Source organism: Maribacter aquimarinus (genome assembly GCF_047345505.1).
In the GTDB taxonomy this organism is placed as follows: Bacteria; Bacteroidota; Bacteroidia; order Flavobacteriales; family Flavobacteriaceae; genus Maribacter.
This window is the reverse complement of record NZ_JBLFEO010000011.1, coordinates 1-57671: the sequence shown is the minus strand read 5'-3', so window position 1 is coordinate 57671 and position 57671 is coordinate 1. Positions and strand designations below refer to the sequence as shown.

The following is a 57671-nucleotide window of genomic DNA, read 5'->3' as shown; positions in this document are numbered from 1 at the left end:
AGAGGAACACCTTGGAGACGGCGCTCCTCACCGTGCGCAATGAGACCGATCAGCTAAAATTGGACAAGCTCCGGTTGCAGGCCAGCACGGCCACCAACAGGAAATGGGCCATTTTTCTGGGAGGGATGCTGTTGGCCGTGGCCATGATCGCGATATTGGCACAAAAGAACGCCAAGCGCAAACAGTTGGTGGCAGAGCAGGGCAAGGTCATTGAAGAACAGAAAGTGGCCACCCTGCTCAAGGAACAAGAGCTCAGCACCATAGACGCGATGATTCAGGGACAGGAAAAAGAACGGAGACGGGTGGCCAATGAACTCCATGACGATCTGGGAAGCCTTATGGCGGCCGTGAAGATGCAGTTCAACGCCCTTAAGGAAAAAAAAGGGGAACGTACGGGCGGCAGCCTGGAGAAAACCGAGGAGTTGATCAACGAGGCCTATGGAAAGATCCGGGCTATTGCCCATGCGAAAAATTCCGGACTTATGGCCAAGAAAGGCCTGTTGCAGGCGGTACGCCAAATGGCCGGCAAGGTGTCCGTTGCCAAAGACCTGCACATACACGTTATGGACCATGGCCTGGAGGCCCGTTTGGAGAACAGTATGGAACTCACCCTGTTTCGCATGGTGCAAGAGCTCATTACCAATGTCATTAAGCACGCGGCCGCCACGGAGGTGAACATCCACATCACCAACCACGGCGACATCCTCAACATTTTGGTGGAAGACAATGGCCGGGGCTTTGATGTGGGCAGCACCTCTATGGCAAAGGGAATGGGACTCCGGAGCATAGACAAGCGCGTGGCCCATTTGCACGGTAACATGAACATAGAATCGGGCCCCGAGAACGGGACGGTGGTAATAATAGACATTCCATTATGATACGATTGGCCATAGCCGAAGACCACCAGTCCTTGATAGACGGTTTGGAGCTTCTATTGAGGTATGAAGAGGACATAGAGATCGTGGGCACCGTAAATGACGGTGCCGCCCTGGTAAAGCTGGCGCGGCTAAAAGAGCCCCATATGGTGGTCACGGATATCCGCATGCCCAGAATGGACGGTATTGAGGCCACCAAGATCATCAAGGCAGAATTTCCGCACGTACAGGTATTGGCATTTTCCATGTTCGATCAGGAAGAGGCCGTGACCCAGATGCTGGCGGCCGGAGCCACCGGCTATGTGCTCAAGAACACCGCCTTGAAGACCGTATTGGAGGCCATAAATGCCGTGGCCGGGGGCACTACTTTCTATGATCCCAGCCTGCACCTTACGGATGGCGGCAGCCGGGGCAATACAAAAAAAGGGGTGCTCACCAAGCGGCAGAGAGAGATTTTGAAGCTCATTGCCCTGGGCAAGACCTCCCGTGAAATCGCGGATGAGCTCTTTATAGGCATCCATACCGTGGATACCCACCGAAAGAACATGGCCCGCATTTTGGGCCTGAAGGGAAAGGGCGAACTGCTTCGCTACGCCCTGGAACGCAAGTACGATTTTGGCTGAAAGGGCAGTGGTTGGTACGGAGCATCAAATATTGGGTATGGAGTTGTGAGAAGCTGTTTTTCCAATTGGTACGGATGTATTTTTACTGGGCCTTGGTTTTTTTTGCCATTGGTCCTAAAATCCTAAGTCTTTTCTCTTGGCTTTTGTCTCCTTTACCTGTTCTTGATGTTTGTCCCTTGTTTCAGCGCCGTCATGGCGTGGAGCCCAGATGTTGTTTAAACGCGGGAACCAAGTTCCCCGCAACGTGGCCTTCTGGAGATGGGCGCTGGCCGTGTCAAGGGCGGAGTGTTGGGTTGTTGGTCCCTGGTCCCAAAAAACACCGGCAATAGCCAAACCAAAAACCCTATTTTGAAGCTAAAAAACCATAAGACGATGAAACATCCAAAACAGAACACCGCAAATCTGCTCTTTGGCTTTTGCCTCTGCGCAGCGGCGCTCCAACCCTTGTTTGCGCAGGGCGAAACGTATTATAGAAGCAACGGAAACGGAATAGAAAAGACGAGCATGCAGCAAGTGCGTTCCCAATTGCGTTTTGAGGGGGCGCAGGAATCCGGCGATGAGGTTTTTAACCTGGGACTGCTCAAAATAGCGTCCAACCTCATTCCCCTTTTGGTGGATGAAGCCTCCAAGCTGTTTTACGATCCGGACAATTACAATAAGGAATATGCGGCCCATCTCGATTTTTTTGATGCCAACGGCACTTTCAGGGAGCTGGACCCCAACCGTACCCTGATTTTTGAAAAAAGGGGCACCGATGCCCAGGGCAAGGAAGTGCTATTGTCCCGGTTGGAGTTTGCGTTGGGAGCAGTGGGCAATGTGGAGGGATACCATTACCTGGGTCTCAAGGCCTACGAGCTCAATCATGCACAGGCCAAATTAAGCGCGGCCAAGCAACGCCTCAACTATGTGCTGGACATCCATTTTTACTATTTTGATGCGGCCGACAAGGCCCAGGAGTTTCAACTCAACCCCATTTTGCTCAGTGGGGTGCGGCTACCCTCCAAGGGCACCGTGGAAAACGTGGCCTACCAGGTGGTGCCCAAGATGAAAGTGTTGCAGCGCATGCAGTTGCGGGTGCGGGAGGTCAATGCCAGTAAACAGAACTGGGACACCTATTTGAAATTGTACCGGAGCAATCGCGATCAAATTTCCCGTTTTTTGATCCGGGCCCTGCCGGGTGGTTGAGCAGTAGTGGGGCAAGGACCGTTGCAACGGCAATGAGCCAGAACGCCGAGAAACCGTTGTTTTGGGTAATTGCGTTCTATTCAATGCCCTGGGGGGCAAGGGCAGAACGCCAAGGGCTTGGCAAAAAAAAATTTGGGTAGCTTTGCCTAGATGCGGCACATCTTTCCCGGGTGGCGGTGCACCTCCAAAAAGTAGGGGATGGGTTTCGGGTTCAATTAAAGAATTGATTTTCCAGATCATACCACATAGAGCCAAATATCAGATTTCCCCAACCTCCTGAATCCTTGTCCCAAACACCGGACATGTAGCCACCGCCAAAACTCTGCTTGGCCGGATAGCCCACATCTTGGTTGTAGGTGTAGAGATCTACCAAATCTTGGTCTTTATAGTATAGGTTGGCCATAGCGGGAATGGCCGAGGGTTGTGAAGTGCCCACTGAGTTCAATGCTGTGCCATTGAAAAACCTGACATCGTTCCAACCCCCATCTGCCGTGCTTCTCAAGTATTTGGAAAGTGCCTTTATCACCTTTAAAAGGCTTTTTTCCGTTGTTCCGTCCGTGGTGCTCGTGCCCTCATACGGAGTATCGGAAATGGTGGTGGAGCCGTTCAGGACACCATCGGCCGTTCTGTAATCGTAAAGCCTGTCATTGGGGAAATGGTTTGCCATGGCATCCGTGTGGGCCATCCTTACCGCAGCCTCGGTACTGATCCAAGAGTAAGCAATACCGGCAAAGGGCGTGCTCTCCGTGGCCCTGGACATTTCCCAAACGGTGCCATCGGGGAAAACCCCGTATTTGAGCCATACCTTAAAAAAATTTCTGGTATATGTTTCCCTCTCCACATCATTGTTTTCAACGGCCCAGGAATGTACATAGCCCACAATGTCCCAAAACCTGTTGTTGTAAACGTCTTGGGCAATGGTGACCTGGAAAAGGTCATTGCCCTGCGCGTCTTGCACCGGAGGGGCATATCCTGACAATCTTCCCCTATAGTATGGGTCGGGAAAATGATCGGCGTCCCAACCAGTGCCAAAGTAAGCATTGTCCAGCCTCTGCTTGAGCCCTTCGTGGCAGAGATGGGCAAATCTGGCGAACCAATCGGCAATATTGGTCTTGTCGGTTTCGGTGAGCACCGTTTCCAGTTTTTTTACAAAGTTGTAACTGTCCTTCATTTTTAGGGCCTTGCTCGCCATGATCCAATGGTTTTCCGGCTGGTTGTCCCAGCGCAGGGTATGGGAGTTGTTCCAATAACCCGTGTATAGGTCGTTGGTGTTCACAATGGCCAATATTTCCGAGGCAACGGCATTGGCCATTTTTACGTCATCTACGGCGTAGGCATAGACGGCGGTGGTGTGCAGGTTATGGCCTTCCCTGTTAATTTTACCATTAAAGCTCTGTGACATATCCTTTTCCCCAAAGATTGGCCTATGCTCCCCGGGGTCTTGCATAAAGGATGTGGCAAAAGAGCGGACCTGGGCAATGTCATCATTGAACCCGGGACCAAATACAAAACCATTTTCAAATCTTTGTTGAAGCACCGCCTTGGCCTCGTTGGTATATAAAAAATTCTCGCCATGATTCGTTACGGTGATGGTAACAGTAGCCGTCGCTGGGTTCGGTTGGGTATTGCTGCCTTGATTTTGGGCGATATAGATAAAGGTATCGGTCATAGGCTGCGGAATGTTTGGTGCAACATAGGTCAGGGTATTATCGTCGTTTAGGGTGACTGTTCCCTGGCTGGGGTTGGAAACATTTGTGATGGTGGTTCCCTGGGTATCGGAGAAGCCATCATTGGCCAATACGTCCAGAATTGTTTGGCTGTTCGGGAGTAAGGTAAAGGCATCATCCACGGCTACCTCCTTGTCATTGGGGGCCAGCGCCACGTACTCGGCTAGCAAATCACTGTCTTTACTGCAGGATGTTACCAAAAAAAACACAAATAACAGGGAATTGTGCAAGGGATGGGGTGGAAAACTGGGGACGAATTTCATAACGTAGGTAGGAGTTTGAAATTCAAAATTATTTATTATTCGAACATAAACGCTATAATGTTCAATTTATTCGATGAACTACCTAAATGTTTTAAAATAAGAACGTTAATTAGCCATTTTGAATACATTAATCGACTTTAATTGGTATACTGCCGGTGTTTTTAAACGGGTGCTAGTCTACGGTCTACGTTATCGTATCGAGAGATCGGCTGCCTTCCTTGTCATCCGCGCCAAAAGCCCGCTAAGGTTCAAGCGCCAGTACTCAAGGCCGAAAAGCGGCCAGCAAGACATCATCTGTAACCATATCGGTGAACCGGTCGTTCAAGGGTCAAGGCAAGCCTACCCGATAAAACTCAGGCGCATCAGGACCAAAGACCCTGAAACGGGCAAGGCCATCCTGCTGCTGACGAACCACATGGATATGGAGGAGCAGAAAATATCGCTGCTCTACCGCCCGAGATGGAAGATCGAGATTTTCTTTCGATGGATAAAACAGCACCTTGGAATCAAGGTGTTCTGGGACGAGAACGAGAATGCCGTCAAGTCGCAGACCTGGGTCGCCATGGCACTTAACTGATCGTGGCAATTGCCAGGCACCACTACCAAATCCAATAAAGTATGCACGAGATGCTACAAATCCTGAGCGTCTTTACTTTTTATAAAGTACCTGTAAATGAGCTGTTTAACAGAGAAGCATTACAAATTTCAAAGAGCGAAGATTTTAAAAAATTGAAAATGCGTTAGCTACAGCAGGACACTTTTGACTAAGTACTCCATACACTCTAAAACTTCCCTTTACCAACTACCCACTAACCATCATAGGTATAGCCATACTTACTGCCATAGCCCAAATTCATAAGCGGCACATCGTTTAGCACCAAGCTCATGTTCTTCAGTTTTCCGGTTTGCTTGGCCTCGATGGCAAAATCCATTAGGCGCTTTTTGGTAAAGCCCGCCCGGGTCACATAAAGGGTAAGGGACGCGTATTTGTTGATGAGGAAGGTATCTGCAATGAGGAGGGCCGGAGCCGTATCCACAATGACGTAATCGAATCGCCGCTCCAACTCGTCAAACAGCTCGCCCAGCCGTTTTTTCTGCAGCAATTCCGCTGGATTGGGGGGGATGCTCCCCGAGGGCAGAATCCGCAGGTGTTCGTTCAGGTCGGTTTCCTGTAACAGATGCATCAGTTCCTGTTGCTTGTTCACCAAATAGTCACTTACGCCCAACACCTTTCTCAGGTTTTTTTGGTAGCGCTGCAGTTGGGGGTTCCTTAGGTCGCCGCCCACCAGCACCACTTTTTTTCCGGTCAAGGAAAGGGTGATGGCCAAATTGGTAGCCACAAAGGTCTTACCCTCGCTTTTGATGGTGGAGGTCACAAAAATGGAAATCCCCCGCTGGCCTTCCTTGGGTCTGGTCTGCAGGTACTGCAGGTTGGCAGACAGGATACGGAAGGCCTCCGAGAGTACGGAGCGGTCGTTTTCCCTCACCAGCTCATCTTCCTTTTTGCCAATGCTGGGCAGTTCGCCCACAATGGGAATGTCCTTGTTCAGGTTTTCCAGATCTTCCCGGGTCTGTATTTTATCATTGAGCAGTTCCTTGCCGCGAATCACCAGAAAGGGAAGCAGCAAGCCCAGGATAATAGCAGCCCCCAAGACAATTTTGGGACTGGGGAAAATCTCCCCATTGGAACTGTAGGCGCTGTCCACAATCTTGGCCTTGGGCCCGGTGACCGAGAGTTCCAGGGTGTTTTCCTCGCGCTTCTGCAAAAGGTAGAGGTATAAGGATTCCTTGATGTTCTGCTGGCGTTCAATGCCCCGTACCTGACGTTCTTGTCCGGGTACTCTGGAAATTTGGGAACCTAAGGCCCCCGCCATACGGCGTAGATTGTCCTGGTTGATGATCAGGTTTTGCCTTTGGGCCAGCAAACTGGCCTTTACGTTGGAGCGCAACTGTCCCAATTGTTCATTCAAGCGAACCACCAAGGGGTTTTTTTCCGTAGATCCCGCCAACAGCCGATTCCGTTCCAAAATCAAATCGTTGTAGTCGTTCACAAATTCATTGCCACCGCCCTCAAGGCCCAAGTTGGTGGGCAATAGGTTGTCTTCCCCGGAATCAATATAGCTCAGCATAGAGCCGGTTACCTCCAACTGGGTCTCCACCTGTTGTCGCTGTTGGTTGTAATCGCTCACATTTTGGATCATCATGTTCGATTCTGCGCCAATGTTGGTGAGCCGGTTTACCTCCTTAAACGATTCCTTTCCCGATTCCACACTATCCAATTCGCTGTTGATGATCCTTAGGCGTTCATCGATAAAATCCGCCGTGTTCTTGGCAATGAGGTTTTTGTCCTCAATGGCCTCCTTGTTGTACTCAAAAATCAATTGGTTCAGGATATCCTCCGCCATGCGCCGTACTTTGTGCGTTAGGCTCAATTGAATCAAGGTGGATTGTTCGTCCAAAAGTTCTACTTTAAGGGCCTTGCTGAATCCGGAAGCCACAGCGCCCACCGGCAAAAATTTCAAGACGATATCGGACCATTCCTTAGCTTCTGTTTCGCCATCGTTGGCATTGAGGATGACAAAATCCACAAAACTTAAACTAATGGGGGCATTGAATTCCGTGTCAAGGACGGCTTCGGTGTTTTCTGTAATCAGCTGTAAGCGGTTTTCATTCAATTTTCTTACTCTGAACACGTGATTTTCTTCTTCCATCGCCAGCCTCAATTTGGCTTCGTCCAAGCGAAGGACCTGTACTTTGATCGGGCTGTTGCGGTAAAGCTGTTGGGGAATGAGCTGGCTATCATCCATATACTGAATGTTAAGATCCAGAGCTTTTACAGTGTTCAACATCAAGCGTTTGGAGGTTAACAAGCCCAGTTCATTGGCCATACTGTTGGTGCTCATCCCGCTGAAAAGGTTTACGTCAAAAGCATTGGAGGCTCCTGAACTGCTGCTGTTTTCCTCGTCCTTTACAATGATGCTGGCCAGGCTGGTATAGTGCTTGGGCGCTAGTTTTATGTAAGTAATGGCAAGGGCCAAAAACACAAGTGTCATTAGCAGGAACCATGGCCAGAACCTTTTGTATTTGTCCAAGGTGGCCCGCAGATCCAATTCATTGCGCTCCTCGACCACCGGGAGATATTTGTATTCTTCTTTAGCCATATAGGGGAGTTTTACTTTAAAGGATCTGTTGTTTTTCTAGACCAATCATATTAAGAATGCGTTTGGCCGGATGGGTTTGTTTCTGTGGGGCAAGTTACATAAAATGAAGCTGCTGGCAACTGGTCGTGGCCATTTTTGAGATAGGTTTGCAATGCGGAATTGATTCTGTTTGGGTTCACCGAGGTGGTGTACCGGTGGGTTCAGTGATGAAGAACAAGAACACCGCGTTCCTTTATGGTCTTTTTATTGGTACCTGTCAAAAGTTCGGGTTTTCAGTTGGCAGCAGTATAGTAAAAAAGTACTGGGTTTTTAGGGTCTTCGAATGCTTGCACGAAACATAGGGGGGCACTCAGCCTGCCATCTTTGTTTTTTGTCATTTACCCAGATTTGCTGGTCGTACAGCACAAGACCCTTAGCTTATGGCTTAAAGCTCTCTTTTTTCCGTCATGGCGAGGAGCCAACCCTTATATTTAAGCAGGAATACGGGCGAAGGCGACGCGGCTATCTGTTGCAATTCACAAAACTACATCCTTTTGTCAGCCTTGTGTCCCGCTAGTAAAATTATGGGCTACCTTCAAAATCCTGCATCCCGAAGGCTCCCCTCCGACCCCGACGAAAAGGTCGGGGCCACCTCCCCTCGAAAATGAGGGGAAGAGCCCTGTTTTTTGCAATCTTCCACCTCTAAAGACGTCAGTCACCACGTTATTTAAACCTTTAAATGGAGCCTCCCAGGTTTTGCCTTAGCCACTAAAAATGGTGGGACGCCGGTTTTCTTTGTGCTTCATGTCCTTGGCTTTGGGTTTATTTTGGCCTTGATCAGGTGGCCCCCATAAATCAGGCCGTAATAGATATAGCGCTTCCACATCCGTTTGGGTTCCTTGATCAGGCGGCCCAACCACTCCAAGCCCCACCGTTGCCAGATGCGGCCCGGTCTGGTGACCGTTCCGGCGTAGAAATCAAAGACTGCACCAATGGCACAGATGGGCCCCTGCACCCTCAGGGCCTCCATGTGTTGTGCGCTCCACTTTTCCTGTTTGGGAGCGGTCATGCCCACGAACAGCACATCTGGTTTAAAGGTGTTCACGGCCTTAATGATGGCGGCATTTTCCTGTGTGGTAAATTCCGCTTTAAAGGGCGGGGAATGGCTGCCCACCCGGATGTTTGGATATTCTTTTCCTAGGCGTTGGCGTATTTTTTGCAAGGTGTCCTCGGTGGCGCCCATATAAAAGCAAGCCCCGCCCTGTTCGTTCAACCGTTGCAGAAGAAACCGGTGCAGGTCGGCCCCGGCAATTTTTTGAATGCTGCTACCGTTGAGCCATTTGGCGGCCGCCACGATGGCCACCCCGTCGGGCAAGAGCACGTCGGAGGCCAACAGGGCCTGTTTGAACTTCGGGTCTTTTTCGGCGATGCAATAGGAGTACTGGTTTATGGTGTTAATGACCATTTTTATATCCCTGGGAAGTCGTTCCAGTTCGTCTGAAAAGATGGGGTACCCCAAACACGGGATGGTGGCTAATGGCGTCATTGTTTGTTGTTATCTTTCTTGAGCCCCCAAACCGGATTCATTTTTGGTTTGCGGCAATCACGGTCTGCAAAATTCCCTGCATACGCTTCTCAAAATTGGAAAGGGTGTATCGCTGATGGTATCGATTTTTTCCGGCTTCCCCCATTTTTTGGCCCTGTAGCGGGTTCCGCAAGAGTTTTTCCATGGCGTTCGCCAAGGCGGCCGTATCTTTCTGTGGGGTTAAAATACCCGTTTTGCCCTGCAGCACCATGTCCGAAATGGCCCCTTCGGGGGTTGTGATGATAGGCAGCCCATATTGCATGGCCTCCAATAAGACCAAGGGAAAACATTCGTTATGGTAATAGGTGGGAAATACGAACACATCGGCCTGGGCAAAAAATTTGAATTTCTCTTGATGATACTTTCTGCCGTGGGCAAACACCTGTTTGCCAAGCCCCAACCCCGACACCGTTTGTTCAAAAAAATCTTTCGAAATGTCGGACCATGCCCCTATAAAATGGCATTCAAAGGAGAAATTCCTCAATTTTAGGATACGGCAGGCCTTAAGCAGTTCCAAGACCCCTTTTTCCCGCATCATATTGGATAGAAATAGAAATTGACAGGGGGTATCAGCCCCTTTGTCTTCCCCTATTTCAATATCAAGGTTTGTTGAATTTTCAATGCCATTGGGGCAGTAATGGACGTTGCGTTCATCCACATACCTTTCAATATCGGCGTACAATCTGGGGGACAGCAAGATGCACTTGGTATTTTTAAAAACAAAACGATACAATAGGTGGTTGACCCTCTTTTTGCTAAACTTCTTCACCCCCTTATTGTGAAAATGATAGATGATGCGTTGGTTGAGTAGTTTTAACAGGGCCACGACCAGCACGTCTTTGTAAAAACCGGTACCCCGAGTGGTGAGCGAGACATAGCAGAGGTCGTAAGATTTTTTCCTTAGCGCGAAGAAGGTGTTCCGCAGAATTTGATAGACCACCTTAGTTTTATACAGACTGCCCTTACCAATTTTATCCAAGGTAAAGGAGGCGGTTAAATTGATGTAATCCGTTTCGAAATGTTGGTTGATCACTTTGCTGCCCTTCAGGTATTGCCCCATAATGGCGGCCCCGTTCACCGGAGGGGGTACGTGCAAAATGAACAATATCTTCTTTTTACCCATCATCGTGAGCTGGTTTATATGTTAAGGATGTTTTTTATTTTGTAGCTCAAGCGCACTTTAAAGCTGTACGGGCGCACGAACTGCTTTATCAAGTGTTTGTCCAGCCCTACCTTGGGGCAAAAGTTGAACTTGTGTGCATCTCCGGCATCCAAGGGGGTGGCAAAGCGTTTATGGGCATCCTGCCCCTTGGTATGGGTGGCCCCGGCCACAAAGCCAATGTTCTGGATTTTGGATACCACCGGAAATACCGAGTACAACTGATGCTGAAATTGGTGAAAGCACCAGCGAATGGCCCAGGAATCCAATTTCCCGGCTGCCTGTTGGCTCAGAAGCCTGGTCATGTCCGAGCCCATTTGGTTGAACCTGCGTTGTTCCCTTCGGTTGGTCTTAAAGGCATGGAATCCAGCCATACTCCAATCTACCGTTTCCCATTGTTTTTTCCAAGTGGCCCAGCCCCAAGAGCTGGCCCGGAGGGTAAAATAGGTGTCGTAGGCATATCCCTCTGGCAGCTGGGCAATGGGGGGGGTGTAGCCCGCAACGGAGAGTACATCCTCATAAGGGCCATAAAAGCGGAGCGCGGCGTTCATGTACCGTAAGAAGTTGGGGGAGGTCAGCAGGTCGTCCTCTAGCACAATGAGGGCTTCATAACGTTGCAACAGTTCGGAAACGCCAACGATAATGGAGTTGGCCAGTCCCTTATTGGCCGCGGCCTCGTTTATCGTCACTTTTTTAAAGCCGGTGATGGTAGCTATATATTCCCGTACCTCCTCTACTTCTTTTTTATCCTCGGGTTTGGCCGCGGCGTCGGAAAATATAAACAATTCCGACTCTGCGGCCAGGTCGTTCTTTTTTAAGGCGGCAATGGCCTTTTTAAGGGGGGTTAGTTTTTTAAAGGTAAATAGGGCAATGGGTACGGGATACGGCATGTGCTGGTAAGTTTGTTGTATGAATGTGCAGTGGGAGGGTACTTTTTAATGGTTGTATTTTTCCATACCCATCTTTACCAAAACGGACTTGATGGCCGTTTTGATCCAGTCAATGGTGGAGGGCGGGTTTACCGGTTGTGACAATGCCTCCGGCCATAATTTGCTGATGGTATCCCGATAAAGTTGGTAGTTCTTGGGCTTGGAGCGGTATTTTGGATCGATGCGCAGCATGGTGTCCAAAAGTTCCCGGTTGTTGAAGGGGGTAAAGGTCTCGTGCACCATATCCCATTCCAACTGATTTTGGGTTTGCCAGCTGCCCGTGCTCACTTCCCAATGGAAGAGGTCCAGAATGGGATAACCCAAATGCGCTTTGGGATGGTTAACTTCATTGAACCATTGCTCCAGGCGCTCCTCGATGAAGCCGATGCCCTTCCAATTGGGATTGTAGTTGAGCAAGTCTGCCCCCGAGGTAAGCACCGGGTGTTTCCCCGACTTATAAAAATAGCAACGGCCCGTTTCCGAACAGCTGCCCTTGATGGCAACGGTGCCCTCTTTAAGGTTTTGGGAGATGCCGTAGGCAATGAAGCCCCAGTCATCCAAAAACGCCATATCGCTGTTCTGTTGGTAGATTTGGGCGAACTCGGCATCCACCGGAATCTGACAGTCCATCACCTGATGGTTGAAGTGCATGATCTTGTTCAACTTGGTGGGAATCCGGATATCCCTTGAAGCGTGGTTCATGTCCCTGTATTTCAGGGTGTAGAATTGCATCCGGTCCTTTACCGGACGGCACGCACTGAGAATGATGCGGCTATCAAAGCCCGCGGTAACGCCTAGGCCCAGGGAGTATTTTTTTGCACCCACGGCCAAAGTACTTTGCAAGAGCTCCCTAAACTTTTCCGATGCGGGCCGGTAGTCCTCAATTTGGTGCTGTTGCACGGGCCAATATCTTTTTTGTTGCATGGTGCGGGAATCCAAGTAATGGTTGGGCACCAGGTGGTGCACCCCCTCGTAGAGGGAGGTGCCGCTGGGGAACCAGTTTTCGCGGTGGTTCCTGACATATTCCGATTCAAAAAAACTCGCGTACCGCGCTCCTTGGGCCACCTTGTCGGCCACCACCATTTTCAGCAATAACGGTTGGGAAGCCACTTGCAATGCCCCTTGGTGTTCCGTGTAAAAAAAAGACCGCAGCCCACAGGCATCGTTGAAGAACAATAGGCCCTCCGCCGTTTTGATGATGAGCACGAAGCGTCCGGACAGTCCATAGAGCTGCTCGGCGATGGCGGTGGGCTGGGGCTTGGCAATGATGCCCTTTAGGATGGCCACCTCGGTACGGGCCGCATTCCCGGGATCTAAAACGTGGCCTAAAAGGACGGCCTCGGCTTGTTCGGCCTCAGCGGCAAAGACGGTCAGGTCTGGATGCGCATAGAGAAGGTGTGTTCCCAAATCATAACGCTGCCAGTTGTCCAGACCCACCACCGCTTCGGTGGTGAGCAGAAACTGCCTTCTAAATTTTAGATTTTCAAAATCCATATTTTTATCTTCACGGGACGGCAACAAATCTTGTTTAACATATCCATTTTGGTCCAACCCGCTTTTTAAATTCCACCTATCAGGCAGGCGATGCTAACAATGCCCACTATTTTTTTACCCAATAGCTAATGAGCCTTTTTCCCGTTCCTATGGTGGCACTGATGGGCAAGAGGTACCAGGGGCAATGTCTGGACACATAGGTAAAATAATATTTAAGGTTGGCGGCACCACGCATCCCGAACAGATGTTCCATGTAATTTTTCCAGGTCTTCTTGGCCATCAGTTCGTTGGCCCCGCTGGCCTCCGGGTAGGTGCCCAATTGGGCATCCACACTACAAAATATGGTAAATCCGGCCTTAATGGCCCTAAAGGTAAAATCGTAATCGGCCATATAATGCGGAAAGGCCGCTTGATCGAACAAGCCAATGGCCTCGAACACCTTGCGGGGTATAAGCAGTCCACGTCCGGGAAAATAGGAGACGGGGAGCAATTGTCCTTTGCTCTTGGGGTCAATCTTGTTTTTTAGCGGTTTGGCCGCATCAGACCACCAGATGATTTGTTCCCCACAATAATTGATGTTGCCGGTGGTGGTGTCCACCCCCGTGGAGCCAATTAGAGCGCCAGGTTTTTTACGGGATGCGGCCATCAGTTGCTCCAAGTACTTTTTTTTGGGTAGGGTATCATTATTTAGGGAAAGCACATAATCTGCCTTCTTTTGCAGCGCGTATCTGATGCCCATATTGATGCCCCCGGTCCACCATAGGGATCCGTTGCCTTTCAGTACGGTCACTTCGGGATAATCGGTGGCCAGGAACTGGGCCGTACCATCGGTAGAACCATCATCCACTACCACAATTTTAAAGGCGGTATGGGATTGTAGGCGCAATTGATCAATGCAAGCTTTGGTAAAGTGCCAACGATTAAACACGGGGATTACGATATAGATCATTTGGTTTGCAAGTGTCAACATTGATTATGTGGGGTCCTTAAAGGTAGCGACCAGTTGTTTTTTTAAGATGGCCTTGCGATAGCGGTGATCAACAATTCCCCGGAACCAGTTTTTGAACTCGTTGTCCGTCATCTTTCTAAAGGATTTGGAAATGCACATCGCAATACAGATCCATAGAAATAAGGTTGATAAATCGAAACGGCTTGAATCCTCCACCCATGAGTAGAGCCATCTAAAGGATACATAAATGGCCATCAGTTTTAGATGCCAATTGTTAGACCTCTTCAATCCCAAATAGGAAGCTTTCACAAAAATCAGGAAGTTGAGAACCACGCCCAGAAGCCCTGTATAGGTAAAGATATTGGCTATGCCCACCTCATTTGTAAATCTTTCATTTTTGTTTCGGTTCAATTCCTTATCTATCTGCGGTCCAAAGGAAGGGGATTCATTGCCTCTGGCCGGTGTTCTCCCCATCCATACATACCCGTACTTCAAAGCAGAGGCAATGACTTCAACATATATAAAGGTTCTGGTGTCAGCCCTTAAATCTTCAGCACCTTGTACATATTTATTGCTCGTTGCAACTCGGTACTCCCCTTCGATGTAATCACTTATTTTAAAAACATTAAACGTATTGGTCACGCCCAATACCAAGAGCACAATGGGGGCCACCAAAAAAGTGGTTCTGATATAGCCAAGTAGGGGGAGCACGAGCCGTGATCTGAAAAAATATAAAAAGCTGAGGCCAAAAGGCACCAAGAACTTGATCACATTACTCCGTGCACTCAAATCAACGGTAATAACAAGGAGGGCAACAAAAAGACAGAGCAGCTTGTATTTTTTGTTCAACAAGGGAAAAAAGAGGAGCATAAAGCTCACGGGGAATAAAAAACGGCCGTAGGCGCCTAATCCAATAAATAAGAACACCAAAACGAAGGCAGGCAACACAAAGCGCATCCAACTGTGCAAGATTTTTTGTACGTAAAAGGTGTTGGAGGCAATATATACCACCAAAGGGAGCAAAAGCACCATGGAAGTGTAAATGAGGTGCTTCCATTCCCAATAGTCCTCTGCCACAAAAAAGCCCCTCACGATACATATTACATTCCATAACAGATACATTTTTACCACAAAGAAATTGGCATCATTTTCCGTGTTGTAGTAGGTGTGTTTTGAATTTAAGAGCATAAAAAGAATCAAGGCATAAATGAGCCACCAAACAAAAGTGTTGTTTATGGGCAAGGTCGTCCACTGCAAAATGGAGCTCACACTGATCAAAAAGACACCGATAAGAATACTCTTGCTGTTTATTTTGAACATTAGTGGTATAAGGTATCTTTTACAAAATTAAGGTTAATCTTAAATATGGCCCTACATTAAGACACCCCCGAAAGGATGTTTGAACTAAATTCCCCGATGGCTCTGTTCGCTTGTATTGGGACGGGACCTTAGGGCGCGACCGACCAAAAGGCACGGCTGGGCCTCGGGCATAGTGAGTTTTAAGAAATATTTGCTTTTTTGAAACAAGGTTTGCAAACTTTCGGTTCTAGGCCATTCAAAAATGGATCATGTGCTCAGAGGCTAACCGCGTTGCCTCGAGAAATATTCACTTTCACTTGCTTCCAAATGAAAACACCTGCTGGATTCATGTCAAAAACAATTCCCCTTGGGAATGGATATTTACAAGAGTTTTGAACTTGGGTTAAACCTACTAGCCTTGAGCCTAGTTCATCCGTTGCTTCGCGCCCTTGGCACCTTAACTGCCAACCATACACAACCAGAACCAAAAAATTGAATGCCAGCCCTAGCCCAGACAAACCGTTTTTGGAAATATTTTTAGTGATCAATTTTCCAGTTTTATCGGTTTATAAGGAGGCCAGTTGTACTCTTCTTTCGAGAATAGGGACAGGGAGAGGGCTTTGCTGGTATCCTCGATGAAATAAAAAGGAACATTACCATAAAAAGAAGCCCAGGCGGAGAAAGATGAAGGTGGCCCCAAAATGTAGTCGCAAACTCCCAATCCATAAAGATCGTGCGCTGCAGATCCATTTGTCAGGGAAAAGGCCCTATGTGCGCCAAACCGTTTTAAATCCAAAAACTCATTACTGCAAATGAGAAAGCCCACCTTCTTGTTTGTAAACAGCGCTTCCATTTTATCCATAATACGAAGATACTGTTCATCAGAATAATAGAACTTCCCGTACTGCCAAGTTTTATAATCCCCCCTTCTTATGTGTACACCAACGATGACATCGAACAAAAATCTCTTTTCTGCCATAAAAGAATCCACAGACCGAATTATGGCGTTTTTTGGTTTAAAAATGCTTTTTAGTGCAGGTTTGTGACTGGTCCTGTTCTTACTTGTAAAAGCTTGCATGGCACCAGCAGTAAAACTGATCTTTGGGATAGGCTTGAACAACCAAGTAAGACATAAAACAGATACTTTATTTGCAAAAAGTACGTTGAGGACATTTATGTACCTCTTATAGGATATTACTTTGAGGAATGATTCATTGTAAAATGGGAAACCAAGAAAACTTTGTTTTCTCAGGTTGGGATAATCTTTTAAAGAAATGTCGGGGGCCAAAATCAAAATCCGCTCTTTGGAGACCATCGCCTCAGCGAAATAGTGGGAATAAATCCAAAATTGATTGCATGTTTGCCCCGCCGCTTGTACAATTTTCAATGGGTAATGATTTTAAATTAAACTTTAGACATAACATTAGAATCACTTCGAATACTATGATAGACCCTCACCAGCTCTTCCAATATTTTTTCGCGATCATGCCTTTCTTTGGCCACAGCCATTGCTTTTTGGCCCATTTTCGCGTATGGTTCTGGACTGGAGATAAAGCGGGTTACAAAATGGACTATTTCGTACACCCCATTTGAGGGTACCAAAATGCCTGTTTCGCCGTGTTCGATCAAGCTGCTTAGACCCCCAACATGGCAAGCTATGACCGGTAGTCCTACCATCTGGGCCTCGCACACGCTATTGGGACTATTGTCTATGTAAGAGGGGTGTATATAAAGGTCACTTTGCCTAAGTTCATCTATAAAATCTTCGGGTTTTTTTATCCCCAGAAATTCTAAGTTCACTTCGCTGTGGTAAATGTCAAGACTTTTTTCAAAATGTCGGACAAACCTGTGTTGCGCGGCCACCCCTATTACTTTCCAAGAAAAGTCAATATTGGTTTGCTGCCTTAGCAATTTTGCCGTTTTCAAAACTACATCGATGCCCTTGTATATGGTGGGCGATATGGTGGACACCAGTTGCAGCCTCTGATCTTTTATCCTCTTTTTCTTAAAACGTGGTTTTTCGTAAAAGATGGGCCGCAATACTTCATTAACGTTAAAGTACGTAATGTTTGGATTGCTAATATTCGTGACCAACCTGTCCCAGCCGGTCCTGCCCGTCACGAATTTCAGATTTTTAAAGTGTTCATTTTCTCTTCTTGCCATCCCGTAATAACGTTTGGCGGCGAAGCTGGGTCCTTTTCCCAAAATATTTTGAACAAAATAGCTTGGATTAAAAAGGAAATTCCATTTGGATTGGTTCACGGGATAATAGGCATTGCAATATGGATTTAGGAGTCCTTGCAAGTGAACGAGGACGGGAACATCCGTATGCTTCTGGACGTAGGCAAAAACGCCCTCCACCCCAAAAACTTGTATCACATCTGGCTTAAAATCCTCTATCACTTTGGTCAGGTCCTGGATGGCGCTTTCGTCATCGAATGTTCCCAACCAATCCCCAATGACGGTCTTTATTGGGCTTTTTCTCCTGGGGGCTTTATATATGGGATAGTACGTTACATGATCCTTTACCACCTTTTCATTGTCCTTCTCGTGAAAAAAAGAAAGACCAAGGTTTATCCCGGCTTTTCCTTCAAGCAGTTGTATTAAGGAATCTACCCATCCCGATCCAAAATAATGACTTTTACTTTGAGCGTATTTATAAGATGAAGATGTGAAAAACAATATTCTCATAACATAATGACTATTTGTTTAGTAGCAACTGGTTCAAAAAACATTAGTATCCCGTATTGGTATGAACATTCTTATCCATAACCAAGCCTTTATGGTCCACATTTAATAAAGAAGTTCTTAATCATTATAATTTATTCACGGTATAAAGAACAGCAGAACACGGATAAGAATACATTGAAGATGAAAAACAACAATTATTCTGGAATTTAGTTGGCTATAATCATGGGCTTTCGATTTAAAAAACAAAGGAAAGAGCACTTTGTTGTTACCAAAAAAGGACTATTGGAAATCAAAGTCGTTTTATAGGGACCATAACTTTTTTTTGATATAAAATTTTAAGTCGGACCTATAAAATTGAAATCCAAAAGGTGAAATAAAAGGGTAGACAAGCCCTATTTTTTTACAAATATTGTTGATTTCTCTGGCATTTAAGATATAATGCGCTACACGCCGATCAGGTGAATTTTTAGTGTAGAACTGACTAAAAAAAGAGAAGAGCTCATAGTTTACATCGATGTGAACTTTGCCATTTGAAATATTGAAATTACAATGGTCCGATTTATTTATATACTTGTCCGGTAATTTAAAATTTCTCCTTTTTGTTTCAATCTTGTCTTTAAACTTTATTTTTTCACTTTGTAGATAGAGCTCTTTCAGTAATTCATTGAACTTTTTATTTAAATCAGCCAACAGCAATTCTTTTCGAATAAATTGTTGCCGGATTCTTTCACTTTGGATCAGTGCATCGGAATTAGGGTTTAAGTTCACAATGGATTGGCATATATAAAAGCTTATCGAATTACAACAATTCATTGTTTTTTGTATGGTCTAAAAATTGTTGTAAAAATTTTAACCTTTGACCTCTTTAGAGGAAGCCTTTAGAGGTGGTTGAGAATTCTTTCTTCACGTAAAAACTTTGGACAAATTTCTCTACTAGAAGTTAAAATTTTAAAAATCAGGCTATATATTAAGTGTTTGCCATAAAGATTAGTAATTGGCATAGTTATTTAAGGTTTTGAGAAATTTATTTATGTTTTGTGTAGGTAGCTTTATTTCAGTTCTATATTCATTGTTGATAAAGTCGATAGCACGATCAACGTTTTCCCGTTTAACTACATTCAAATTAACGTCTCTACCGATTTCAAAAGCTCGATTGTCAACGGCTAAAATTAATGTTCTTAATCCTTTCTGCAAAGCTCTAACACCAGCATGCAGTCTTGTGCCGATATAATCAATATCGGCATTATCAAGAATAGAATTGTAAGCTTCAACGGTAGGTGGCACGAATTCGATTTTTTTGAAACCTTTATTTAATTCATTGTAGTAATGATGATCATTCGTACTCTGCAGCCATAAATATACTTTTTCATAATTTTCTTCTAACAATTCAAGCATTCTATAATCTTCCACTTTGTTTTGATGATAAAAGGTTAGGGTGGTTATCACTGCATTCGCTCTTTTACGGGGTATGGTTGCACACTTTTCCGGGGTCAATTGCCATAAGGTAGGGCATGTCGTATTAGCGACATTCATTATACCAATATCGTGTAATTTTTGTTCGGTATAGCTATCCCTCACAGAATGCACAACATTCTTATTCAATACGCTATTATATATTTTTTCCGTGTATTTGTTAATTCCTCCTTGGTACTGCCACCATCCTGTACCAAACAAAACAACCTTATTTTTTAAAAAACGTTTGTGCGAATTATTTATCTTCCATTGATGTCTAGTCTCTAGGTTGGACGATAAAAGGTTTGTGCCAGAAATGAAAAGCAATTCCTTTTCACTCATCATAGTTTTGGCGTCGAAAGCAGTATGTAATTGGGTTGGGTAGTCTGTAAACATGTCATATGGAAACACTTGCCTCAATACGGTCCATACACTGTCATAAATGATTCGGTCTCCTAAGTTGGTGGATGCAATGCTGGGATTTAAAATTCCAAAATCCTTATATCTCTCCTCACTAACTGAATCATTGATTTTTTTTAAGCGACTCTTAAGGTACCCTTTAAAATATTTTTTTTTATAAAGAATTCTACTTATTTGTTCCATATTCCTGTTGCTGTGTTATTTATTATTTTATGATACTGTAACGGTCTTAAGACGACTGAATACCCCAAGCTAAAACACGTGGCCAAAATGACCCCGGTGGATCCCCAACCAAGATACTTGCCCAAATAAATACTCAAAGGAATGTTAATGGTCATGGAGACAAGGGAGGTTATCAATTGTAATTTTATTTTCCCTACACCATTGATAAAGTTAACGTAAATCATATTAAAGGTGGACAAGGCAACGAACAAAGCCATAGCCATGGACAAGTACAAAGGTACATCCACCTTTTCCCCTACCCAAAGATCATAGAACCAATTGGCAATTAAAATCATGCCAATGAGCCCAACGGGAACGAGCAGCCATATTTTTTGAATATTGGCCACAGCATTTTTTATCCAGGCAAAATCCTTTTTGGCATAAGCCTCGGTAAAAGATGACCAGAACGGAGCTATCAATATGGTGTACCCCATTGTCACAATGGAAAAAAATTTAAAGGCAATGTTATAGGGCACAACTTCTTCGGGGCCAAAAAGTTTGCTTATGATCAAATTATCTGTTGAAAACAAAACAATGGCAGCAATTTGTACCACAAAAAATTTAAATCCCAACCCTGTGATTTCCTTTAGATAGTGTTTGTTCCAGAGTGAAAATTTTGGTTTGAATCTCTTGTACTTTTGTTTGAAAGCAAAAACATTCAGGCCAAGTAAAATTAGTACCGGCAGTGCGGAAAAAACACTGCCAAAAATAAGCAATGAACTTTTGTCGGTCTTAGTAAGTAACCAAATCACTAAAAGAGATATGGCCTGTGTATAAAATTGGACCTTTCCCTGTATGGAATGGTTTTGATCGGCCTGATAAATGGTGGTAATCAATTTTGCCACGAGCTGTAATGCAAAAAATACAAATACTATGGGCAATAAGATGGACAGATCTTCTTGTAACCCTGCTTTTGTGTTAAATAATTGTGCCCAGTTTATAAATGGATTGAGAAATAAAAACACAAACAACAACAACATACTGATGCTGCCAATGGTATAGTAGGCGGTACTGACGAATGCCTGTGCATCATCAAACTTTCCCAATGCCTTTGCTTCCCCAAACTTATTGCGCAGTCCATTTCCAAGGCCAATATCGAAAAACGAGAACCAAGCAATAAAAGAACTTAACGTTAACCATACCCCGTAATTTTCTGTGTCAAGATAGTCTATGGTTATGGGCACCAGAAGAAAATTGGTCAAAATACTACCCATTTTAAAAACTGTAGACCAACCTATGTGGTTAGCAATATTCTGGGTTCTATCACTGGAAACCCCTAATTTTTTATAGATTTTGTTTTTCATTTATTTTAAGAAAAATGCTGGTATCGCCACCGCACCGCCCACCACATTGAAGATGCCAAAATCTTCCGTGGCAAAGGGCTGCCAAAATCAGTGGCGTGGCATACAGGGACACAAACACAGTAATGCCCATCTGCACATATGGAATACCCGTATTTTTGGCTACCCGTTTGCTTGTTCCAATTTTTTTCGTTTTTACACCAAAAGATGGCTTTACGCTAATAATAGTTTGGGCGGTTCCCGTACAGCAGGAAATTCATGGCACCACTGCGTTTCACAATGCCATAAACAAACATGCAGATCATTACCACAACAAGGGTAAGGCTGCCCGTTATGAGGAACAGGGGTACCTGTTGGAACGAAGCGGGGATAAAGGCATGGGAAAAAACGGCCGACACAGCACCGTGGGTCACATAAATGACCAGGGAGTGCACCCCCCAATGGCGGATGTGCTTGTCTAGGGCGGGTGGCCAGGTCAGGTGTTTTACCAAATAGTAGAACACCACAATGGCAGCGAAGGCGCTGCTCACTTTCACCAGCGTATTGGTGAGGGAGGAAAAGCCATATTCATAGTGCCCCACAAGTAGGACAAAAGCCAAAAGAGCCGCCGAGAACACCTTGGAATTCACCAGTATCTTGCTTAAAAATTCATATTTAGCCATCAGTACACCCGTAAAATAAAAGACAAAGAACAGCATAAAGTTGGTCATAAAACCAATGATGTCCATTTTCCAGATGGCCGAAAGGGCCAAGCCAATGCCGGCCAAGAACAAAAGGTCCAAAAAAAAGCGGCGCTGCTTGTTGAACCGATGTGAAAAAAACAACCATAGGGAGTACAATTGGGTAATAAAAAACAGGTAGTACAAAAACCAGAGCCCCCCGCCATTGAGCAACTCCTTAATTTTGCCCCAGTAATTGAAATGAATTGCATCCGAGAAAAAGAAAGGTTCTACCAGCAATGGCCAGGCGAAGAAGGGCACCAACAGCGTTCTGCATTTTTTGAGCACAAAAAGCCCGTAACGTTCAAATATCTGGGGTTTAATGACCTTGCTGGCTATGTAACCGCACAAGAACATAAACAAAGGCATCCTAAAGGTGGAGCCGTACACCAAGATCTTGGAAGTTTCCCCATTGATCACGTTTGCGGTAATGACATGTCCCATGACCACCAAAAATATGTTTACCCCCCGCAACCTATCTATATAGGCTATTCTTTCTTTCTTCATCTTTTGTTTTGCTTGAGACAAGCAAGCACCTTAGCATATTTGTATAACAATCTTTCAGATTTCCCTAAAAATCTAGCATCAATGCACTTTTTCTAAATTCAAGACCACTTTTTTTTGATTGTTTTCAGGTATTGCAGTAATGATTTCGGATTCTTGTCAAAACTTGAACGGTGACTATTTTTAGGTTTAAAACACCAAATTAGGCACTAGAAATTGGGACCTTACCGACAATAACAAAGCTGTTTACAAACCTTTGTGTTTATTTGCGGTCTTATTGCCCCTTTAATGGTGCATTCTTCTTATGTAGCCATTATTTTTTTAACATCTGCAGTGTTGTGGTCTCGCCAGTGTCACCAACGATTACAATGGAGTACAGGCCAACGGCCAAGTCTGTTGCCTGGACCTCGATATCCCTGGTGAGGTCCATAACCACCCGTTGCTGCTTTACCATGGTTCCAGTAACAGAATATATGTACAGCATGGCATTTTGTGGGCTGAGGTTTTCCGTACGGATGTAAAAACGGTCGCCCACCGGGTTGGGGTAAAGCGAATAGGAAGTGGACAATTCCAATGCCACGCCCATTCTTGTTTTTAAGGATACCGGTGTGGTCACTGTACCATTGGATGGGCACAGTCTAACAAAATCCAAAAGGTTGGAAGAATCCATATCCCCATTGCTTGCTCCAGAAGGGGTAATGGTGAACTGAATCTCAGTTATATTGGCCGGCACCTGATATTGCCCTGAATGCGTGATCCACTCCATATTTGAAGAGGTGGCCACGGCCAATACCGTTTGGTTTCCCACGGGACCTGCTGAGATCGTAATCTCATCTTCCCCTTCACGTCCGCGGTGCGACAACTCCCAATCCAAGACCTCACCAGGGGTTACAGAAATGATTTGATGGTGGTGATTCGCGTCCATTTCCACAAAGACATTACCGTCAGCTGCTTGACGTCCTAAGAAACCGCTTTGTCCCAATTCCAGGGTGCCACCTTGGGAAAAACCACCTTGTTGCAGGGCAATGCCACCCGTGGTGAACCAGCCAGGCACCTCCTCATCTGGATGCGCATCAATAAACTTTACATTACCAAAAGAACTCCCTATCCCTTCAATTAGGTCATAAGCATTGGCGTATGTAGGGTTGTTGATCTCCTCAAAACTTCCATTGACCAGGCGACTATACTCTCCCGAGGTACATTTGCATTGGTCACGCGCTACTTTTATGGAGGCTATGACATCGTTTATCCCCAAGGTCAGTAGCTCCGATGCATCCGATGTAAGCACAACGGGAGTACCACTAAAATTCAATTGCGGATATAAAGTTATGGCGTATCCTTCCACCACTTGCACAGAACTGATTTGGTTTAACGGAATACCTTCGGTGGTTATGTCCGTATATTCCCCAAGCGGAAGACCCCAAGAATCCCCACCGAATTGGTTATCCTGAAAAAAGGTGGCTAATACCGGTTCACTATATGCATATATTTTTGCAGATGATACCTTATCGTTGAAATTGGGATTGTTCAAGTACGGGGTGTTATTTTCCAATGTAATTGTGTCCCCGCCAAAGTCCTTTTCCGAATACAGTTCTATAACGTAACCTTCCTCTATCTGCAGTGAGGAGGCATCGTTATTGTTAATACCTTCCAAGGTAATGTCCGAATACTCTCCGACACTGAGTTCCCATGCCATACCGGCATAATTACCATGTTGGAACAGCGTAACTACTGGAACTAATGGAGCCTGCACAAATTGGTACACCTTAACCGAGGATACCTTGTCGTTAAAATCCGAGTACCCTAAAAAGACTGTACTCTCTTCCAATATAAGTACATTGCCTCCAAAGTCTTTTTCGGAGTACAGTTCTATGATGAACCCTTGGTCCACCTGAAGTGAAGAGGCATCGTTATCGTTGATTCCTTCTAAGGTGATGTCCGAATATTCCCCAACCCCAAGCTCCCAAGACGTGCCGCCGTACCACCCGTTCTGAAAAAGAGTTGCCACAGGTGTAACAACTTCTAAAGATACTTTCACAGACTCCGTATCATCGTCAATGCCCAAGGCTAAAAGGTCGTTCGTATCCGAAGTCAATATTACTGGCGTACCGCCAAAGTTCAGGTCCGGGTAAAGTTCCACAACATAACCGGCTTCCAGTTGTACAGAGCCCACCTCGTTCAATGGAATGTTTTCAAGTGAAATGTCCGCATATTCACCTACATCCAGCCCCCAGGCCGTGCCGCCGTATTCACTGTCCTGGAACAGGGTTGCCACGGCCGGCTCGGGCGGTGCCACGAACTCGTATATCTTGATGGAGGACACCCTGTCGTTGAAGCCATCGGGCCCGAGGAAGGGTGAGCTTTCATCCAGGAGGAGCATATCCCCGCCAAAGTTCTTTTCCGAGTATAGCTCCACGATGTAGCCCTGGTCCACCTGCAGGGAGGAGGCATCGTTCTCGTTGATCCCCGCCAGGGAGACATCGGGGTGGTCTCCCGCACCGAGACCCCAAGCGGTGCCTCCGTACCAGCCGTGCTGGAAGAGGGTGGCCACGACCTCGATGACCGGGACGTGGAGGGTCACCCTTGCGGACTCGGCGTCGTCATTGGCGCCCATTGCCGCGAGGTCCGCGGTGTCCGATGTGATTGCCACTGGCGTGCCGCCGAAGTCGATGTCGGGGTAGAGTTCCACCAGGTGGCCCTCTTCCACCTGCAGGGAGCCCACCTCGTTCATGGCAATTCCCTGGAGGGATAGGTCCGCATATTCGCCTATGGGCAGCCCCCAGGCCGTGCCGCCGTATTCACTGTCCTGGAACAGGGTTGCCACGGCCGGCTCGGGCGGTGCCACGAACTCGTATATCTTGATGGAGGACACCCTGTCGTTGAAGCTATCGGGCCCGAGGAAGGGTGAGCTTTCATCCAGGAGGAGCATGTCCCCGCCAAAGTCCTTTTCGGAGTAGAGCTCCACGATGTAGCCCTGGTCCACCTGCAGGGAGGAGGCATCGTTCTCGTTGATCCCCGCCAGGGAGACATCGGGGTGGTCTCCCGCACCGAGACCCCAAGCGGTGCCTCCGTACCAGCCGTGCTGGAAGAGGGTGGCCACGACCTCGATGACCGGGACGTGGAGGGTCACCCTTGCGGACTCGGCGTCGTCATTGGCGCCCATTGCCGCGAGGTCCGCGGTGTCCGATGTGATTGCCACTGGCGTGCCGCCGAAGTCGATGTCGGGGTAGAGTTCCACCAGGTGGCCCTCTTCCACCTGCAGGGAGCCCACCTCGTTCATGGCAATTCCCTGGAGGGATAGGTCCGCATATTCGCCTATGGGCAGCCCCCAGGCCGTGCCGCCGTATTCACTGTCCTGGAACAGGGTTGCCACGGCCGGCTCGGGCGGTGCCACGAACTCGTATATCTTGATGGAGGACACCCTGTCGTTGAAGCCATCGGGCCCGAGGAAGGGTGAGCTTTCATCCAGGAGGAGCATGTCCCCGCCAAAGTTCTTTTCCGAGTATAGCTCCGCGATGTAGCCCTGGTCCACCTTGATGGAGGATATCGCATTGTCCGTGATTCGGTTTAGGGCAAGGTCTGTATACTCTCCAACCACAAGCTCCCAAGAAAAGCCAGTATAGTAACCATGTTGGAACAAGGTCACCACAGGTTCGGGTATGATCTCACCTTCTATAGCCGAAATGTTTATGCTGATATTGAATTGGTAGCTCCTGGCCAAGTGCTGTGCTATGGTATTTCCCTGAGGAATGGAGCCCATCACCAAATGCGGGTCTGAATTCGCATTTCCCTGGTAGGATTGCCATACATCGTCGGTGATCCCAGCGGTTACCGCTGGGATTAAACTATTGCCGGGAACAGAACCAGAACCATCTGGGTAGGCGTCCATAAATCCAGGAGCAATACTCTCACCGGGTTGTAGAACAACGGCATCATTGGAATGATCACTAAAATTAAAGGTATTTGTACCGGTGGCGTAGTCTTGGGGTGTCCTTGTTTGTCCAATGGCGATTACTGTAAAATCGTTTTCTCCATTCACCTTGGCCACAAATGGTGTCACAGGATTGCCCACCCTACTCGCAAAAAAGGTGAATTCCTCGAGACAAACGCTCACGGCTTCAACACTATTGTTGGTGTACGATCCAGTCCTGTTTATGTTAATGTGTGGGCTATGAACATCGAGAAAGTCGCCATTCCCCAAGTTGTTAAACCCCAATAAACTGGCGTTCCCGTTCTCACAGCCATCATCCAAACTATTTATCCAGGCTTCCAATAAGTGCACAGCCTCTATATCTATTCTTCCTTTTGCCAAGGGTGGCATCATCGCTGACGGATCAAGGGAATTGAGCCGGTAATGTACATTCGATTTTGAAGCATCTCCGGGCACTATGGCCTTTCCACTACCTGTTAAATCTTCTATTATGGAACCATTTATCAAGGCCTGTTGCGGAAGTTCCTGACTAAAGCGCATATCGAAACCGGCCCTTGTGTTGCCGGGCAGGTGACAGGATGCACAATTGGAATCGAAGTAGGACCGTACCCTCGTCTCCAAGGGTTCATTGTTGTCATCAATACGGACCAGGGTAGGCACGGTGTTGGTATCTACTGGAGGAATGAAGCCCAAACTGGCCAAGGTTTCCAACTGGTTTGCGGTTCTACCGGTCGAAGGGTACAGCATATCTTTGTTCAGTTGCCGGGTATTGAAGCCCAACACCCATCCTGCAATGGGATTGTGGCATTGGATGCAGGTGTTCGCCGCTGGATACTCGTAACCAAAGGTATCTCCGTCTATAGTGATGACTTCGTTGGTGCCAAGCAGCAATAAATCTGCTTCCATTCCGTTGGGGCGCCATTTATAAGTGCTGCCAAACCATTCCCCATCGGTGCCATGAATCCACAGTCGTGTCTCTAGTTTGGTGCCGTCGGGATTGTTGAATTGTTTGATAAATGTGGTGCCTATAGGAAAGGTCCAATCATCTTCCTCATTATACCCAATTTGTTCCCCCACGGAATCAACAAGGCCGTCTTGGGGCAGGGACACCCAACGGTACTTTTCCGTTCCCGACGACCAGAGTGGGGTGTTAACGTCGTAAGGCATGACCCCAGCGGCGGGGGTCAGGTTTTGCAGATCTGAGAAGACCCCGGTCTCCGACAACAGTGCGGGCATTGGGAGATTATTGTTTAGGCCCTTCTTTACGAGTTTAAAAATTTTACCTCCTCCTGGTACGCCATTGGACAACTTGAGCACCATAAGTTCGTTGTCATGATCGTATCCGAAGGATGAAATACCATTAAAAACCGACCCGCCTATATTGCCGATGGTCTCCACGCCTCCATTGGTGTTGCCGCCGGTATGGGTTAAGGCGAATACCAGGCCATTGGCGTTATCTCCATAAATGTATTTTCCGTAGAGCTCGGGAATCTCAGAGCCACGGTACACATAGCCTCCAATAACGGCACTGCCCACCGATCCGTCATAGGCATACAGCGGCACCCGTTCTTCTCCTATAATTGGATTTGGATAATCGATAAAATTACGCCCACCCTCCGCAAAGCCTTCCTTGTAATTCCATTGAAAATTAAGGGCGGGCTTATCCATAATATTCACTTCCTCAAATTTGGCTTCACCAACATCACCGATCCAAAAATTACCGGTAGGTGGGTCATAGGTCATTCGAAAAGGTTGGCGGAGGCCTATGGCATAGAATTCTTCCAAATGCGCTCCGGTTCCCGTAACCCAGGGATTATCACTGGGAATATAGTAGCCTTGGGTGTAGGATTGTTCCGCGTTGGGGGGGGTATTTGCATTGCTGGGCTGCCTTTGAATGGGATGGCTTATGCCACCGCCCTGCATGTCCACATCTATACGCCAAACGCCACTTCGAAATCGGTCATTTAAAGTCTGGGTATGTAAAATGGCATCCCCAAAAGAGCCTTCGTCCCCAACGGACACATACAAAAAACCATCGGCACCAAAGGCAAGGCCACTGCCATCGTGTCCTTTGTGGGTATCGTATTGATTGATCATGATCAATTCGCTGCCGGGGTCAAAGTTTGTCCCGTTCCAACTGAATCGACTTAATCTATCGTAATAGGGTGGTTCAAAATCCGTTTCTTCATTTTCCTTCTTGTGCAAGTAATACACATAGATGTAGTCCTTGCCCAATCCTTGCCCAAAATTGGGGTGAAAAGCCACATTTTGAAACCCCCCGTGTTTTTGGCCAACATTCCCGGTCCAGCTATAATACCAGCAGCGGTCTTGAATATCCATCACCATAGTGCGTTCTGCTTCCGTGGCGTCATCGTTATCCGGGACGGTGAAAAAGCGTCCGTCCATTTCCACCACAAGCAGCTTGTCCGTGCCCGGAAAAGGTAACACGGCCTGGGGGGACTCCCACGGGATATCCGTGTGGATTTCGACCAAATCAATATCACTACTAGGTTCAATATTCGGAAGATTGCCGTCCATGAAGGGGTCTATGGCTTCAACCGCATCCAAACCGGGCTGAAAATATATCACTGCTTTGAAACTTAAAAATATAAGGGGAAGAAAGAACAATAACCAAGTTTTGTTCTTCCAATAAGATGGTGTTGCCAAACTTTTCAATCTAAGTATTCTTTTGGAAGTTATGTGAAACGTTAAAACAGGTGGTATCAAACTTAAAAGGGGGAAGTAACATTTTCTGTTCTCTTCTGGCTACACCATAAAGTTTGTAACTAAAACAAATTTATGGGACATCCAAGAACTGAGACACCACTGTTAAAATAATACAGGAATTCCGATTTGTCATTTTTTATCGATGAAGGACCAATAAACATAGACCAACGTCTTTTATCTTGTTAATTTTAATTAAAGGGAAACTGAAACGTTAATTCCAAATACGATATTGGGATGCAATTCCTTGTGACAACAATGGCACAACTGTGTACCTGTTTCTTCTTTATTAAGACCAAAAGGCCACGTAAATCTGCTAAACTACAAGCTTTGCTTTGTTGCCGGGCACCTAAATTTAGTGGGGATAACAGGGCAAACGACTTTAGCGTGCCAATTTTGGGCCAGTTTGACGTTACCGCTACCGCAGCTTGGTGATACGATCGAGCCTTTTTTGTTCGTTCTTTCCAATAATGCGCCCCCAAAAGAGGGGCCAAGGGTGTTTCAGTGGTAAGAAAAGGCAATACAAGTACCATAGTAGCAGGCTCAGCACCAACATTTCTCCGCCCTCCTCTGTCAAGGTCAGCCAAAACCCAATCCGTGGCCTCCCCACAAAAAATGTTTGGAACACATCTAGGCCCACCCCAAAAAAAAGGAAGCCCGCCAACAGGACCAAAATATCCCGGAAGGCCCTCCGCAGCTCCGAGGAGGCCTTTAGGTAATACCGGCCTGAAACGCCCATAAACAAACTCGCGATGGTAGCCGTGTAAAAGATTTTCCCCAAGGGCTGTGCATGGACACCGGCCAGCGGCTGCAGCTGCAAGCGGTGCACAAAAACCCAACTGGCCCGGTTGTGCAGTTGCGAAACATCATCCGCGAACAAAAACGCAAACAAAAAAAACAGCGGTAGGTAGGCATGTTGTTTTTTAAGACCGATAAGGTAGGCCAGCAAACACAGGATGCCCAGGTACTTGAGGTACTGAAAACCTTCCGCAAGGCCCAGGGTACTTCCATTCAATAAAAACATATCTGTTGGGGCATCCCAAAACATCCAGGCGATGGCATGACCGGCCATAAACAGTGCATCCGCCAGCATTAGGAGCCAAAGGAGTCCTTGTGCCCGTATTGCCTGCCTAAATTTTTTTTTATTTACGCTCATAAACATTTGTGCAAAAAATCAAATAATTGCCCTGCCAAGGGCAATCATAGGTGCTACAGCAAAAAAAGGGTCTTGTAATGGGTCTTAAACGCTTTTTCGGGGCGGCGGGCCGGGCTTGCAACTTGCGAGCCCAGACTAATAGGCTTTTTCCTCTCCCCTAATGGCTTTGACAATGGTGTAATAAATAATCGCGATATCCAAGCGAAGCGACCATTTCTTAATATAAAAAATATCGTATTTTACCCGGTTAACGATATCTACCTTTTTTACGATTTCCCCCCTATATCCCTTTATCTGTGCTAAGCCGGTAATACCTGGTTTGAAAAAGTGGCGCACCAAGTACTTTTCCACGGAGGCCTCGTACTGTTGGGTATGCAATTGCATATGCGGCCGAGGTCCCACCACGCTCATGTCCCCAATGAGCACATTATAGAATTGGGGGAGCTCATCAATGCTCGTTCTGCGCAAAATGCGGCCCAGTCTGGTGATTCGTACATCTTGTTTGGTGGCCATGGTCGTGTCCGCGTCTCCATTCTTGGCCATAGATCGAAATTTGTAGCATTTAAAGGGGGTTTTATTGACCCCATCCCGGCTCTGCTTAAAAAAAAGAGGGCCTTTGGAGTCGAACTTCATAAGGATCCAAACCAAGGGAGTTACCCATGAAAGGACCAGTAGCATCACCATACTTGAAAATACCACATCGAAACCCCGTTTCACCAGATTGGCATATTCCAGCTCCAAGGGAGAGGCCCTGAGGTTGATTACGGGCACGTTACCGTAAAGCTCTATGGACATGGCATTAGAGTACAGTTCCTTGTTGTCCGGGATGATTCTAACGCGTTTAAAGCTCCTGTCGGCGATGTCCATCAGCATTTTTATTTCATCTTTGGACAATCTTGAGGCAATAAGGAAAACATCGTTTATATCATTCTCAAAAATGTACGTATAGCAGTTTTTAATGGGACCGAGATAGGTGGGACTCTTCGAGGTCTTGTTGTCAAAAAAACCCACATAGTGATAGTGGTGTTGGGGACGATCAAAAATACTGCGTATTTTTTGTAGATTTTTGTCCCAGCCCACTACCACCACTTTTTTATTTTTAAACTGTTGGGAGCGGTAGGTCTTGCTTCCCCAATAGAAAACAATGCGAAACACAACCAACTGTAGGCAAAGGATGCCGTACACCCCGCTGAGGTATAGCGGTGCATAGACCTCGGAACCCAAAAACACGAAGGATGCAAAAAAGGCCAGGCCGTACAGTACAATGAGTCTGGCGTAGTTATGGGACCTCAGGGTAAGGCGCTCCCGCTTTGTTTTTGCGTAAAACTCAAGGGTGTGGGTTATGGCAAACCAGGCCAGGTTATAGAACGCCACGGCCTGGGCACTGTTTCGGTAAATATCCGGAATTAAATAATAAAAGGTAACATTAAGGGACGCAATATGAACGAGCATCGATAAATGAATACCAAAATAAGACTTTTGCATTTTATTGGAAATACGCTGTTTACATCCGTATGTCTCAGGGGTACTTATTAAAGACTACTATGGTATATGACAAAAATCAAAAGTGTAAGTCCGAGCGATCGGCTCATTTGTAGGAGAGGCAGGCCCGTGCCGATGGGTCATGCACGGTACCAATTGTATATTTTCTGAATTCCCTCTTCTAGATCCACCGTATGTTTCCAGCCCAAGCCGTGCAGTTTTGATGGGTCGGTCAACTTTTTCATTGTGCCATCGGGCTTGTCGGTATTGAAATAGAGATGGCCCGTAAAACCGGTTATTTCTTTGATTTGATCAGCCAGATTCGCTATGGAAATGTCCTTCCCCGTTCCTATATTGATGTGGGTATTTCTAATTTCCGAGTGCCCATCTTGGCAACAGTCCTTGAAATCACGTTTTTCCATGAGAAAGACACATGCATCTGCCATATCCTCGCTCCATAAAAATTCGCGCAAGGGTTTCCCGGAGCCCCAAATTTCCAAATATACCGTAGTTCCCTTTTTTTCGATACCAAAGGAACGCAATACGGCAAGAATATCGGCCTCCCCCGCGTTACCGTCAATCCCCTTGATCGGCAGCTGGTCCAAATCTTTCCGTATGCTAGACCAGTCTTCCTTTTCCAATGCCTTTCCCAAATGCATTTTGCGCACAAGGGCGGGTAGTACATGCGATTTTTCCAAATCGAAATTGTCATTGGGGCCGTATAAATTGGTGGGCATTACCGATAGGAAATTGGTCCCGTATTGCAAGTTGTAGCTCTCGCACATTTTTATTCCCGCAATCTTGGCGATGGCGTAAGGCTCATTGGTGTATTCCAGGACATCGGTTAGCAAGGCGCTTTCCGGCATGGGTTGCGGACATGCCTTGGGATAGATGCAGGTACTGCCCAAAAACAGCAATTTCTTAACCCCGTGAACAAAACTCTGATGGATCACGTTGTTTTGGATCATGAGGTTCTCGTAAATAAAATCGGCCCTATAGGTGTTGTTGGCAACAATGCCTCCCACCTTGGCCGCCGCGAGCACCACATAATCGGGTCTGGCGGTCTCGAAAAAGGAATGGACGGCAATGGCATCCGTTAAGTCCAATTCTTTGTGCGTGCGGGTCACTATGTTCACATAACCCTTTGCTTGCAAATTCGTTACGATGGCGCTGCCCACCAAGCCCCTGTGACCGGCAACAAACACCTTTCCATTTTTATCCATGCCTAGAAAAGTTCCGTTAGTATGTTCCGTTGGCAAAGGCAGTGCCCATACAAGCCCCTTGGTTGCATCTTGGAATGACCGTTATTCAAAGTAATTATAAATGCCGAAGCCACCTTCTTTTAAGTACTGGTCCTTTTGCATCAATTTAAGGTCGCTCTGCACCATATCACTGACCAAATCCTTTAAATCGTATTCGGGTTTCCATCCCAATTCGGTGTTGGCCTTGGTGGCATCGCCCACCAAAAGGTCTACCTCAGTTGGTCTGAAATACTTGGCATCCACGCTCAAAATCTCTTTTCCCGATTCCAATTGTATATCGGGATTGGAGCATGCCTTCACAAAGCCCTTCTCATCAATGCCGCTGCCCTTAAACTCCAGTTCAATGCCCAGTTCCGCAAAGGCCATCCGTACAAAATCGCGCACCGTGGTGGTGACTCCGGTGGCAATCACCCAATCTTCCGGTTGATCGGCCTGGAGGATCATCCACATCATGCGCACATAATCCTTGGCGTGGCCCCAGTCCCTTTTGGCATCCAAATTCCCCAGGTAAAACTTATCCTGTAGCCCCAGGCCGATCTTGGCCGCGGCACGGGTAATTTTTCGGGTAACAAAAGTCTCTCCCCGTATGGGCGATTCATGATTGAACAAAATACCGTTGCAGGCAAACATCTGGTAGGCTTCCCGGTAGTTCACCGTGATCCAAAAGGCATACATCTTTGCCACTGCATAGGGACTGCGCGGATAAAATGGGGTGGATTCCGACTGAGGCACTTCCTGTACCTTGCCGTACAACTCCGATGTGGAGGCTTGATAGATTCTTGTTTTCTTTTCCAGACCCAACAAACGAACCGCATCCAATATCCTGAGCGTGCCCAAACCATCGGCATTGCCCGTGTATTCCGGAACCTCAAAGGACACCTGTACGTGGCTCATTGCCGCCAGATTATATATTTCGTCCGGTTGTATCTCTTGAATGAGACGGATGAGGTTGGTGCTATCCGTCATGTCTCCATAGTGCAGGATAAAGTTCCTGTTCTCAATATGCGGATCTTGGTAGAGATGATCGATCCGGTCCGTATTAAAAAGTGATGATCTTCTTTTTATACCGTGCACTTGGTACCCTTTCTTTAACAAAAATTCGCTTAAATAGGCACCATCTTGCCCGGTTACTCCTGTGATCAGCGCTTTTTTCATAAAATATCGTTGAAATTGATTCGTATGGTTTGGTTAAATTCAATCAGATGGGCTCTTTTATTTCGCTTTCGGGTAACGCTCCGCGAGGTAAGTCCCATTTGGGCCTTTACCTAAAGTCACCGATTCCATACCAAGGGCAAGGAGCAAAGTTCTCGATGGATGGAACCGGGATTTGGATTTTTTTATGCCTAAACTAGGCTTATCACGGCATTTCCCATACACCACACTTGGTAGCTTAGGCAAAACAAAGATTTTTTTTGGGGGAGAATTTTGTTTCTAATTAAAGAATCTTAAAAACGAAAATATTGGCAAAGAAAAACCTGTGCAAGTTACTGAGCCATTAATTCTTTAAAATTATCAAATTCAATTGCATACCCTAACCTATAGGGAGCTATTTTTAGAAAATGGTCTTTTTCATTACGGAGTTAATAACGTGAAAATCTACCTGCGAAAGGAATTTGTTTTAATCCTTTCGATGAAAGCAACAAAATGTACGTCAAAAAGCACTGATTTTTAAACAGATGTAACCGATGTCAATCAAAAAGTAGCCCTCTCTTGGAATGGAGGTTTACCAACAAACATAAGGACAAGGTAAAACTTGGTGCCTTGGGGGTGTACTCAGTTGTTTTTGTCTAAATACTTTAGTTTCATATTGAGAACGACACCCAATCCTTTAAGAAATAATCTTGCCCTGGTCTTGCCCACTTCTTTGACAACCGCTTGCCGGTCTTTCATGATACCATATTGAATGGTTACCCTATCGCCGGGCGAAAATGGGGTAAGCTTATAGTCCTCCACGCTGTCATTGGACAACCATTGCTTAAGCTCCTGCATCTCACTATCGCGGACCACGGCGGGCTTCCCCAACCAAAAAAGGTACCTAATGACCCCGGGGAAATCAAAGACCTGTGATCGCTCACCTTTCGCAAGCCGTACAAACACATAGGACTTGAACAGGGGTGCGTTAACCGTCTTTTTGCGGTCGCTCCACTGCCTTACTTCCTTTATTAAAGGACAGTAAACTTCAAAACCACGCTCCTCAAGGCGAAGGGCAACTTTTTTTTCGTTTCTGGGCTTAACATAAACAACGTACCAAACCTTAGACATAAAACACCGGTGTATTAAATTATGTTCTTAACCTAAAAACGGGTAGGATGGCCACAAGATCCTAAATTTGAGTGAGGTGTTGGCAGTGGTACAGGCCTGCCAACACCTCACTCCTTTCACGCGTAAGTTCTCAAAGGGTCTGAGAAGGGGTACTCTTTGGGCATTGGCAGGGTTGGGAATCCTGCCACTTGTAAAAAAGCAGGCCGCCAGAACATATTGTGTGCCATTTTCCCTTTGGCTGTCACAATATATGTTTTTGGGGGAGGGCGTATTTTTAGAGTCTGAAAGGATCATTATGGTTGTGTTTTAATCGAAACAAGCAGTAACAAATATAATGGGGTGGGATGGTTAAAAAAATAAAATCAAGCCTAGAAGGTCATTAAAGTCTACTTAACGCTTGATAGTGTAGTGAAAGAATTGGAGGAAAACGCCAAAATGGGAAGTAGTGGTGTTTGATTTTTTAAGGGTGATAGGGTTAGGAAACATCTAAGTCAGCCTTGACTCTCGGACGGGCAAATGCAACTAGCCTTTTAAAAGGAGGTTGATCTTGAACGATTTCTAAAGAGTCTCCCAGCGGATTCCTGTCCCCAAGCGAAATAAGGTCAACACCCACAAATGTCCTACCTTAGCCAAAAAGTTTCCCTCTTATGGCCAGGCACCTTTTGTTCTTACTGCTCATTGCCGGGATGGGCGCGCTGGCCGCCCAACAGCAAATGCAGCGTTACCAGGGCTTTGCCAGACCGCCGGAACAGGCACCGGATTCCCTTTACCAGGCGCTCCATTTGGCCCAAGGGGAGGGACGTTTGCGGCAAATGGAGGCCCTGGCCCAGGAATACGACCGTTTGGGCACCACGGATTCGGTCATCCATTACGGAGACCTGCTGCGGCGCAGCCTGGTGCCCATGGAGCTTTCCCGGGACACGCAGCGGCACTACCGTTCCCGGGCACTGGCCATTTTGGGCCGCGGTAAACTCAAAAAAGGGGTGCATGACGCGGCCCTGAAGGATTTTTTGGAGGGCCTGCAGCTCATTTCCCCGACCGAGTGGCCCCAGCTCTACCTTACCCACAAACTGGGCCTGGGCGGGGCCTACGCACAACGCAATGAAGTGGGGAAGGCGGAGGCCCAGTTCCGTGACGTGGTCCAGGGCTCCCAAGATCCGTATTTTCTGGCCAGGGCCCATACCGCCCTGGGCGATGTGGCCCGTCATGACAACAGATGGGAAGACGCCCAACGGCACTATGGGGACGCCCAACCCCACCTGGATCCTGAACGAGACCCCAAGACCGTGCTCCGCCACCAATTGGGCCTGGGCCACTTGGCCGAGCATAGGGGCCAAACCGAAGCCGCCCTCAAGGCATACACCACGGCCATGGAACAGGCCCTGAAAGCGGGCTTCTATGACCTGCACATCAACGCCATCTTGAACATAGGCCGGCTGTACGTGGACACGGAGGAATTCCAGGCCGCCGAGGCCGTGCTCTCCACCGCCTACCTCAATGCCCTCTCCTGGAACCGCTTGCAGCTGCAACAGCGGGTGTTGGAGGAGTTGCGCCGCCTCTATTACACCATGGGCGACTATCAAAATGCCCATAACCTCATGACCCAGTACGTGGGGGTCACCAACCAGATACAGGAAAGCCAGAACCGGGCGGCAGTGGCGGAACTGGAGGTACAGTACCAGACCCTGCAAAAGGAAAAGGAGATTTTCCAGCTCAAGGAAGAACAACTGTTGAAGGAAGGGGAAATTGTACGTCAAAAGACCATTAAAAATGCCATTTTGATCGGGTTCCTGATCTTGCTCGTCCCCATTTTTGCCCTGCTGTACCTGTATTACCAAAAACTCCAGGCCCAGAGCCTCCTGAACAAAAAACAGGAAGAGGTTAACGATCAAAAGGTCCGGGCCCTGCTCCGGGAACAGGAACTGGAACTGGTGCGCGCCTCGGCCGTGGCCCAAAATGAGGAGCGCACCCGCATTGCCATGGAGCTGCATGACAGCATAGGGGGCAACCTGGCGGGCATAAAGCTGCAAATGGCCAATTGGGACGGGAGCGGGGAACGGCACACCAGGCTTTTGGGGCAGGTGAACGATACTTATGAACAGGTACGCAACATATCGCACAACCTCATGCCCAAAAAGTTCAAGGAAAACAGCTTTACCCATCTGTTGCAGCACTATTTGGACAACCTGGACACGGCCGTGGAACAGAACATTCACTTTGTGCCCTATCCAAAAAAAGCGATCAATGCATTGGAAGAGGCCCTAAAGGTGGATATCTTTAGGGTGATACAGGAGCTGCTCACCAATGCGCTCAAATACGCTGAGGCCCAACAGATAGACATCTACCTGAACAGGCACGAGGACCAGCTGCAGCTGATCTGTGAGGACAACGGCAAGGGTTTTGATCCCGCGGTTACGGGGGGCATTGGCCTGGAGAACATAAAAAGAAGACTGGCCGAGATCAAGGGCCAAATGCACGTGGACACAGCGCCGGGCAGGGGCACGGCCATCACCATAGAAATACCATTGTAACATGACAGCAAAAAAAGCAAAGCTCATCATTGTGGACGACCATAAAATGTTCCTGGACGGCCTTAGCAGTATCCTTACCGATGCCGGGGGGTACGAGATCATTTTGAAATCCAACAGTGGGGCGCAGGTAAAAAAGTATTTGGACATCAATACCGAAGAACCCATAGATCTGGTGGTGACCGATGTGAACATGCCCGAAACGGACGGGATCGCCCTCAATGCCCACATCAAGGAACACCATCCCAGGCTGCGGACCCTGGTGGTGAGCATGCGCCATGACGCCAAGACCATACACCGCCTTACCCAAGACGGGGTGGACGGCTATGTGCCCAAGAATGCGGAGAAGGCCGAGCTGCTGGAGGCCATTGCCACCATAGTGGGCGGTAAAAAATACTTTTCCGAAAGCATCAAACAGACCTACATGCAGCACATGTTCGACGCAAAGAAAGAGGAGGAAAATGAGCTCACCACACGCGAGAAGGAAGTGCTGGTGCTCATTGCCCAGGAATTTACCACCCAAGAGATCGCGGACAAGCTCTTTTTGAGCAAGCACACCATTGAGAGTTATCGAAAAAACCTTATTTCCAAACTACAGGTACGCAACCTGGCGGGCCTTACGGCCTACGCCATTAAATCGGGCTTGGTGGAGTAGGGTGATGTAAAGCTCCCTTACTGGGACTGGGAAAGCATTTCGCTTGCGGCATAAAGCGGTGTTGGCTAAGGGTGATTTTATGCTAAAATGTTTGTTGTTGTCCCAAGATCCCCTTTTAACCCAGATTATGCAGTAGACTTTCGTTGATGAGGGTGTAAAGTTCAATAAAATCAAGACTTTTGCGATTGAGGCGCCCGCCTGAATGACTCAGTCGGGCAGGCCCGCCCGAACGTACCGTTCGGTACGGGCGGGTAGCCATCGCTACGGTGAGTGAGCAAAAGTCAGTGCAACGATTGATTTTGCAGGGATTTACAGCCGTAATGGAATTTCTATTGCTTAATCTGGGTTTAACCCCGCTCTGGGCGCTTGGGGACAACACAAACCAGAGGAACCACGAGGGAGACCCCTCCGCTTTTCCACAGGGAAGTGGAAAACCACCTCCCCGATCAAGGGGAAAGGCCCCCTAGCCCCCAAAGGGCGGACTTTATTCTGTCGTGTGGGGCTGATTGCCCTGAAATATCGTTTTTAAAAGGAAGAAGCTTAAAAGCTCCCCTCCTTGATCAAGGAGGGGAGCCGGCTCTGGATTTTCAAATTCGGCCCAAAGTCGAACCACACCGTCATTGCTAGGTGCGAAGCCATCTTTTTGTTTCGGGCCAAGGTTGCCAACAGAGGGCCGCCTCGCCATCGGCCTTTGCCAGAAATTCGCCATCACGGTGGCTCCTTGCCATAGCCATTGTGTTTGGAGGCAAGGTTTTTATTCCGGCTCTACACGTTCTTGAGAATGGTCAGATTTCTGATTTTCAGAAGGTTGTCCTTTGTTTTATGGGGTATTTCCTAATTTCAAAAGGCGGGACATCCCCGTTTTCAGGGAGTGACATTTGGCGGTAAACCGGTTAAAACCACAAAGGCTTTCGCCCTTACTTTGCCGTATTGTTAAACTTTAAACCTGTACATTATGTTTTACGGAATTACCTTGATCTTGTTGAGTATTATTGCAGTACCCTCCCTATTGTTGGCCAAAAAGCCCAATGCCAAGGAACTGTTGGAAAAAGTGGAACCCTACCAAGGCTGGATCGGTCTGGTATTTTGCATCTTGGGGCTGTGGGGCATTATTTCTGCCATCTTGAATTTGGGATGGCTCACCTCTGCGCCCATCTGGTGGGCCACCTTGTTGTTGGGCAGCATTGTTCAGGCAGCCTTGGGCTTTATGCTGGGCTTTGGTCTGGCCAACCGCCTCTTCCTGGCCAAGGACCCAACAGCACAGGAAAAAGCAGCGGCCCTAAGGGAAAAAATTGCCCCAAAACAGGGCAAGTTGGGTCTTTTGGGCATTGGCGTGGGCGTTTGGATGATCGTGGCCTCCTTTATGTATTCCATCTAAAAAAACATTACGAAACAATATGGTCATGAAATGAGCATAACCATGCTGGATACCCACCGACATGTTGATTGGCGAACTGCACCCGCCTGAAACGGATCGGGCGGGTCTGACCTTAAAAACCAAATCCATAGCAACAGATGAAAAAATTTATTTTACCGCTACTATGCTTTATGGCCCTTGTGGTCACTGCCCAAGAATTGCCTACCGTATCCGTTACCGGTTATGCCACGCTAAACCGTGAGATCACTGCCTACCGGGCGCAGGTGACCATTAACCTGGAGCAGCGCTTTTACCAGGACCGCACCTATGGCACGGTGGCCGAACTGCAAGCGGCCTATCTGGAAAAGGTACGGCAAGTGGGATTGGATACCGCCCAATTCAGGGAAGACCGTTTTGCCAACGGTGGCTACCCATCTGCGGACACCACCATCCTGATTTTTGAGACCGAGGACCAACAGGCCTTGCTTACCTTGGTGGACCTGAAGTTTGCCGGTGCCAACATCTATAACATTGAGGCGAAAACACGCCTTGGCGATACCGGCTACGCCCAATTGGTGAAAACCGCCCATGGCGATGCCCAAAAGAAAGGGACAGACCTGGCCAAGGCCATGGGCAAGCAGTTGGGCGCCATAAAGTCCATGGGCAACCGAACGGACATTGGGGAGCGGTGGTACTCCTATAACAGCAGAACCGAAATCTTTAGTTTGGAGGTCACCTATTGGGTGGAGTAAACACATCGGGCTCCCCAAGCGCTTGGGGGTGCCGAAGTCCGGCGATATCCAAAAAAGGGTGCGACAGCCTAGACCGGGAGGGATGCCCCACAAATGGGTGGTTCCTTTCTTCAAGGGAAGTCGTTCCCTTTTTTTTTCGGAGATGGTCTGTGGTGCAATGGAGAAAAAAGTCTGAGTCCCACCTAAGGCATCATCGTTTGGGGCGGTTTTTACAAAGGGTGCGCATGTTCCTTCCCCTGGGCGTCAATGAAGATGATTTCGCGCTCTTTCCCGCTCAACGGAATGGCATTGCTGGACTGGGAGAGGTAAGATGAGCCATGATAAAATTCACGAATCCTCTCCCGGCCATCCACGTACCGGATCTTGGCCTTGATCATGGTGTCTGGCACCTTGATGTGGCCCCTGCCGACCGTGGGTGCGTATGTGGCCAGGGAATCGCCAAAACGGGCAAACAATAGGGCTTGTCTGTCCTGGATGATGATCTTGGCCGCAGCCCTGGTGTTGCCATTGATCATTAAACCGCTATGGGTGTTCTTTATGGCCTTGAAATGCCCTTTGCCGTTCCCCATGAGCAAAGCGCCTTTAAGGGCACTGTACCTGCCGGTTCCCACCTCGGTGCCATAGTCGTTGCCGGACAGTAGGAGGTCTGTATGGCCATCCAGGTTAAAGTCCTCTGCCAATATGCCCTTTACGGGTGCCATCTGGGCTTCCATCGGGAGGGGCTTAAAGGAAAAACCATTGCCATTGTTCTCCAAAATTCCGGATCGTTGCTCAAATGCCTTGGCCACAAAACTGCTGCCGCGTTTTTCCTTGGGCACCACGACTTGCATGGACGCGCGTGCAAAACTGGCATAATCCGGGAACTGTTTCTTAAGGGTGGGAATTTGTTTTAAGATGTCGTCCCTTGAGGCTGCCGGGTATTCAGTGCCTTGTATAAAGTAGGACAGTAAGGGGTCAATGCTTCCGTTTGCGTCGTAGTCAAGGGCGTACAGGGTCAAGGGCTGTTCCCTGGAAATTTTGTACTTGGTGTTAAGCCCCAGGTTGCCCAACACGTAGTCCATATCGCCGTCATCATCAATATCTGCGGCGGCTATGCTGTTCCACCATCCGGCGGTGAACCTGGGACCCAGTTGGCTGCTCACATTTTTAAGTTTTCCGTTCTCGTTCTCAAAAAATTCAATGGCCATGAATTCCCCCACGACCATTAGGTCGGGATCTAGGTCGTTGTCCCAATCCGTCCACAGGGCATCCGTTACCATTCCCACCTTTTCCAATCCCGGGGCAATATCCGAACCGGCCAGGCTAAATTTTCCAAGATCATTGACAAGGATTTGGCTCTTGCCGGGCAAGGGATATTTTAAAGGGGTGAGGCGCCCACCAATGAAGAGGTCCAGATCTCCGTCTCCGTCAAAATCAGCTGCCCTGACACATGAACTGCTTGAGGTGGTCTTGGGCAGGGCCGCCAGGTCCAGGCTAAAGTTCCCCTTACCGTCATTCCTGTACAGACGGTCTTGGTAATAGGGACTGTTCCCATAAAATTCATTGCTGCCGCTGGCTATATAAAGGTCTTTGTCACCATCGTTGTCATAATCAAAAAAAAGGATGCCGGTATCTTCCGCATAGCGATGTTCTTCCTTTTGTTCCAGGGGTTGGCCGCCAAAGCCACCGGACGCTTTTTGGATGTAAAGGGTACCGTTGGCACTGTAACCGGCCCCAACGAAGAAATCATCGAGACCATCGCCGTTTACATCGGCCACGGCCAGTCCCGGGCCTTGTTCCGAATGTTTGTGCGGCAGCAGAAATTGGTGGTCAAAGTCCCTGAACGGCACTTCTTGGTGCAGATGGGAGGGTGCGTTGGGTGCTGTTAGCCTCGTGAACCACGGGGGGGCAATGGTTTTGGTGCTTCTTTTCACTGTTTTGGGCGCTTCCTTTTTGTCTAGGACCAGGGTGGTATTGGCACTGATGTCCCTATAGCTGCTTACTTGCCCATCTGGCCATGTCACCACCAGACTGTCTGCCCGGTCTTGGTTCCCCAGGCCAAAATGGATGGGTGTGTCCATGGAAGATTGGTACCCCCTTGTGGGCGCGTGCCTGCGGGTTTGGGTCATTCCACGTACGTATAGGTCCAGCCTGGTGCCCAGGGCCCTTCTATTGTCCGGGTCTCCCAGTAGGCCCACGTTCAAGAAGTTGTTTTTGTTGCGTTTTTGGCTCAGGTTCTCATAAACCAAGCTGTGGCTGTTCAAGGTGCTCACCACAATATCCAGGTCGCCGTCATTGTCAAGATCCGCATAGGCGGCCCCGTTGGAGAGGGATGGCAATTCCAGACCCCAAGCTTGCGACATGTCCTTGAACACCAGTGTTCCCGTATTTTTGTACATGATGTTATTGGGGGCAATGGAGGGCATTTTTTTTGCTCTAACCTTAATGACCTGGTCCAGACTATCTGGTCCCAAGGATTGGGAGAGGGTTCCGGTATAGTTTATGAAATCCAGATCGGTAACGTCCCTGAGATATCCATTGGTAATATAAAGGTCTTTGAACCCGTCGTTGTCAAAATCGGCAAACAAGGGGGCCCAGCTCCAGTCGGTGGCGCTTATGCCGGCCAACTGTCCTATTTCTGAGAAAGTGGTTTTTCCGTTCACCTTTCCATTGTTTAGCTGTAGGGTATTGCGCATGTATTGGGGCATATAACCTTGCTGCAAAGTGCGCTCAAAAAGATCAAAGTTCAGGGGGCCCGCCATTTTCTTTTTATGGAAGTTGTCTGGCGGCAGCATGTCCAAGACCACAAAGTCCAGTAGGCCATCATTGTTAAAATCTGCAACATCATTGCCCATGCTAAAGTGGCTGTTATGGTCCAGGAGCTCTTTGGAGCTTTCGCGGAAGGTACCGTTCCCTAGATTGAGATAGATGTGGTCGTTGGCCAGAAAGTCGTTCGTAACCAAGACGTCCTCCCATCCGTCATCATCAATATCCGCAATGGCGAGGCCCAGGCCCAGGCCATCGAACAGAATCCCCGCATCGAGGGTCACGTCGGTAAACTTGGGCCCCGAGGCCGGGGTGCCATCGTTTCGGTAGAGCCGATCGTTGGCCGCACCGCTTCCGTTGGCGATTGGGGGGCTGGCCTTGTTCGGGTCCCGTACGCTATTGGTGTGGTTTAGGAGGTACAGGTCCAGATCTCCGTCTTTGTCATAATCAAAAAAAGCGGATTGGGTGGTATGGGAAGTGTCCGCTACGCCAAATTGCGCCGCTTGTTCCGTGAAGGTGTTGTTGCCCTTGTTCATGAACAATAGGTTACGGCGTTTTTCTGCCGGATGGTTTCCGGAACGGCTCACATAGATGTCCAGAAAGCCATCATTGTCCATATCCACCATCGTGGCCCCGGTGGACCATCCGTCCATTTGGATGCCCGCGGCCGCACTGATATCCTCAAAAACAAAATTGCCCTTGTTCAGGTAAAGCCGGTCTTGCACCATGTTCCCGGTAAAATAAAGATCGGGAAGGGAGTCATTGTTAATGTCCCCAATGGCCACGCCGCCCCCATTGTACACATAAAAAAAATCGACCATATTATGGGTATCGTCCTCAAGGATGTTGTTTTTAAAAGAGATTCCCGTATCCTTGGCATCCAAGAGACGGAAAAGGGGTCCTTCTTGATCTGGGGGTACGCCCGTTGTGTCGCGATCCAGACAGGAGGTTGTGGTCATGAAGAGGATAATCAACAGAAAGAAAAAACGACCTTGCTGCATATGGTTTGTTTTGGGTGGCCAAATGGTGGGGTCATTGCTCACCGTTGGCCACATCAATTCAGTGCAATTAAAGAAAAGCCCGTCATATAAGGACAGGCTTTTTTTAAAAGGATCACTAATGATGGCGGTACGTATCTGCCGTTCAATAGAGCGGGTTCTGGGTTACGTTGGGATTTCCCAACACTTCGTTCAAGGGTATGGGCAACACGTAGTCCCGGGCAGATAAGGTCCTGTCCACGTTATAGGTGTCAATGAACTCTTGGATATAATCTCCTAAATAATCCGGTGATCCCCCAAAGGTGCTTTTGCGTTTCAGTTCTGGATAGATCTCGCATTCAAAGCCAAACTCCAAAATCCTCTCATTGACAATGGCATCCCTGAGCTCTTCTTGGGAGAGACCGGCCAAGGGTTCCAGTCCGGCTCTTTCCCTGACCAGGTTAATGCCGAAGAAAGCATCTCCGGTACCACTTTCGTTGGCGGCCTCTGAGTGCCCCAACAGCACATCTGCCAGTCTAAGATAAACGGTGTTCTTTTCGGAAAGGGTGGCATTTTCAATCCCCACCTCCGTGTATTTTGCAGACCATGCATTGGAGAAGACCAAGTCTTCGGGGTTGTTGGGATCGGCATCTGCGGACACCATGCCTCCAAACCTGCTAAGGTTATAGGGGGCATCCCCGCTCCATTTCACCATGGGCAGTTCACCGTCTGCATTGGTTCCCAATCGTGTGGTGGGGTATTCGTCTATAAAGGTGCCCTGGATGCGCTTGTCCTCGGGGTCAAACCTGTTTCTGTAGGCCTGGGTGCCGTTGAGCCAGTGCCAGCCCACGCCGCCCAGATTGTTGGGAAGATCTCCGGGGACATAGTGCTGGTGGGCATTTTGTGCTTCACTGGCATTGGTGCCTCCAGATACCTGTGCCTCGAAGAGCCGCTCTCCGGTGTTTTCCGTGGCCACGGCAAAATTATCGGCAAAATTTTCAAAAAGGGTAATGCCGCTCTCGTTCACAATGGTCTCGGCGGTGGTTCTGGCGTTGTCCCATTGCTCTGCCTGCAGATATCCTTTGACCAAGAGTGCCAATGCGGCCCATTTGGTGGCTCTCCCGGTGTTGGCCCCATCATAGGACTCTGGGAGAACGGATGCCGCCATGGTCAAATCCGAAATAATGAGGTCCAAGGCAATTTGCTTGCCGTTCTCGTTGGAGGGGAGGTCTTGATCGCTCTCGGTACGGGTGGTGGTCACCGGGATGTCATCAAAATACCGAACCAGATTGAAGTAATAAAAGGCCCTTAGAAACATGGCCTCTGCCTTTACGCGATCTACGAGCGCTGCGTTGGGCACCCCTTCCTCCTTGAGCTCGTCCGCTTTTTGGATAATGGAATTGGCCCTGTTGATGTGGTCGTAGGAAATGGTCCAGTAGGCATTGATATAGTCATCATTGGGGTTAACGTTCCCGTTTTGGAAATCCAGCGGCCCCTTTTCCCATCCTACCTGATAGCCCACCCGGCTCTCAAATACATAGCGATTGTAAAAATGGTTGAACCATTGGGTGCCGTACCCAATCCCGTCATAAACGGCATTCACACCTAGTTCCAGTTGTTCTGCCGTGTTGAAGAAATTGCCCTGGGTGGTGAAATCGGGGTTTTCTTCCAGGTCCGTGCAGCCCATTGCCAGCAAGAAGGCAAGGCCCCACACCAAATTAAAACGTGTTGATTTTAAAGTTTTCATATGTCAATTTTTATTAAAGATATTAAAATTCGAGATTAACTCCCAAAGTCAAGGTCATGGCCCTTGGGTAGGCGTCGTAGTCGTCTCCCCTGTTCAGGTTGTTCTGCCCGCTGTTGTTCACTTCTGGGTCAAAGCCATTGTAGCCGGTAATGGTCAAGAGGTTTTGGCCGCTGACAAAGATCCGGGTCCTGGTCATGAAGGCCACATTGGGAATGGTGTATCCCAGCGCAATGTTCTGCAATCTTATGAAGGAACCGTCTTCGATGAAATAGTCAGAGTCCCTGTAAGAGTTGGCAAAATCCCGGTTGCCATTGATCACCGGTCTGCTGGCGCCGGTGTTGGTGGGCGTCCAGGAATCGCTCAAAATGGTGCTGATCTGGTTTATTTTCTGGACTCCGTCACCGATTTCGGAGGCCTGTAGGTTCCTGATCTCAAATCCTTGTACGCCCCTGAAAAAGATGCTCATGTCAAAATTCTTGTAGTTCAGGGTAGAGTTGAGCCCCCAGGTGAAATCTGGGTTGGGATCCCCAATGATCACATAATCGTCCGGTGTGATCTCGCCATCACCGTTCACATCGCGATATCTCGGATAGCCGGGCAGGTCTCCCGATCGTGAGGGATTGTTGTCTATCTCATCTTGGGACTGGAAGATGCCAATGTAGTCAAATCCGCGCCAAACGCCTATGGGGTTGCCCGCCTCTACCCAACTGCCGTCCACACCGAGGTGCCCGCTGGGCGTGCCGGCAAAAAACGGGGTGCTGCTGCCCAGGTCGGTCAACTCATTTCTAAGGATGGAGAAGTTGCCCGCAATGTTCCATTTAAAGTCGGCATTGTCAATGACAAAACCATCCAGACCCACTTCAAAGCCCTTATTGGTGAGCGATCCCGAATTTTTTAGGATGGAATTGAAACCAAGGCTACTGGGCAAGGAAACTTGTAGCAGCAGATCTTCCGTTTGGTTGGAGAAATAGTCCATGGTGAGGTTAAGTCTGCTGTTGAAGAACGATACGTCCAAGCCTACGTTGGTCATCGTGGTGGATTCCCATTTTAGATCGGAATTCTCCAGGCGTGCGTCCGCAAGGCCCAGGACCAGATTGTCTCCCAGTACATAGTTGAACTCGTTTAGGTTGGCCAAGGAGTTGTACACCGGTATCTCTGAGTTTCCGGTGAGTCCCCAGCTGCCCCTTAACTTTACATTGTTCATGATCTCCGTTAATCCGGAGTCCTGGAAAAATCGTTCGTTGGACAATCGCCAACCGAGGGCCACGGAAGGAAAATTTGCCCATTTGTTCTGTTGTCCAAAACGGGACGATCCATCACGTCTAAAGGTTACTGTGGCCAAATACCGATCATCAAAAATATAGTTTACCCTTCCCAGCACCGAGGCCAGTTCCCACTCCCTACGGTTGGAGAAGGGGGTTAACAACACCGGTCCCCCCTGTAGGGTGGCCTGGTCCACGGTGGCGGCCGTGATGCCCCTGGTCGTGGTGCTGGTAAAACGGTTCACCTCTTTTTGGTAGGTGTAGCCCACCACGGCATCAAAAAAGTGCTTGTCTCCAAACTGTTTGGTGTAGGAGAGAATGTTCTCGTTTAGGATGTTGGTCATGTTCCTGTTGGCCAGGGTGAGTTCTCCCGCATTGTCCCTTCCCAGCCGGGTATTGTCCACCGGGAAGAAACTGGTACGGTTAACGCTCAGGATGTCCGCACCAATGCTGGTCTTGAATTTAAGACCTTCCATTAGGTTAAAGGTAAAGCCCGTGTTGCCCAGCACCCGATTGGTAAGGTCTTGGTCGGTGACAAACTCCAATTCCTGTAAGGGGTTCACAAAGAAACGTCCGTCATAGGAGGCCAGTGCATATTGCCCTTCTTCATCACGAACGGGTACGGTGGGGTCCAGTCCCAGCGCCGTGATGATGATGCCCCCTGGGCCGCCCCTATCGGTTGGGGCATTGTTGGATATGGTGCGGTTGAATGCCCAGCTGGAATTGATGTTGATAAAATCGTTCAGGGCGCTGTTGTCCAGGTTCAGCCTTATTCCAAATCGTTCAAAATCCGTATTCTTGATGATGCCCTCGTTCTTAAAGTAGTTCCCCGATACGGCGTACCTGGTGGACTCGTTGCCGCCCGAAAAGGTAAGTTGGTGGTTGTGGATGGCGCCCGTACGGGTCACTTCATCGAACCAATTGGTGCCCCGGCCAAAACCATCTATTTCTGTCTGGGAATAGATCGGGGCCCCGCCCTGGCTCACCTCCAGAGTGTTCAGATAGGTCGCAAAACCGCTACCGTCCAACACATCTACCGTATTGGCGATGCTCTGGGTGGAAAAAGAACCTTCATAGTTTATTTTGGACACCCCTGCCTTGCCTCTCTTTGTGGTGACCAACACCACCCCATTGGAGCCCCTGGAGCCATAAATGGAGGTGGCCGAGGCGTCCTTGAGCACTTCAATGGACTCAATGTCGTTGGGGTTTATGGAGGCCAGCACGTTGGTGGCCTGCCGGTTTCCGCCGGCTCCGTAGGCACTGTTGTCCGGGTATATGGGAAAACCGTCGATCACGTAGAGGGGCTCACTGCCACTGTTCACGGAGTTGGAACCTCTAATGCGCACGGAAACACCACCGCCCGGGGCAGCGGAGGCCTGCACCACTTGGACCCCGGGCGCGCGTGCCTGTATGGCCTGGTCCAGGGAAGTGACCGGAAGCTCCTTGACGGCCGCCCCATCTATGGTGGAGACCGATCCCGTTAAATCGCTTTTCTTTACCGTGCCATACCCAACGATCACCACTTCGTCCAAGGCCTCGGAGGCCGTGGCCATGGCAAGGTCTATGGTGCTACGCCCGTCTATTTCAATGGTCTGGGTGGCATACCCTATGGAGGAAAAGGTGATGCTTGTGATGCCGGCGGGCACTTGCAGTTCATACTTGCCATCAAAATCTGAAATGGCCCCTTTGGTTCCCGCCACTACGTTAACACCCGGGAGGGGCGTGTTGCTATCCGCATCCGTAATGGTTCCGGACACCACCGTTTGGGCATGGGCCACCGCGGCGAAAAGGAAGAAGAACAATAAAGACCATAAAAATGAAATGCTTGATTTTTGGGGTATTGTGTTTAACATTGGATAGAATTTAGGGTTTTGTTAGTTCAACACAATTTTAGTTAATATTTTAACACTGTTAAATGGACTATCCTCTTGTTTTTATGGATTATACTATTTTGGGCCCTTAATCTTGCCGTAATGGTGTTTTTGCAATGAATTTATGGTTTATCCACAAATGAATGGGGCGCGGATGTCTTCCCATACCGCAGGGGTCTTAAAAGTGCTCCATGGGGCATAGGAAGGTTGGTGGCCGTTTGGCCGCTCAGTTGCGTTGTTGCCGTTTGTAATCCCTGGGGGACATGCCCATGAATTTTTTAAAGAGCCTGGAGAAATACAGGGGATCCTGGAAACCCAAATGATAGCCAATTTCCTTTATGCTCAGTTCGCTGTACTTGAGGTATTCGCAGGCCCGTTGTACTTTTTTTAGGTTGATGAAGTGTACTAGGGAGTATCCCGTTCTCTTCTTAAAGATGGTGTAGAGGTAGGAAGGGGAATAATGGAATTTTTCCGAAATCTGTTCTGCCTTGAAAGATTTGTCCAGATTCTGGCCAATAAAGGCAATGATCTGGTCCACCACGTTATTGGCAGAACGGGAGGTTTCACTCTCTTCCAGTTGGGCATAGACAAAGGAGCCCAAAAAGCCTTGGGCCAGCATATTGGCATATTCCATCGCCGCGGCGGCATAATCGCTTTCAAAAAGTTTGTAGATCTGGTTAAAGAGATGGATGCGGCCACTCTCAAAGGGGGTGAGGCCATTTTTGTTTTTTCCGTGCTCATAGCGTTCATAGATGCTCTGTGCCGTGGTGCCGTTAAAATGCATCCAGTAAATGCTCCAGGGATCGTTGTTTTCCGTCCAATATTCGTGTCTTGTCTTGGCCGGGATGATGAAGAACTGGTTGGGCCCCACCTTGTGGGGCGTGTTCTTTATGCTCAGGAACCCCAGGCCCTTGGTGCAATAGATGAAAATGTACTCTTGGGCCCCTTCTTTCCGTAAACGGCGGTGGTTCATGGCATTGGGGTAATAGCCAATGTCCGTAACATAGAACGGGCTGGTAATGGGGTTGCTTTTCAACCTTTTTTTTACTGCCTTTGGAAGCACGATCATTTTTTGACCCAAAAAACCTTCCTGTAGAGCAGAATTGTCCATATTTTTCCCTGGTTTTGTTCTGTTAGGATTCCTAAAATTACGTAATATTTACCCTATGCCAATCATCAAGGACAGCTATTTGAATTTTATTTTGCAGGGCCGGCCTTTGCCAAGGCCCCGGCGGGGAAGAAAAACCTGCCCTGGGGCCGCCTGGGGTATTGGGCGCATTTTTAAGGGCCCAGAAGGTGCTGCCCGTTTTTGGTGTTCAAGGCCCGTTGGGGCCCTGGCACTCTTTTGTTTTTTGGCTGGCGGCCATTTTCTGGCTTATGCCCAGACGGCAAACGGGAAAGGGCGGCAAAAACCGAACGTCATCCTAATTTTGGCAGACGATCTGGGTTATGCAGATTTGGGCCTTACCGGCAGTAAGCAACTGAAGACACCGCATTTGGATGCCCTGGCCAAGAACGGTGTCTTCTTCTCCCAAGCCTATGTTTCGGCACCGGTGTGCAGTCCTTCCAGGGCCGGGCTGTTAACGGGCATCAACCAAGTGTCTTTTGGGCATGACAACAACCTCGGTGGAAACCAGCCGGGATTTGACCCCGATTTTTTGGGCCTTCCGTTGAGCCAAAAGACCATTGCCGATCATCTTTCCGAACTGGGCTATGTCTGCGGGTTGATAGGGAAATGGCACTTGGGCGATACCGAGCACTTTCATCCCTTGAAAAGGGGCTTTCAGGAATTTTGGGGCTACACCGGCGGCGGCCATGACTATTTTAGGTCGGAGCCCGGGGGCAAGGGGTATCTGTCCCCTTTGCAAAGCAACTTCAAGACCCCCCAGGCGATCAGCTACCTCACGGACGACAAGGGCGATGAGTGCGCGGCATTCATTGAACGGAACAAAGAGCGTCCCTTCTTTTTGTTCGCCTCCTTCAACGCGCCCCACGCCCCGATGCAGGCCACTGAGCAAGATAAGGCGCTTTTTGACCATATTCCGGATGAAAAGCGCAGGACCTACGCCGCCATGGTGCACAGGTTGGATGTGAACGTGGGCAAAATTATGGATGCCTTGCAGGAACAGGGATTGGCACAGCATACCCTGGTTGTCTTTTTGAGCGATAATGGAGGCCCCGTTGCCGCAAATGCTTCCCTTAACGCCCCATATCGGGGCAGTAAGGGCACTTTGTTGGAAGGTGGGTTGCACGTGCCCCTGATCATGCACTGGCCCGGTACCCTGCCCAAGGGAAAGGTGTACGGCCATAGCGTCTCTGCATTGGATCTTGCACCCACCTTCTTGGCTATGGCCGGTGCAGACAACCATGCCCTCCCTTCCTTTAGCGGGACCAATCTGCTTCCCTATGTGCTGGGAGAGGCAACGGGTGCCCCGCACCCCAATCTAAAATGGCGGTTTACCATAAGTGCCGCCATACGTGAGGGCAATTGGAAACTGATACGCCTGCCAGACAGGCTGCCCCTGCTCTACCATCTGCCCACTGATAGCTCCGAGTTAAAAGACCTTAGCTTGGAAAACGTGCAGAAAACAAAAGCGCTGTTAAAACAATTGGGCGACTGGGATGTGGCCTTGCCCCATCCTGTTTTTCTGGAAGGGGCGGTGTGGAAGAAAAGACAGTTGGAACTTTACGATGCCCCATATAACTTAAGGCAGCCCCAATAAAACCCATCTTGTCTTGGTATAGGGGTTGCTTCGAAGGGAACCTTAAGGAATCCCGAGCCCAATAACGGGTCTGTGTCCCAAAAAAACAATCGGCAGGCACCAACCCATAAGATAAAGGTGTGCCATACCAAGGCCAGCAGGCCGGGTTGTGGCCTTGGCGCCCCTTTGCCTGGGGCATCACGACTTGGCGTGGAATGGGCCGGTTCCGGCCCCTGCAGTGCAAATCCAGCTACCTTTATGGCCCGCTTTCTGGTTTTTGTTGTTTCCGGCCCATATAAAAAGATGTTTTGTCCATATTAAGATCTTTTTTGTCTATGTTCTTTCTTCTAATGTTTCTTTAAATTTGACAATGTTATGTTAAAAAACTGATTGAAATTCCAATAGCGGGGCTTTTGTAGATGTGTTTTTTGTAAAAATGGGGCTTGTTTAAGTTTGGATTCATTTTTTTCTTTAAAACAAATCTTATCGCACTTTATCCATGTTTTTGGATGACCTTTTTTTACCGACCGGAAAAACCAACAACCTAAAGAAGTTATGAGAAACAGGCATCCATTGCGCACGCATTTGTTTAAACTCCATTCCGCTCCCGTCCTGTTCGCCCTGGTGGCCTGCTTGGTCACGGGCAACACCTTACTGGCCAATGGCAAAGGAGCGCTACCTCCCTTGGCTTTGTCTTTTTCGGGCGTTTCCCTTGCCGGCGAGGGGGCCCTAAAGGTGCAGCAATCCGTGTCCGGTACGGTGTTGGACAGCAACGGACAACCCTTGCCCGGTGCCAGTATTTTGGAAAAGGGCACAATGAACGGTACCCAAACGGATTTTGATGGTAACTTTGCCATCACCCTGTCCAATGATGATGCCGTTTTGGTCATCTCCTATATCGGTTTTCTTTCGCAAGAGATTCCGGTAGCGGGCCAGACATCCATCAACGTGCAATTGGAAGAGGACACCGCCAGGCTCGATGAGGTGGTGGTGGTTGGCTACGGCACCCAGAAGAAAGAAAGCGTCACAGGATCGGTTTCCAGTATAAAGATTGATGAGCTTACCCAAGTGCCGGCCACAAATGTCAAGAATTTATTGATCGGGCAAGCCCCGGGTCTCATAAGCAACCAGAACCCCGGTTTGCCGGGTCAGGACAATGTTGATCTAAGCATTCGTGGTTTTGGAGCGCCATTGGTCATTGTCGATGGGGTGGAGTCCTTTCTTGATCGGCTTGATCCAAATGATATAGAGACCATCTCCGTGCTAAAGGATGCCTCGGCCGCCATTTATGGGGCAAGGGCCGGTAATGGGGTTATTTTGGTCACCACCAAAAGAGGGGGTTCAGGAAAGACCAAGGTGAACTACCATGGCTGGTATGGCACTCAAAACAGGCTTACCTTTCCCGACATTTCCGGTGCAGAGGGGTTTCTTAGATTGGGCAGGGCAGGGTTCTTTAACCAAGAGTACGATCCCAACGATCCGGACAAGGTCATAGATTACGGTACACTTTTTACCGAAGAGAAGCTCCAGCAAGTGCTGTCTGGGGAACAGCCCAGCTATGACTGGGTGGATGCCCTGTTGAGGAGCAGTGGCGCCGCCATAGCGCAACACAACGTTAGTGTGGCCGGGGGCTCCGAAAAAGTCAGGTATTATACCTCCATCGGGGTGCTTAACCAAACCGGTATTTTCAATGGGGATTATGATTACCGAAAATTCAATATTACCAATAATATTGATGCAGACCTGACCAAAAATCTTAGCATGAGCTTCAATAGCTCCTATATTGATGAATTTAGGGATTATTCCTCCATAGGTCTAAATGATATTTGGAATGATCTAAGGACGGCCCAGCCCATCTTCAATCCCAATCTTCCGGATCCGGACCGCGCGGCATATTCGGGCTTCTCCCAACGCTCGCCACAAGCACGGGCACAGCAAAAGTTTGCGGGTTACGAACGAACCAGTTTGGAGACCTTGGCGGCCGCACTGGACCTTAAGTACAGGATGCCCTTTGTTCCGGGATTGACCTTGGGGCTTCAGAACAACATCCGGTTTAGGTTGATCAGTCAAGACCGCTTAAGAAGACCTTACGATGTTTGGGAGTTTGATCCCACCAGTCCTTTGGCAGACGAGGAAGGCTACATCAGCCGGGCAACCATCTCCACCAATGACTTTACCAAGTCCATCGGTGGGGGCAATTTTAACAATGACCCCAAAAGGAGAATATTGTCGCGGCTCTATCTGGACTATCAGACCGAGTTTGGCGAACATAAATTGGGAGGATTGGCCTTTTTTGAGAATGAGGACAATTTTTATGAAAGACTGGTGGTTGTGAGACGGGAACTCCTTTCATCCGATGTGCCCCAAGTGAGTTCTGGTGATGACAATCTCACCACCACCGGTGGGCTTGGCGTTCCCTTGAGCTATACAAGACAGAGTGTTGCCGGGCGTTTCAATTACTCCTTTGCAGACAAGTACCTTTTGGAAGGCACCATCAGGGCAGATGGCAGTTCCAAGTTTGGCCCTGAGGTTCGGTGGGGGTATTTTCCATCCGTATCCGCGGGGTGGAACATTGCCAAGGAGAATTTTTTGAAGGACAGCGAAAAGCTCACTGAGCTAAAACTCCGGCTTTCTTACTCGGAAACGGGCATTGACAGCAATATTGGCAATACTGCCTTTGAGTTCCTGTCCGGTTTTTCAGAGACGGGTCAGGTTTATTTTCTGGAAGGAAATTCCCCCACGCCCGTCATAAGGACAGAGGGCATTGCCAATCCATTCGTTACCTGGGAAGAAACCACCATGTACAATGTAGGTTTGGATGTGAGCATGTTCAAAGGAAAACTGTACGCCAATATAGATGCCTTTTATCGTCTCAGGGAAGGACTGCTAAGGGTGCCGATAGAGGGGCTGCCCTCCACTTTCGGCGCAGATTTGCCGGCCACCAACCTGGATACCAGGAACAATAGGGGGTTTGAAGTCCTTGTGGGGTACAGAAACAACTGGGGCGATTTTGGGATGAACCTGGCCGGTACGTTTACCCTGGCAAGGGAACGTTTTGGGGAGTTCCAGGAGGACATTGACGAGACCGATCCAACCCAGGTGCTGTTGGACAAACGTTCCGGACGCTACGTGAACGTTACCTTTGGGTACGAAACGGATGGCCTGTTCAATACACAAGAAGAGGTGGACCAATATTTGAGCCAATTTACCATTCAGGACATCAATGGGGTTCCCAAGCCGGGAGACATTAGGTATGTGGACCGAAACGGGGACAATGTGCTGGACAGGCAGGACCAATACCAAATTGGGTTTGGGAGCATCCCTGAAATGTTGTTTTCCCTGAACAGCAATTTTAGCTACAAGAACTTTTCTTTGGGCATGCTCTGGCAAGGGGCCTCCAAGTTCAATGTCCTGATTGCCTCCGGGGCCAGAAACCCCTTCAACAATGAAACAGTGCCCTATACCTTGCACGAACAATACAGTTGGACACAAGACCCTGACAATCCCGGAATTGGATCCAACCCCAATGCCCAATTGCCGGCTTTTGACCGTAATGGGGCCCGTATCTGGAACGAAGCGTCCTCAGACTTCTGGTTTAAGGACGGAACCTACCTGAGACTTAAAACGGCCAATTTGAGCTACAGGTTGCCCAAAGATGTCCTGGACAAGATAAAGTTCGATAACCTTGAGTTCTATGTTGCTGGGGATAACCTCCTTACATTCTCAAGATTGGGTATATTTGAGGATATCATAGACCCGGAGGAAGCCTCACAGACAAACGGCCTTACCCTTCCTCTATTAAGGACTTTTACCCTGGGCTGCCGTATTGGATTGTAAAAATTGTAAAAAAAGAAAAAGATGTTAAGAAAATTATTTTTAATCACTGTGGCCCTATTTTTTGTGGGGTGCGAAGATCAATTGGAGAAAGAACCGGATTTTATTTCCGAGAACGTTGTCTTTGAGGACGAAGGATTGACGGAGTCTTACATTGCAGACCTGTACCTGAGCATGAATTTTCAAGAAGTCCAAGGTTTTGGCACCATAGGTATTGGATTGTTTGCCGCCGCCGGGGCGGAACATATTAATTTTGCCAATTGGCAATACCCCAACAGTAGTTACAGAAGACAGTACACCGAAGCTACGGGGCCCGGCCCACTGGACCGCTGGCCCTATGAGAACATCAGGAACATGAATGTGTTGCTCAGGGACCTGCCCAATAGCACAACATTGTCCGAAACCTACAAGCGGGCGAAATTGGCAGAAGTGAGGTTCCTAAGGGCCTATGAATATTTTGAGCTCGTGAGGAGGTTCGGGGGCGTGCCGCTCATTACAAAGGTCCAGGAAGTGGATGATCCCGAAGAGGAGCTGTTTCCCGCCCGTAAGACCGAGAAGGAAATCTATGACTTCATCTACGAGGAGTTGAACGATATCTTGCCCGATCTTTCCGAGCAACGTACGGGAGCCGAGGGAAGAGTGGACAGGTACACAGCCCTTATGCTACAAAGCAGGGCCATGCTCTATGCCGCCAGTATCGCCAATTTTGGCGAGGTTCAGCTCAACGGTATTGTTGGCATTCCCGGTGGAGAGGCCAATGGCTATTATCAAAAAAGTTATGACGCTTCCAAGGAAGTGATGGAGTCCAATCTCTTTGCCTTAGTGGATACCGACCCCGACAAGGCCCAGAACTTTGCCTCCCTTTTCTTGAATGAAGGGCTTGGAAATCCAGAAATTATCTTTGCCGAGCGCTTTGAGCCCTTTATCAAGGGCCACTCCTTGGATTGGTTGGCAAATCCTGACGGACTTGGGCTGGAATGGAACTCCAATTTCCCGGTGCTCTATGATTTTGTGGAATTTTTTGACTTTACCGACGGTAGGACGGGCAAGGGCATTTCCCGTGACGACCTTACCTTGGATAATGAATGGGACGCGTCTGACTTTTTCGGCAACCGGGACCCAAGGTTCGTGGCCAGTGTCTTTTATCCGGAAACCATATGGAAAGATCAGAAAATCTATTTCCACAGCTCCACATTGTTGGGAGACGGTACCTTGGTCACAGATCGCAACACCATACTCACCAAGCCCAGTGGAGAACAAATACCTGCCGCTGCTGCGGCCAGGAATGTCCGTAACACGGCCTTATTGGCCAGAAAGCGGTTGGATCCAACCAATATTGCCACCCAATCAGAAAATTCAGGACAGGATTTCTTTGTCTTTAGATATGCGGAGACCATGCTCAATCTTGCGGAGGCCGCCTTTTACTTGGGCAATACAGAAGAAGCCCTGGCCATGGTGAACAATATAAGAACCAGGGCAGGGATGCCGCTGCGAACGGTGATCACCGAAGATTTTATACGTCAAGAGCGCCAAGTGGAATTGGCCTTTGAAGAGCAGCGCTATTGGGATCTGATCAGGTGGCGCATAGCCACCGAAGTGCTTGGAAACGTAAGGACCAAGGGACTTGTGTTCAGGTACAACTTGGAAACGGATACGTACAACATCACCCTAAAGAATGCGGAACCGGAAATGAGACAGTTTGGGGAAGAACGCTATTACCTCCCCTTTGGCCTGGATCGGTTGGCCGATAATCCAAACCTTGTTCAAAACCCCGGATATTAGAAACGGTTCGGTTTTTTTGCCACCGCCTTGATGGGTGCGTGGTGCAATCAATGAACGAAGAAATGAGACAAAGAAAGTTGTTTGAGTTAGTTTTTTTATTTTGTG

The 57671-nt window shown here is 48.2% G+C and carries 35 protein-coding genes (1 of these 35 running past the window's edge); 11 read left to right on the top strand and 24 right to left on the bottom strand.

Annotation, left to right across the window (positions count from 1 at the left end; all coding sequences use genetic code 11):
* The 3 genes from ACKWCC_RS09710 to ACKWCC_RS09700 form a co-directional block, all read left to right on the top strand.
* Positions 1-878, top strand: partial view of an ATP-binding protein gene (locus ACKWCC_RS09710; RefSeq protein ID WP_413995733.1) — the 3' end only. The gene continues 964 nt to the left of window position 1, outside the view; 878 of the gene's 1842 nt are visible here — the last part of the coding sequence; the start codon falls outside the window, past its left edge; it ends in the stop codon at positions 876-878.
* A complete protein-coding gene (locus tag ACKWCC_RS09705; RefSeq protein ID WP_413995732.1) occupies positions 875-1498 on the top strand; it encodes a response regulator in 624 nt (207 codons plus the stop codon). The genes ACKWCC_RS09710 and ACKWCC_RS09705 overlap by 4 nt, the downstream gene beginning before the upstream one ends.
* A 372-nt stretch (positions 1499-1870) precedes the next feature.
* Entirely contained in the window at positions 1871-2683 is an 813-nt protein-coding gene (locus tag ACKWCC_RS09700; protein ID WP_413995731.1) for a hypothetical protein, read from the top strand.
* Between the two features lie 211 nt (positions 2684-2894).
* Here the strand turns inward: ACKWCC_RS09700 and ACKWCC_RS09695 are convergent, their stop codons facing one another.
* Positions 2895-4580: an Ig-like domain-containing protein gene (locus tag ACKWCC_RS09695; protein ID WP_413995730.1), complete on the bottom strand. Its 1686-nt coding sequence runs from the start codon at positions 4578-4580 to the stop codon at positions 2895-2897.
* A 211-nt stretch (positions 4581-4791) separates the two neighbouring features.
* Here ACKWCC_RS09695 and ACKWCC_RS09690 point away from each other — a divergent pair, with 211 nt between their 5' ends.
* Entirely contained in the window at positions 4792-5250 is a 459-nt protein-coding gene (locus tag ACKWCC_RS09690; RefSeq protein ID WP_413995729.1) for a transposase, read from the top strand.
* Positions 5251-5482: 232 nt separating this feature from the next.
* Here the strand turns inward: ACKWCC_RS09690 and ACKWCC_RS09685 are convergent, their stop codons facing one another.
* The 19 genes from ACKWCC_RS09685 to ACKWCC_RS09595 all read right to left on the bottom strand — a co-directional run bounded on the left by ACKWCC_RS09685 (position 5483) and on the right by ACKWCC_RS09595 (position 35354).
* Positions 5483-7834, bottom strand: coding sequence for a GumC family protein (locus tag ACKWCC_RS09685; protein WP_413995728.1), 2352 nt, complete (start codon positions 7832-7834; stop codon positions 5483-5485).
* Between the two features lie 781 nt (positions 7835-8615).
* The gene (locus tag ACKWCC_RS09680) at positions 8616-9359 is read right to left on the bottom strand and encodes a WecB/TagA/CpsF family glycosyltransferase (protein WP_413995727.1); all 744 of its coding nucleotides are present in this window, start codon (positions 9357-9359) and stop codon (positions 8616-8618) included.
* Positions 9360-9396: 37 nt separating this feature from the next.
* Complete coding sequence (locus ACKWCC_RS09675) at positions 9397-10524, bottom strand: glycosyltransferase family 4 protein (RefSeq protein WP_413995726.1); 1128 nt, start codon at positions 10522-10524, stop codon at positions 9397-9399.
* 11 nt (positions 10525-10535) lie between these two features.
* Positions 10536-11447, bottom strand: a complete 912-nt coding sequence (locus ACKWCC_RS09670; RefSeq protein WP_413995725.1) for a sugar transferase — start codon at positions 11445-11447, stop codon at positions 10536-10538.
* Positions 11448-11492: 45 nt separating this feature from the next.
* Positions 11493-12980, bottom strand: coding sequence for a hypothetical protein (locus ACKWCC_RS09665; RefSeq protein WP_413995724.1), 1488 nt, complete (start codon positions 12978-12980; stop codon positions 11493-11495).
* 106 nt (positions 12981-13086) lie between these two features.
* Positions 13087-13950 (bottom strand): glycosyltransferase family 2 protein, encoded by an 864-nt coding sequence (locus ACKWCC_RS09660; protein WP_413995723.1) that lies wholly within the window; start codon positions 13948-13950, stop codon positions 13087-13089.
* Positions 13951-13953: 3 nt separating this feature from the next.
* Positions 13954-15249, bottom strand: a complete 1296-nt coding sequence (locus tag ACKWCC_RS09655) for a hypothetical protein (RefSeq protein ID WP_413995722.1) — start codon at positions 15247-15249, stop codon at positions 13954-13956.
* A gap of 254 nt (positions 15250-15503) precedes the next feature.
* Entirely contained in the window at positions 15504-15776 is a 273-nt protein-coding gene (locus ACKWCC_RS09650; RefSeq protein ID WP_413995721.1) for a hypothetical protein, read from the bottom strand.
* A complete protein-coding gene (locus ACKWCC_RS09645; RefSeq protein WP_413995720.1) occupies positions 15773-16615 on the bottom strand; it encodes an alpha-1,2-fucosyltransferase in 843 nt (280 codons plus the stop codon). The genes ACKWCC_RS09650 and ACKWCC_RS09645 overlap by 4 nt, the downstream gene beginning before the upstream one ends.
* A 17-nt stretch (positions 16616-16632) precedes the next feature.
* The gene (locus ACKWCC_RS09640) at positions 16633-17919 is read right to left on the bottom strand and encodes a glycosyltransferase (protein ID WP_413995719.1); all 1287 of its coding nucleotides are present in this window, start codon (positions 17917-17919) and stop codon (positions 16633-16635) included.
* A gap of 987 nt (positions 17920-18906) precedes the next feature.
* The gene (locus ACKWCC_RS09635; protein WP_413995718.1) at positions 18907-19974 is read right to left on the bottom strand and encodes a polysaccharide pyruvyl transferase family protein; all 1068 of its coding nucleotides are present in this window, start codon (positions 19972-19974) and stop codon (positions 18907-18909) included.
* Complete coding sequence (locus ACKWCC_RS09630) at positions 19962-21317, bottom strand: lipopolysaccharide biosynthesis protein (protein ID WP_413995717.1); 1356 nt, start codon at positions 21315-21317, stop codon at positions 19962-19964. Before ACKWCC_RS09630 ends, ACKWCC_RS09635 begins: the two co-directional genes overlap by 13 nt.
* A 215-nt stretch (positions 21318-21532) precedes the next feature.
* Positions 21533-22540, bottom strand: coding sequence for an acyltransferase family protein (locus tag ACKWCC_RS09625; RefSeq protein WP_413995716.1), 1008 nt, complete (start codon positions 22538-22540; stop codon positions 21533-21535).
* A 310-nt stretch (positions 22541-22850) separates the two neighbouring features.
* Entirely contained in the window at positions 22851-29057 is a 6207-nt protein-coding gene (locus ACKWCC_RS09620) for a beta/gamma crystallin-related protein (RefSeq protein ID WP_413995715.1), read from the bottom strand.
* Between the two features lie 553 nt (positions 29058-29610).
* Positions 29611-30348 carry a hypothetical protein gene (locus ACKWCC_RS09615; RefSeq protein ID WP_413995714.1) on the bottom strand — a complete coding sequence of 246 codons (738 nt, stop codon included), beginning with the start codon at positions 30346-30348 and terminating at the stop codon, positions 29611-29613.
* Between the two features lie 135 nt (positions 30349-30483).
* A complete protein-coding gene (locus tag ACKWCC_RS09610; protein WP_413995713.1) occupies positions 30484-31800 on the bottom strand; it encodes an exopolysaccharide biosynthesis polyprenyl glycosylphosphotransferase in 1317 nt (438 codons plus the stop codon).
* A 170-nt stretch (positions 31801-31970) separates the two neighbouring features.
* Complete coding sequence (locus tag ACKWCC_RS09605) at positions 31971-33053, bottom strand: GDP-L-fucose synthase family protein (RefSeq protein WP_413995712.1); 1083 nt, start codon at positions 33051-33053, stop codon at positions 31971-31973.
* Between the two features lie 81 nt (positions 33054-33134).
* Positions 33135-34247 carry a GDP-mannose 4,6-dehydratase gene (gene gmd, locus ACKWCC_RS09600; RefSeq protein WP_413995711.1) on the bottom strand — a complete coding sequence of 371 codons (1113 nt, stop codon included), beginning with the start codon at positions 34245-34247 and terminating at the stop codon, positions 33135-33137.
* Positions 34248-34865: 618 nt separating this feature from the next.
* The gene (locus ACKWCC_RS09595; protein ID WP_413995710.1) at positions 34866-35354 is read right to left on the bottom strand and encodes a UpxY family transcription antiterminator; all 489 of its coding nucleotides are present in this window, start codon (positions 35352-35354) and stop codon (positions 34866-34868) included.
* A gap of 647 nt (positions 35355-36001) precedes the next feature.
* On the opposite strand from ACKWCC_RS09595, the gene ACKWCC_RS09590 reads away from it, so the two are divergent.
* The 4 genes from ACKWCC_RS09590 (at position 36002) to ACKWCC_RS09575 (ending at position 40646) form a co-directional block, all read left to right on the top strand.
* Complete coding sequence (locus tag ACKWCC_RS09590; RefSeq protein ID WP_413995709.1) at positions 36002-37885, top strand: tetratricopeptide repeat-containing sensor histidine kinase; 1884 nt, start codon at positions 36002-36004, stop codon at positions 37883-37885.
* 1 nt (position 37886) lies between these two features.
* A complete protein-coding gene (locus ACKWCC_RS09585) occupies positions 37887-38537 on the top strand; it encodes a response regulator (protein ID WP_413995708.1) in 651 nt (216 codons plus the stop codon).
* A gap of 955 nt (positions 38538-39492) precedes the next feature.
* Positions 39493-39915 carry a hypothetical protein gene (locus ACKWCC_RS09580; RefSeq protein ID WP_413995707.1) on the top strand — a complete coding sequence of 141 codons (423 nt, stop codon included), beginning with the start codon at positions 39493-39495 and terminating at the stop codon, positions 39913-39915.
* A 137-nt stretch (positions 39916-40052) separates the two neighbouring features.
* Complete coding sequence (locus ACKWCC_RS09575) at positions 40053-40646, top strand: SIMPL domain-containing protein (protein WP_413995706.1); 594 nt, start codon at positions 40053-40055, stop codon at positions 40644-40646.
* 209 nt (positions 40647-40855) lie between these two features.
* On the opposite strand, the gene ACKWCC_RS09570 is transcribed toward ACKWCC_RS09575, so the two are convergent.
* The 4 genes from ACKWCC_RS09570 to ACKWCC_RS09555 form a co-directional block, all read right to left on the bottom strand.
* Positions 40856-44392, bottom strand: coding sequence for a VCBS repeat-containing protein (locus ACKWCC_RS09570; RefSeq protein WP_413995705.1), 3537 nt, complete (start codon positions 44390-44392; stop codon positions 40856-40858).
* Between the two features lie 142 nt (positions 44393-44534).
* On the bottom strand, positions 44535-46115 hold the full coding sequence (locus ACKWCC_RS09565) for a RagB/SusD family nutrient uptake outer membrane protein (RefSeq protein WP_413995704.1): 1581 nt from the start codon (positions 46113-46115) through the stop codon (positions 44535-44537).
* A gap of 22 nt (positions 46116-46137) precedes the next feature.
* Positions 46138-49230, bottom strand: a complete 3093-nt coding sequence (locus tag ACKWCC_RS09560) for a SusC/RagA family TonB-linked outer membrane protein (protein ID WP_413995703.1) — start codon at positions 49228-49230, stop codon at positions 46138-46140.
* Positions 49231-49474: 244 nt separating this feature from the next.
* Positions 49475-50359, bottom strand: coding sequence for an AraC family transcriptional regulator (locus ACKWCC_RS09555; RefSeq protein WP_413995702.1), 885 nt, complete (start codon positions 50357-50359; stop codon positions 49475-49477).
* A 55-nt stretch (positions 50360-50414) separates the two neighbouring features.
* On the opposite strand from ACKWCC_RS09555, the gene ACKWCC_RS09550 reads away from it, so the two are divergent.
* The 3 genes from ACKWCC_RS09550 (at position 50415) to ACKWCC_RS09540 (ending at position 57566) form a co-directional block, all read left to right on the top strand.
* The gene (locus tag ACKWCC_RS09550; protein ID WP_413995701.1) at positions 50415-51971 is read left to right on the top strand and encodes a sulfatase-like hydrolase/transferase; all 1557 of its coding nucleotides are present in this window, start codon (positions 50415-50417) and stop codon (positions 51969-51971) included.
* 552 nt (positions 51972-52523) lie between these two features.
* A complete protein-coding gene (locus ACKWCC_RS09545; RefSeq protein WP_413995700.1) occupies positions 52524-55787 on the top strand; it encodes a SusC/RagA family TonB-linked outer membrane protein in 3264 nt (1087 codons plus the stop codon).
* A 21-nt stretch (positions 55788-55808) separates the two neighbouring features.
* On the top strand, positions 55809-57566 hold the full coding sequence (locus ACKWCC_RS09540; protein WP_413995699.1) for a RagB/SusD family nutrient uptake outer membrane protein: 1758 nt from the start codon (positions 55809-55811) through the stop codon (positions 57564-57566).
* Positions 57567-57671: the final 105 nt, after the last annotated feature.

Excerpts from the sequence above, each read along its gene's own strand:
- ACKWCC_RS09685 (WP_413995728.1), bottom strand. The coding sequence starts at position 7,834 with ATGGCTAAAGAAGAATACAAATATCTCCCGGTGGTCGAGGAGCGCAAT.
- ACKWCC_RS09640 (WP_413995719.1), bottom strand. The coding sequence starts at position 17,919 with ATGAGAATATTGTTTTTCACATCTTCATCTTATAAATACGCTCAAAGT.
- ACKWCC_RS09585 (WP_413995708.1), top strand. The coding sequence starts at position 37,887 with ATGACAGCAAAAAAAGCAAAGCTCATCATTGTGGACGACCATAAAATG.
- ACKWCC_RS09590 (WP_413995709.1), top strand. The coding sequence starts at position 36,002 with ATGGCCAGGCACCTTTTGTTCTTACTGCTCATTGCCGGGATGGGCGCG.
- ACKWCC_RS09705 (WP_413995732.1), top strand. The coding sequence starts at position 875 with ATGATACGATTGGCCATAGCCGAAGACCACCAGTCCTTGATAGACGGT.
- ACKWCC_RS09635 (WP_413995718.1), bottom strand. The coding sequence starts at position 19,974 with ATGGAACAAATAAGTAGAATTCTTTATAAAAAAAAATATTTTAAAGGG.
- ACKWCC_RS09565 (WP_413995704.1), bottom strand. The coding sequence starts at position 46,115 with ATGAAAACTTTAAAATCAACACGTTTTAATTTGGTGTGGGGCCTTGCC.
- gmd (WP_413995711.1), bottom strand. The coding sequence starts at position 34,247 with ATGAAAAAAGCGCTGATCACAGGAGTAACCGGGCAAGATGGTGCCTAT.
- ACKWCC_RS09555 (WP_413995702.1), bottom strand. The coding sequence starts at position 50,359 with ATGGACAATTCTGCTCTACAGGAAGGTTTTTTGGGTCAAAAAATGATC.
- ACKWCC_RS09550 (WP_413995701.1), top strand. The coding sequence starts at position 50,415 with ATGCCAATCATCAAGGACAGCTATTTGAATTTTATTTTGCAGGGCCGG.
- ACKWCC_RS09570 (WP_413995705.1), bottom strand. The coding sequence starts at position 44,392 with ATGCAGCAAGGTCGTTTTTTCTTTCTGTTGATTATCCTCTTCATGACC.
- ACKWCC_RS09595 (WP_413995710.1), bottom strand. The coding sequence starts at position 35,354 with ATGTCTAAGGTTTGGTACGTTGTTTATGTTAAGCCCAGAAACGAAAAA.
- ACKWCC_RS09665 (WP_413995724.1), bottom strand. The coding sequence starts at position 12,980 with ATGGATTTTGAAAATCTAAAATTTAGAAGGCAGTTTCTGCTCACCACC.
- ACKWCC_RS09630 (WP_413995717.1), bottom strand. The coding sequence starts at position 21,317 with ATGAAAAACAAAATCTATAAAAAATTAGGGGTTTCCAGTGATAGAACC.
- ACKWCC_RS09660 (WP_413995723.1), bottom strand. The coding sequence starts at position 13,950 with ATGTTGACACTTGCAAACCAAATGATCTATATCGTAATCCCCGTGTTT.
- ACKWCC_RS09655 (WP_413995722.1), bottom strand. The coding sequence starts at position 15,249 with ATGTTCAAAATAAACAGCAAGAGTATTCTTATCGGTGTCTTTTTGATC.
- ACKWCC_RS09615 (WP_413995714.1), bottom strand. The coding sequence starts at position 30,348 with ATGAGCGTAAATAAAAAAAAATTTAGGCAGGCAATACGGGCACAAGGA.
- ACKWCC_RS09625 (WP_413995716.1), bottom strand. The coding sequence starts at position 22,540 with ATGAAGAAAGAAAGAATAGCCTATATAGATAGGTTGCGGGGGGTAAAC.
- ACKWCC_RS09675 (WP_413995726.1), bottom strand. The coding sequence starts at position 10,524 with ATGATGGGTAAAAAGAAGATATTGTTCATTTTGCACGTACCCCCTCCG.
- ACKWCC_RS09605 (WP_413995712.1), bottom strand. The coding sequence starts at position 33,053 with ATGGATAAAAATGGAAAGGTGTTTGTTGCCGGTCACAGGGGCTTGGTG.
- ACKWCC_RS09575 (WP_413995706.1), top strand. The coding sequence starts at position 40,053 with ATGAAAAAATTTATTTTACCGCTACTATGCTTTATGGCCCTTGTGGTC.
- ACKWCC_RS09580 (WP_413995707.1), top strand. The coding sequence starts at position 39,493 with ATGTTTTACGGAATTACCTTGATCTTGTTGAGTATTATTGCAGTACCC.
- ACKWCC_RS09560 (WP_413995703.1), bottom strand. The coding sequence starts at position 49,230 with ATGTTAAACACAATACCCCAAAAATCAAGCATTTCATTTTTATGGTCT.
- ACKWCC_RS09610 (WP_413995713.1), bottom strand. The coding sequence starts at position 31,800 with ATGCTCGTTCATATTGCGTCCCTTAATGTTACCTTTTATTATTTAATT.
- ACKWCC_RS09700 (WP_413995731.1), top strand. The coding sequence starts at position 1,871 with ATGAAACATCCAAAACAGAACACCGCAAATCTGCTCTTTGGCTTTTGC.
- ACKWCC_RS09680 (WP_413995727.1), bottom strand. The coding sequence starts at position 9,359 with ATGACGCCATTAGCCACCATCCCGTGTTTGGGGTACCCCATCTTTTCA.
- ACKWCC_RS09540 (WP_413995699.1), top strand. The coding sequence starts at position 55,809 with ATGTTAAGAAAATTATTTTTAATCACTGTGGCCCTATTTTTTGTGGGG.
- ACKWCC_RS09670 (WP_413995725.1), bottom strand. The coding sequence starts at position 11,447 with ATGCCGTATCCCGTACCCATTGCCCTATTTACCTTTAAAAAACTAACC.